Origin of the sequence: Arthrobacter sp. SRS-W-1-2016, assembly GCF_002009585.1 — a bacterium.
GTDB classification, from domain to species: Bacteria; Actinomycetota; Actinomycetes; order Actinomycetales; family Micrococcaceae; genus Arthrobacter; species Arthrobacter bambusae_A.
The window spans coordinates 1-57340 of sequence record NZ_MTPV01000020.1 but is presented as its reverse complement, the minus strand read 5'-3'; the positions used below and the strand labels follow the sequence as shown (position 1 = coordinate 57340).

The following is a 57340-nucleotide window of genomic DNA, read 5'->3' as shown; positions in this document are numbered from 1 at the left end:
TGTACAGCGTGGGGCAGCCGGTCGCCTACCTGTTCGCGATGGGCATCGGGCTTGCGAGCCTCGTGAATGCGAACAGCGGGGCGGTGTTTGGTGGCGTGAACTACTTGACCTTCATCGCGCCGGCGCTGTTGGTCTCATCCGCGGTCATGACGGCGTCGGGGGACTTTTCCTACCCGATCATGGACGGCTTCAAATGGCGCCGCGTGTTCTACGGCCCGCACGCCTCCCCGCTGGTGCCGCAGCAGATCGCCGCGGGCCACATCATGGCCAGTGCCTTGAAGTTCCTGGTGCAATCGGTGGTGTACTTCGCCATCGTGGCCATGTTCGGTGCGTCGCCGAGTCCGTGGGGCTGGGTGTCGGCGATAGTTGCCACGGTGGCCGGGCTGTCCTTCGGGCTGCCGCTCATGGCCTATGCCTCGACCATCACCAAGGACTCCGGCCAGTTCGCGCTGGTGCAGCGATTCATCGTGGTGCCGCTGTTCCTGTTTTCGGGCACGTTCTTCCCGCTGGATTCGCTGCCGCTGGGAGTGCGCTGGATCGGTTGGATTTCCCCGGTCTGGCACGGCACGCAGCTGGGCCGCGTCTTCACTTATGGACTCGAGGAGAATCCCTTGTTGACGCTGGCCCACGTCCTGTTCCTCGTGGGGGCTGCCGCTGCGGGTTGGACGCTGACACGACGGCAGTTCGCCAGGAGGATGGGCGCATGAGCGTTCTGACCGGCGGCCACAGTGCCACTGACGCTGCCCGTGAACGCACCTTCGGTCCGCTGTACTCCCGCAACGCGCTTGCTGTGGTGTCCCGGGGCCTCATGGCCGCGAAAAGCAGCACCTGGTTGATCCTGGTGTCCGGGTTCTTCGAGCCGGTGCTTTACTTGGTCTCCATGGGCGTGGGACTCGGCCCCATCGTGGGTACTGTGGCGGGCCCGGGAGGCCAGGAAATCAGCTATGCGGCCTATATCGCGCCCGCGCTCCTGGCCGTGTCCGCCATGAACGGAGCCGTCTACGACTCCACGTGGAACGTGTTCTTCAAGATGAACTTCGCCAAGCTGTACCAGGGAATGCTCTACACCTCCCTCGGACCATTAGACGTAGCCATCGGGGAGATCTTCCTGGCCCTGCTGCGCGGACTCCTGTATGCCACGGGGTTCACCGCCGTCATGGCCGTCATGGGACTCATCACCACGCCATGGGCCATCCTCGTCATTCCGGCCTCGGTGCTGATCGCTTTCGGCTTTGCGAGTTTTGGCATGGGCATCACCAGCTTCATGAAGACTTTCCAACAGATGGACTGGATCAACTTCTTCATGCTGCCCATGTTCCTTTTCAGCGCCACCTTCTACCCGCTGAGCGTCTACCCGCAATACATCCAGTGGCTCATCCAGGCGATGCCCCTGTGGCACGGCGTGGAACTCCTGCGGCAGATCAGCATTGGTTCCTTCAGCCCGGCAACGGCAGTCCATATCGCCTACTACCTCGTGATGATCGCGCTCGGCATCACCCTCACGACCGGAAGGTTGCGCAAGCTCTTCCTGAAATAGCGGCCCGGGCTGTTCGCCGGGGGTGGAAGCGGGGGGTTCGTCGCCCCGAGTTTGCGACAATGGGTGCATGCGATCCCTCGGCGACTCCCCGTCATCTGTTCCCTCGTCCGCTTCCGCCCGGAGTCCATTCAAAGGCTTCCGCATTGGTGGACTGGGCATGACGGTGGTGCTCATCGCTTTCCTGGTGGCCGTCATCTTCGCCGCCAACCACAACGACGTCGTCGGCTGGATCGTTGCCGTTATCTCCTTCGGTTGGCTCGCGCTCGCCGCTTTCGTGGTCTTCAGCATCCAGAAGGCCGCCCGGCGGGCCGGTGAAAAACTCACCGAAGCCCAGAACGCCTTCAACGCGGCAACCGGCCGGGCGCCGTCGTCGTCGAGCGCCGATCACGGTGGCACCCGGGTGGTCTCGGAACGGAACGAAGCGGACGAAATGCGGGACCTCAAACTGGACCACTCTTTCAAGATCGTCCAGGTGCAAGTACGCGTGGTGGAGGACGAACGCGCCAAGGGCGACGCCGCCGATCAGGACACCATCAACCGCGCCTTGGAAACCATCGCCATTACATCAAGCAATGCCCGGGACATGATCAAGTCCTCCAGCGGCGGCGACGAGCCCGTTTCGGGCACCATCATCGACTAGAGTAGGCGGGTGAGCTCGGCATTGAAGAAGGACTTCCTTCGCATCGCAACGGTCAACGTCAACGGCATTCGCGCCGCCTACAAGAAGGGCATGGCGGAGTGGCTGGAACCCCGCGACGTCGACATCCTGTGTCTGCAGGAAGTCCGCGCGCCTGACGAGGTGGTCAACCAGCTCATCGGCGAAGGCTGGTACATCCTCCACGCCGAAGCCGAGGCGAAGGGCCGTGCCGGCGTCGCTATTGCCTCCCGGCAGGAACCCGTTGCCACCCGCGTCGGTATCGGCGACGACTACTTCGCCACGACTGGACGCTGGGTCGAAGCGGACTACGTCGTGCGGGACCGCGGCGGCAAGGACACTACGCTGACGGTCGTCAGCGCTTATGTGCACTCCGGGGAAGCGGACACGCCCAAGCAGGTGGACAAGTACCGCTTCCTGGACGTCATGACCACAAGGCTTCCGGAACTTGCCAAGCACAGCGAGCACGCCCTGGTGGTCGGCGACCTCAACGTGGGCCACACCGAACTCGACATCAAGAATTGGAAGGGCAACACCAAGCGTGCCGGTTTCCTTCCTGAGGAGCGCGCGTACTTCGACCGCTTCTTCGGCGACGAGATCGGATGGAGGGATGTCCACAGGGGCCTGGCAGGAAATGTCGAAGGCCCCTACACCTGGTGGTCCCAGCGCGGTAAGGCCTTTGACACTGACACTGGCTGGCGCATCGACTACCACATGGCCACTCCCGGACTCGCGGCAGCCGCACTTTCGGCCGTCGTTGACCGGGCGCCGTCGTGGGACACCCGTTTCTCCGACCACGCACCGCTGGTAGTCGACTACCAGCTCTAAGCTTTCGAAAGTTTCCTCATGACCAGTTCCACCACGACTGAACCCGCTGCAGCCGCAGCCAAGGCAACATCAACCAAACTGGCCGCCGGGGCCAAGCACCGCGTGCTGTCCGGCATGCAGCCCTCCGCTGATTCCCTGCACCTAGGCAACTACCTCGGTGCCCTGGTCAACTGGGTCCGCATGCAGGATGAGTATGACGCCATCTTCTTCATCCCGGACCTGCATGCCATTACGGTGCCGCAGGACCCTGCCGAGCTGGCCCGCCGTACGCGCGTCACCGCCGCGCAGTACATCGCCGGCGGCGTCGACGTGGACAAGTGCACGCTGTTCGTCCAGTCGCAGGTTCCTGAACACGCCCAGCTGGCGTGGGTCCTCGGCTGCATCACAGGCTTCGGCGAGGCCTCGCGCATGATCCAGTTCAAGGACAAGTCGCTTCAGCACGGTTCTGACCATGCAAGCGTCGGGCTCTTCACGTACCCGATCCTGCAGGCCGCCGACATCCTGTTGTACCAGCCACACGGGGTGCCCGTAGGCGAAGACCAGCGGCAGCACATTGAGCTCAGCCGCGACCTCGCCCAGCGTTTCAACAGCCGCTACGGCGAGACGTTCCAGGTGCCGCAGCCCTTCATCCAGAAGGAAACGGCCAAGATCTACGATCTCCAGAACCCGACGGCCAAGATGTCCAAGTCCGCGGAGTCGCCGGCCGGCCTGATCAACCTGCTCGATGACCCGAAGATCACGGCCAAGCGCATCAAGTCGGCAGTTACGGACACCGAGACGGAAATCCGCTTCGACCGCGAAGCCAAGCCCGGGGTGTCCAACCTGCTGAGCATCTACTCGTCCATCAGCGGCCAGCCGGTGGAGAAGATCGTAGCGGACTACGAAGGCAAGATGTACGGCCACCTGAAGGTCGACCTCGCCGAACTCGTTGCGGCCCACCTTGGGCCGATCCGGGACCGCGCCAACGAGTTGCTGGCCGATCCGGCCGAGCTCGACCGGCTCCTTGCCCACGGAGCGGACAAAGCGCGCGAAATCGCCTCGGCCACCCTCGCCGACGTCTACGCCAAGGTGGGCTTCCTGCCTTACGGCGGAGCACAAGGAATCCGCTAAAGCCATGTGCGCAGCTGGCAAGCTCAGCGTCCAGGCCGGCTCCCGTTCAAGGGGAGCCGGCCAGGCCACTGATGCCCGCCGGGACGAGGCTACGAGGCAGTCTGCCAGCGCCTGCGGGGACAGCCTGTGCGTAGGAGTCATCCTGGGCTTCCCCAGGGAGGTCGCCCAAGAACTCCAGCAATGGCGTGCTTCCTTCGGTGATCCCATGGCAGAGGTCATTCCGGCCCACATCACCCTCGTCACCACTACGCCCGCCCAGGACTGGGACGCCACGCGCGAACATGTTCGCGATGTCGCCCGCCGCCAGGCACCCTTCAAGATCACGATTTCCGGCACAGGCTCCTTCCGGCCCGTCTCACCAGTGGTGTTCCTGAAGGTGGAAGACGGTTTCGAGGAGTGCGTGGGCCTGCACGAACAGCTGCAGACAGGACCGCTGGAACGCGATCTTCCTTTCCCGTACCACCCGCACGTGACGGTGGCCCACGATGTCGCCCCGGAAAGCCTGGACGAGGCCGAAACGGTGCTCAAGAACTACACCGCCACCTTCCCGGTGGTTAGCATGGGACTTTACGAGCACGACGACAATGGCATCTGGCAGCTACGGGAAGAGCTCGACTTTGGCGGCGACGCAGATCAATCACGGAAACGCACAGCACAACGACCGGCAGCAGGCCGAGAGGCCACCTCTGCCGACTGAAGGCGCGCAGCTGAAGCTGCAGCTCATTAACCGGCAGGTCGAATGGGGCAAAGCCCGGCGCTCGGGCAATCGGGGCGCCACGATACCGGCGTTCATCAACCTTGCCCTCGCGCGGCTGGGCAACTTCCGGCCCATGCGCGCCTTCAATCTCTACAACCTGCGCCATGGTCCGCTCTTGAGCGCCGGCATTGGCTTCACCATGTTCTTCTCCGTGACGGGCTTGCTGGCAACGGGTTTCGCCGTGACCGGCTTGGTCCTCAACGGACAGCCCCAACTGGTTGATTCAATTGTCTCCAGCGTCGCCACGGCGGCCCCGGGACTTTTGAAAACCAGCGGCGGCAACGGCCTGGTGGATCCGCATGATCTCTTGAATCCCACGGGCCTTGGCTGGACTGCTGCCATAGCCGCCGTCGTCACCGTATTTACCGCGCTCGGCTGGATCGCCGGAATCCGGGAGGGACTTCGCGGAGTCATCGGGCTGGACCCCTTGCAGGAGAACCCGCTGCTGATGAAGGCGCGCGACGCCGGTACCCTCCTGCTGCTTGGCGCAGCCCTGGTGGTCAGTGCCGGTGTTTCGCTTGTGTTCGGGACGGCGGCCGGATGGATCATCGACCGGCTCGGAATGGCTGACGCAGTGGCCGGCCCTGTCACTTGGCTCGTTCGCACGGCCGTTCCGCTGGTCCTCAACTGGGCGACGGCGGTCATCATGTTCCGTTTCGCGGGCCGCCTGAAACTTCGCCGCCAGGCGTTCGTGGAAGGAACGGTGCTTGCCGGCATCGGAACAACCATCCTCCAGATCTTCAGCACGGAACTGCTCGCGAACGCCGGACGGAACCCCATTCTGGCCTCATTCGCCATCATCATCGGGCTTCTCATCTGGTTCAACCTGGTCAGTCAGGTCTATTTGCTCTCCGCAGCGTGGTCGGCCGTGAGGGAAGCGGACACAGGTGCCAGCGAGCACCCCAAGCCTGCCCTCGGATCGCGGCACCCTTCGCCGCGCACGTTTCCACGCAAGGGATCTTGAAGGCAAGCAGAGGCCCAACTGACTAGCAGTTGTTGTCGTTTTGAGCCCTCATAACGACAACAACTGCTAGTCAGTTGGGCTGGGGCTAGCGTTAGTCGCCGAGGTATTGACCGGCCCACGCTGAGATGATCCGGGCAACCCGGGCGGCCTGTCCCTTGCCGGTCAACAGGTGGTCGCTGCCTTCGAGCGAAACGAAGCTCCGCGGGTGCCGCGCCGTTTGGAAGATCTCGCTGGCATTGTCGATGCCCACGGTGTTGTCCGTGGGGGAGTGCAGGACCATGAGGGGCCGGTGCAAAGTGCGGATGCAGTCCCTGAGGTCGGCCTGCTCCACGTCCTCCACAAAGTGGCGGCGAACCTCCATCCGCCTGCCGCCCAGATTGACTTCTGCGCTGCCTTCACTGAGGATCGTGCTCACTTCGGCGTCGAACATGTGCTCCACGTGCTTGGGCTCGAAGGGAGCGCCCACAGTGGCAACAGCCCGAACCTCGGGAAGACCTAGAGCCGCCGCCAGGACAGCCGCCCCGCCAAAAGAGTGGCCTACCAGCAGCGAGATTTCCTTGTCATCCGCACGCATGAACTCCGCGGCGCGGATGGTGTCCGCCACTTTCACGCTGAACGATCCGGCGGACCATTCGCCCGCAGAGTCGCCCAGCCCGAGGTTGTCGAAGCGAAGCATGCCGACCCCAAGGTCCGCCAAGCCCTTGCAGATACGCGAAGCAGAGGGGCTGTCCTTGCCGAGGGTCAACCCATGGGAGAACACACCCCAGCCCCGGACCGGGCCCTCAGGAACATCCACGATACCTGCCAGGAGATCTCCGGTGCTGCCTTCGAAGCTGATCTTCATGGATTTGGACACCTGTCCGCCTTTCGTTGTGCGGGTTGCCCGGCTTTCGCGGGCGACTCTTAAAGAACGACGACGGCGTACCCCGCCAAGGGGGACACCGTCGTCGTACTTTAACTTCGGAAACTAGATCTTGCGTGCCAGGATAGCCTGCTTGACCTCGGCAATCGCCTGGGTCACCTGGATGCCACGCGGGCAAGCCTCCGAGCAGTTGAAGGTGGTGCGGCAACGCCACACGCCTTCCTTGTCGTTGAGGATCTCCAAGCGCATGTCACCGGCATCGTCACGGGAGTCGAAGATGAAACGGTGCGCGTTCACAATCGCGGCCGGGCCGAAGTACTGGCCGTCAGTCCAGAACACCGGGCAGGACGAGGTGCACGCAGCGCACAGGATGCACTTGGTGGTGTCGTCGAACCGTTCACGGTCCTCGACCGACTGCAGTCGTTCCTTGGTGGGCTCGTGGCCCTTGTTGATCAGGAACGGCATGACTTCGCGGAAGGACTGGAAGAACGGCTCCATGTCCACGATCAGGTCCTTCTCCACCGGGAGGCCCTTGATCGGTTCAACAGTGATGGGCTTGGAGGTGTCCAGGTCCTTCAGCAGGGTCTTGCACGCGAGGCGGTTGCGGCCGTTGATGCGCATGGCGTCGGAGCCACACACGCCGTGTGCGCAGGAACGGCGGAAGGACAGCGAGCCATCGATCTCCCACTTGATCTTGTGCAGGGCGTCCAGCACGCGGTCGGTGCCGTACATCGTCAGCTGGTGGTCTTCCCATACGGGCTCTTCCGAGACCTCGGGGTTGTAGCGTCGCACTCGCAGGGTGATGTTGAAGGTGGGAATTTCCCCGCCTCCACCAATGTGCGCGGGCAGCTCGATCTTGGATGCTGGCTCAGCAAGTTCGGCAGACATCTTAGTACTTCCTCACCATCGGCTCGTAGCGCGTAAAGACAACAGGCTTGGTGCCGAGTCGGATGCCCGCGATTGCTTCCGCAGATCCGTCCGCTGGGGCGTGCTCATCCTTATACGCCATGGAGTGCTTCATGAATTTTTCGTCGTCGCGCTCCGGGAAGTCCTCCCGGAAGTGGCCTCCGCGTGACTCTTCGCGGTGCAGGGCAGCAACTGTCATGACCTTGGCCAGTTCCAGCAGGAAGCCCAGCTCCACTGCTTCGAGCAAGTCAAGGTTGAAGCGCTTTCCCTTGTCCTGGACGCTGATGCGCTGGTAGCGCTCTTCGAGGGACGCAATGTCCGCGAGCACCTGGTTTAGGGTATCCGCGGTACGGAAGACCTGCATGTTGGCATCCATGGTGTCCTGCAGTTCCTTGCGGATCGCGGCAACCCTTTCGCCACCATCTGCCGTGCGGACGTGGTTCAGCAGATCCAGCGTGTAGGCCTCCGGGTCTTCCGGGAGCTCCACGAAGTCCGCCGTCTTGGCGTATTCGGCTGCGGCGATGCCCGCGCGCTTGCCGAAGACGTTGATGTCCAGCAGCGAGTTGGTCCCCAAGCGGTTGGAGCCGTGCACGGAAACGCAAGCCACTTCGCCGGCCGCGTACAGGCCCGGCACGATGGTGTCGTTGTCCTGCAGGACCTCGGTGGTGATGTTGGTGGGGATGCCGCCCATAGCGTAGTGCGCCGTCGGGAACACGGGAACCGGTTCCGTGTAGGGCTCGACGCCGAGGTAAGTGCGCGCGAACTCGGTGATGTCCGGAAGCTTGGCGTCAATGTGCGCCGGCTCCAGGTGGGTCAGGTCCAAGAGGACGTAGTCCTTGTTCGGGCCACAGCCGCGTCCCTCACGGACTTCGTTGGCCATGGACCGGGCCACGATGTCACGGGGCGCGAGGTCCTTGATGGTGGGTGCGTAGCGTTCCATGAAGCGCTCACCCTCCGAGTTGCGAAGGATCGCGCCCTCGCCGCGGGCAGCTTCCGAGAGGAGGATGCCCAAGCCGGCGAGACCGGTCGGGTGGAACTGGAAGAACTCCATGTCCTCGAGCGGGATTCCGCGGCGGAAGGCGATTCCCATGCCGTCACCGGTCAGGGTGTGGGCGTTGGAGGTGGTCTTGAAGACCTTGCCCGCGCCGCCGGAGGCGAACACCACCGACTTCGCCTGGAAGACGTGCAATTCGCCGGAGGCGAGGTCGTAGGACACGACGCCGGCAACACGCTTCTGCTTGTACGGCGTTCCGTCTTCGCGGACTGCGTCTTCCTCGACGGTCAGCAGGTCCAGGACGTAGTACTCGTTGTAGAACTCAACATTGTGCTTGACGCAGTTTTGGTACAGGGTCTGCAGGATCATGTGGCCCGTGCGGTCTGCTGCGTAGCAGGCGCGGCGGACGGGAGCCTTGCCGTGGTCACGGGTGTGGCCACCGAAACGGCGCTGGTCAATGCGGCCTTCGGGCGTGCGGTTGAACGGAAGGCCCATCTTTTCCAGGTCCAGCACGGCGTCGATGGCTTCCTTCGCCATGACTTCGGCTGCATCCTGGTCAACCAGGTAGTCGCCGCCCTTGATGGTGTCGAATGTGTGCCACTCCCAGTTGTCCTCTTCGACGTTGGCGAGGGCTGCACACATGCCGCCCTGGGCCGCGCCGGTGTGGGAACGGGTGGGGTAGAGCTTGGTCAGTACTGCGGTGCGTGCGCGCTGACCGGATTCGATCGCGGCGCGCATGCCGGCGCCGCCGGCACCGACAATAACGACGTCGTACTTATGGACCTGCATACCAGATGCTCTTTCTCTCTAAGTCAGATGGTCGGCGGAGCCTGCTCCGCGCGTGTTGTGCACAGCCGGACGAGCCGGTGGTGCAGCGGAGCAGCTACGGCGCCGGGCAGAACCCGCCCGGCAGCTGAACGCCGTTGGCGACAGGGCACGGGTTGAACGTGAAGATCACCAGTGTGCCAAGAACCACGATGACGACTGTAGCCGCGTAAAGGACCACCTTGAGCCAGAGGCGGGTGGCGTCTTTCTCGGCGTAGTCGTTGATGATGGTGCGGACGCCGTTGGTGCCGTGCAGCATGGCGAGCCACAGCATGGCCAGGTCCCAGAACTGCCAGAACGGGTCGGCCCACTTGCCGGCCACGAAGCCGAAGTCGATGCCGTGGATGCCCTCGCCCACCATGAGGTTCACGAAGAGGTGGCCGAAGATCAGAACCACGAGCACGACGCCGGAGAGCCGCATGAACAGCCAAGCGAACATCTCGAAGTTACCTTTGGAACCGGCGCCGCGACGGTACTGCGGAGCAATCTTCCCGCCGCTCACTTTTCCACTGCGCGGGCTTTGAATGTCAGTGCTCATGGCTTAGTGGCCTCCCAGTGCGAGGGACAAGTGGCGGATGGCGAAGGCACCGAAAACGACCAGCCACAAGACCAGGACGGTCCACAGCATCTGGCGCTGGTACTTGGCGCCCTTCTTCCAGAAGTCAATGGCGATCACGCGCAGGCCATTGAAGGCGTGGAATACGATCGCTGCGACGAGGCCCGTTTCGCCCAGGGCCATGAGGGGGTTCTTGTAGGCGCCGATAACGGCCGTGTAGGCCTCCGGGGACACACGCACCAATGAGGTGTCCAGCACATGGACCAACAAGAAGAAAAAGATCACAACACCGGTAATGCGGTGTCCAACCCAGGACCACATGCCTTCACGGCCGCGGTACAAGGTGCCAGCTGGTTTTGTCGGCACTGAATAAACCTTCCTGCAACACAGCGGCGCTTGCACGGGATCCATGCGGGGGGAACGCCAGCCGCGAGAGCACTCGTAGCTCAGCCTAAATCTAGGCTTCGCTCACAGCTTATTCAATTTAGGTGCCCCTTGTTGTAACGAGAGTGCGGGTGTTCGCCTGAATTCCGGCCTTTCCGCCGCGAGGGTGAGACGAAGACCACAAAGTGGGACTTGCGCGCGTGTCGGATAAGGTGTTGCGGTGAGTATAGAAAACGCTGCAAGCCTCGAATCGCCATTGCGCCACTTCCACGCGGTTATTCCGGCCGGTGGAGTGGGCACGCGCCTGTGGCCGCTTTCGCGTGCTGCCGCGCCCAAATTCCTGCACGACCTCACGGGTTCGGGAAGCACGCTGCTGCGGGCAACGTACGACCGCCTCGAACCGTTGGCCGGCAACCGCGTGCTGGTAGTAACGGGCGTGGCGCACCGCATTGCTGTTTGCCGACAGCTTCCCGAAGTGGGCGAGGACGAGCTGGTCCTCGAAAGCGAGCCAAAGGACTCGGGGGCGGCCATCGGACTCGCCGCCGCCATCCTGCACCGCCGTGACCCGGACACCATCATGGGTTCCTTCGCCGCCGACCACGTCATCAGCCCTGACGATCTCTTCCGGGAAACCGTCCGCGAGGCCATCCACACTGCCGCCGCTGGAAAAATCGTCACCATCGGCATCAAGCCGACGCACCCGTCAACCGGATTCGGCTATATCCGTACCGGCGACTTGCTCAATATCGACAATGCGCCGAACGCGCATGCGGTGGTCGAATTCGTCGAGAAGCCGAGCGAAGACATTGCCAAGAAGTACCTCGAGACCGGCGACTATGTCTGGAACGCCGGCATGTTCGTCGCCCCCGTTGCTCTCATGCTCAAGCACCTCGAAGCCAACCAGCCGGTCCTGTTTGCCGGACTGCAGGAAATTGCGGATGCCTGGGACACCCCGGACCGCGATGAAGTGACCGCCCGGGTCTGGCCGACACTGCCGAAGATCGCCATTGACTACGCCGTGGCCGAACCCGCCGCGGCGGCGGGCGATGTCGCCGTCGTTCCCGGTACCTTCCGCTGGGACGACGTCGGAGACTTCGCCGCGATCGGTCGTCTCAACAATGCCGGCGACGTCGATGAGGTGACGGTCCTCGGTGAAGGCGCCCGTGTCTTCACCGAGAACGCCAGCGGCGTGGTTGTTTCCGATACGAAGCGTGTGATTGCGCTGATCGGCATCAAGGACGTCGTGATCGTTGATACGCCGGACGCGCTGCTTGTCACCACGAAGGAGCATGCCCAGCGGGTCAAGGGAGCGGTCGACGCGCTCAAGGCCAGCGGGGACACCGACGTTCTCTAGCGCACTCCGGTGGCGCCGGCCGTAACCAAGAGACCCCTTTCGCTATTCGGAGGGTGCGGATGGCTAGAGTTGTGAGGTGCGCAATTTCACTACCGAAACCGAGCCGACCCCCGTGGTGAAGCCGTGGCTTGATGATCTCTTGCCGGAACTCATCGAATTCCGGCGGGACCTGCATGCGCACCCCGAACTTTCCTTCAAGGAATTTCGTACCACGGACAAGCTGGTTGAACGGCTCGAGGCGGCAGGCCTTGAGCCCCGTCGGCTGGAGGGCTCCGGGCTGACGGTCGACGTCGGCGAGGGGCCCATCGCCACGGCCTTGCGCGGAGATATCGACGCTCTCCCCATCATCGAAGAGACCGGGCTTCCGTTCGCATCGAAGAACCACGGCGTCACCCACGCGTGCGGGCATGACGTCCACACCACCAGCATGCTCGGCATCGCTTTGGTGCTGCACGCCATGCACCAGGAATCCCCCTTGGGCGGCACCGTGCGCATCATCTTCCAGCCGGCAGAGGAAACCATGCCCGGCGGGGCGTTGTCCTGCATCGAGCAAGGCGTGCTCCAGGGTGTCCCGCGGATTCTGGCACTACACTGCGATCCGCGCATCAACGTCGGCAAGATCGGTACCCGCATCGGCGCCATCACCTCCGCCTCGGACACCATCAAAATCGAACTGACCGGACGCGGCGGCCATACATCCCGTCCGCATCTGACTGAAGACCTGGTCTTCGCGCTGGCCCAAATCGCCGTCAATGTCCCGGCTGTCCTGTCCCGGCGCGTGGACGTGCGCAGCGGTGTGTCGGTGGTGTGGGGCCAGATCACGGCAGGTTCCGCGCCCAACGCCATCCCCGCCAGCGGCTATATGGCAGGCACCATGCGCTGCCTGGACCGCGACGCCTGGCATAGCGCCGGGGAACTGCTCGACGACGTCGTCCAGCAAGTCGCTGCGCCGTACGGAGTGGACGTACACCTCGAGCACACACGCGGCGTCCCTCCCGTGGTCAACTCGGAACACGAGACTGCCATCATCGAGGCCGCGGCCCGTGCGGAACTCGGCGAGCACGCCGTCGTCCTGACGCCGCAGTCCATGGGCGGTGAGGACTTTGCCTGGTTCCTCGCCGACCTGCCCGGTGCCATGATGCGGCTCGGAACCCACACGCCCGGTGGCGAAGAATACGATCTCCACCGCGGCGACTTCATCGTGGACGAGCGTGCCCTCGGCTTCGCGATCCAAGTCCTGGCCGCCGCTGCGTTGCGAACCATCCGGGATCTCTGAAACGGCGGACGCCCGCTCACCTTTGCCGCCATTCAGTCCAACTTCCGGGGACCAGTTCATCATCTGAGGGAGGATCCCGCCGTCGGGGCTTGTTTGTGAGCGGGCGTTGGCGGGGTGGGGCTTGTTTGTGAGCGGGCGTCGTGGGGTCAATTGAGTTGTGCACAATTTAATTGTGAGCTATCGTTATTCCCATGAGTGAAGCTCCCCGCCTCGACCGCCAGGTCTGTTTCGCGCTCTATTCCGCCTCGAAGGCGGCTACGGCCGTCTACCGCCCGGTGCTGGACGAGCTTGGACTGACATATCCGCAGTACCTCGTGATGCTGGTGCTCTGGGAGAACGAGCCCCGAAGCGTCCGCGAACTGGGTACCGAGCTGGGACTCGATTCGGGCACCTTGTCGCCGCTCCTCAAGAGGCTTGAAGCCCTGGGCCTCGTGGAGCGCCTGCGTTCAACCGAGGACGAGCGTCGCGTCGAGATCCACTTGAGCGATGCCGGGCGGGCCCTCAGCGCACGGGCCGGGGCGGTACCGCAACGGCTCGCCGACGCCGCAGGCCTGAGCGCTGCCGAGCTTGCGCAGCTTCACGACACCCTGGGCCGGCTTACCGCCGCCCTCCAGTCAGCCATCTGATCATCCATCCCATCGAAGGAAAAGGAACCACAGTGAAGACTTTGTACATAGCGGAGGCGCTTGCCTCCGGTGAAGGCCGCGAAGGCAGTGCACGCACCAATGACGGCAAGCTGGACGTGACGCTCGCCAGCCCGGTGGAACTGGGCGGGAACGGCCAGGGCACCAACCCCGAGCAGCTCTTCGCCGCCGGATACGCGGCATGCTTCCACTCTGCGCTGCGGTTGGTAGGACGGAAGGCCCGCGTGGATCTCAGCGATTCCGCCGTCGCCGCCAAGATCCACTTCGGTGCCCTGGAAGATCGTGAAGGCTACGGACTCGCCGCCGAACTCGAGATCGCACTGCCCGCCCTCGACCGGGAAACCGCCGAGCAGCTCGTGGCCAAGGCCCACCAGATCTGCCCCTACTCCAACGCGACCCGGGGGAACATCGCCGTCGACATCAAGCTCGTGGAGGTGGCCGCATGAGCGCCGCACTTCCCACACGCACCCGCGAAATCCAGCTGGCGTCCCGTCCGCAGGGACGCCCGGCCACGGCGAACTTCCGCTTGGCCGAGTCCGATCTGCCGGAGCTTCAGGACGGCCAGGTCTTGGTCCGCAACGAGTTCATGTCCGTCGATCCCTACATGCGCGGCCGAATGAATGACGCGAAGTCCTATTCGGCGCCCTTCCAGCTCGACGCAGCGCTCGACGGCGGCGCGGTGGGTGAGGTGATCGCGTCCCGTTCCGGGTCGCTCAAGGTGGGCGACGTCGTCGTGCACCAGCTCGGCTGGCGCGAATATTCCGTTGTGGATGCGGCAAGCGCGATGCCGGTTCCGGCCGGCCTGGCGCCGACGTCGGCGTTCCTCGGAGCGCTTGGCATGACGGGCCTGACGGCGTATGCCGGGCTGCTTAAGGTGGCCGAGTTCAAGACCGGTGACGTCGTCTTCGTTTCCGGTGCCGCAGGCGCGGTAGGTTCGATTGTCGGCCAAGTCGCCAAGGCGATGGGCGCCTCCAAGGTGATCGGCAGCGCCGGCTCTCCGGAGAAGGTGGCGCGCCTGCTGGAACTCGGCTTCGATGCGGCCTTCGACTACCACGATGGTCCTGTGGTGGAGCAGCTTCGTGAGGCCGCGGGGGAGCGGGGCATCGATGTCTATTTTGACAACGTAGGCGGCGAACACTTGGAGGCCGCCCTCGCAGTCCTCACTGTGGGTGGACGTGTCGCAATGTGCGGCGCCATTTCGCAGTACAACTCCACCGAGCCCACGCCCGGCCCGCGGAACCTGGCCGTGGCCATCGGGAAGCAACTGACCCTTCGCGGCTTCCTCGTCAGCGGCCAGCGCCAGCACGCCGCGGAGTTCGGCGGGAAGATGGCCGGATGGCTGGCCGACGGGACGGTCCGCTACGACGAGACGATCATTGACGGACTGGAAAACGCGCCACAGGCTTTCATCGACCTCCTGGACGGAGCCAACACGGGCAAGATGCTCGTACGCTTTGGTGAGCGGAAATCGTAGGACCGTTGGCTGGGAGTTCCACTACTGCTTGGTAACAAAAGCTCAACAATCTTCGGGTTGTTGGGCTTTTGTGTTAGCCGGGTGTGTTCAATCCCACTAAAGTTGAGCCATCAGTGCGCCCCAGGCGCAGTGCTGCGAAGCATCAGTGAAAACAGAATTTCAAACTCGAGTTTTCGAAACGGACACTCATTGACCGACTGTCGTAGCATCAATAACTTTCTTCCTGGAGGAAAATTGAAGCAATCACTGCGTGCCACCCTAAAGCGCGGTTCATTTGCAGGCGTCGCAACTGCGGGCGCCGCTGCACTTTTGCTGGCAGGCTGCGGTAGCGCACCGTCTGCGTCAAGCTCGGGCAGCGCCACCAAGTCGGACTACACCGCATGCATGGTGTCCGACTCGGGCGGCTTCGATGACAAGTCGTTCAACCAGTCGGGCTACGAAGGCCTTCAGGCTGCGGCCAAGGACCTGAACATCCAGGAGAAGCACGTCCAGTCCAAGGCTGACACGGACTACGACCCCAACCTCCGTTCCATGGTCCAGCAAGGCTGCAAGCTGACGGTCACGGTCGGCTTCCTCCTGGGCGATGCCACGAAGAACATCGCGACGGCGAACCCGAACAGCCACTTCGCCATCATCGACTACTCGGACCCCACCTTCCCTAAGAACGTCAAGCCGATTGTCTATGACACGGCCCAGGCTGCCTTCCTGGCCGGGTACCTCGCGGCCGGCACGTCCAAGACGGGCAAGGTTGCCACGTTCGGTGGCCTCAACATCCCCACCGTGAGCATCTTCATGGACGGATTCTCCGACGGCGTGAAGTACTACAACCAGAAGAAGGGCAAGTCCGTCCAGCTGCTCGGCTGGGACAAGGACAAGCAGGACGGAACCTTCGTCGGCGACTTCAAGCAGGTCGACAAGGGCAAGGTCCTTACCCAGGGATTCCTGGACCAGGGCGCAGACGTCATCCTTCCCGTCGCCGGTCCGGTGGGAGCGGGCGCCGGAAGCGCGATCCTTGATGCCAAGGCAAAGGGCACGGACGCAAAGCTGATCTGGGTCGACTCGGACGGCTACCTGACCGCGCCCGCCTACAAGTCGGTCATCCTGACCTCGGTCCAGAAGACCATGGCGACTGCCGTCGAAACCGTCATCAAGTCTGACAAGGACGGCAAGTTCGACCCCAGCCCGTATGTCGGCACGCTCGACAACGGAGGCGTGGCGCTTGCCCCGTTCCATGATCTCGACTCCGCAGTTCCGGCTGACATGAAGAGCGATCTTGACCAGTTGAAGAAGGACATCATCTCCGGCGCTGTCAAGGTCGAATCGAAGTCCAGCCCCAAGTAATAATCCGGGCTAAACCGCGTCGCGCTGCCCTTCAGCCGAGTTTTGGCGGAAGGGCGGCGCGTTCTGCGTTGCCCTCAATTTGCTCTTCGACACCCCGTGGCCGAGCACTATGCTGGGAGCACGGTGATGACGAGGAGCCATCCTTTATAGATGGGTTGGAGTTTTGAAACTCGAACTGAAGGGGATCACGAAGCGCTTCGGATCCCTCGTAGCCAATGACCACATCGATCTGGTGGTTGAACCCGGCCAAGTCCACTGCCTCCTGGGCGAAAACGGTGCCGGTAAATCCACCCTGATGAATGTCCTTTACGGACTCTACGACCCCAGCGAGGGCGAAATCCTGGTTGACGGCAAGCCGGTGGTCTTCAAGGGCCCCGGCGATGCCATGGCGGCCGGGATTGGAATGGTCCACCAGCACTTCATGCTGATTCCGGTGTTCACCGTGGCCGAGAATGTCGCGTTGGGAAACGAAGCCACCAAGGCAGCCGGCTTCCTGAACCTGGATGAAACCCGCCGCAAGATCTCCGAGATTTCCAAGCAGTACGGATTCCACGTCGACCCCGATGCCCTCGTGGAAGACCTGCCCGTGGGCGTGCAGCAACGGGTCGAGATCATCAAGGCGCTGGTGCGCGACGCCGAAGTCCTGATTCTCGATGAACCGACCGCGGTTCTCACTCCGCAGGAAACCGATGAGCTTCTGGACATCATCCGGCAGCTCAAGGCCGCCGGAAAATCAATTGTCTTCATTTCGCACAAGCTGCGTGAGGTCAAGGAAATTTCGGACATCATCACGGTGATCCGGCGAGGGAAAGTGGTGGGCTCGGCTGACCCCTCCGCCTCCCCGACCGAACTCGCCTCGGCGATGGTGGGCCGGGCAGTCAGCCTGACCCTGGAAAAGAAGCCTGCCCAACCGGGCGAGGCGACGTTCAAGGTCCGCGACCTGACCGTTGTCGACCACAATGGCCAGCACGTCGTGGACGGCCTGAGTTTCGACATCGCCAAGGGTGAAGTGCTGGCCATCGCCGGTGTCCAAGGCAACGGCCAGACGGAGCTCACGGAAGCCATCCTCGGCGTCCAGCCGCACGTCACCGGGTCCATCGTCCTGGACGACGTCGAACTGCTCGGCAAGAGCGTCAAGCAGGTCCTTTCCGCCGGCGTCGGGTTTGTCCCCGAGGACCGCAAGATCGACGGACTGGTAGGAACGTTCTCCATTTCCGAGAACATGGTCCTGGACCTTTACGACAAGCCTCCTTTTGCCCAAGGTATCGGCATGAAGCCGGCATTGATTGCTTCCCACGCGGAGAAGAAGGTCGAAGAGTTCGATGTCCGGACGCCGTCGATCGACGTCGCCGTGGGCACGCTCTCCGGCGGCAACCAGCAAAAGGTGGTTCTGGCCAGGGAGCTGTCCAGGCCATTGAGGCTCTTCATCGCCTCGCAACCCACCCGGGGCCTCGACGTCGGCTCCATCGAATTCGTGCACAAACGGGTCATCGCCGAACGGGACAACGGAACTCCCGTGATGATCGTTTCCACGGAACTCGACGAAGTACTCGAACTCGCTGACCGGATCGCCGTTCTCTACCGGGGAAAGCTCGTCGGGATCGTTCCCGCCGGCACCTCGCGCGATGTGCTGGGCTTGATGATGGCAGGCGTTCCGGAACATGAGGCAGAACTGACTGCACACAAGACCCTCGAGGGAGGAACACATGTCTGAGTCCAACACCCCTCGACAGGAAAACGACGTCGAGCCGGAGCGCCCGGAGACATTGGACGACGAGGTCGTCCTGGATCTCGCGCTGGACACGGCAGACGGTGCCATGGCGCCGTCGGTCATTCCGGCCACCAGCCAGGGCGGGCAGATCCCGCACGCCGCCGGTGGTTCGGTCTTCCGGCAGATCGTGACCGGAAACGCCATGGTCTCGGTGTTGTCCGTGGTCCTCGCGATTGTGCTCGGCGGAATCCTGATGGCCGTGACCAACCCCAAAGTGGCCGAAACGGCGGGCTATTTCTTCGCGCAGCCGGGGGACATGCTCACCGAGGTCTTCCGGCCCTACGTGGCACTCGTCCAGGGGTCGATCTTCAACTGGGCCGGTGCCGACATCGCAGCCCAGCTGTACCCGATCACTGAAACCCTGACGGTCTCAACGCCCCTGATCCTGGCAGGACTCGGCGTGGCCTTGGCCTTCCGTGCGGGACTGTTCAACATCGGCGCGCAAGGCCAGATCATTTTTGGCGCACTGTTCGGCGCCTATGTGGGATTCACCTGGCATTTGCCTTTCCTGGTTCACTTGCTGCTCGTCATCGTTGCCGGATTCGTCGGCGGCGCGGTGTGGGGCGGCGTCGTCGGCCTCCTCAAAGCCCGGACCGGGGCGCATGAGGTCATCGTGACCATCATGCTGAACTACATCGCCAACTTCCTGCTCCTGTTCCTCCTCACAACTCCGGCCTTCCAGCGAAAGGGTTCAACCAACCCGATCTCGCCCTTCCTGGACCAGTCGGCACTGTTTCCGGAGTTGCTCGGGCCCCAGTTCAGGCTTCATGCAGGCTTCCTCCTGGCCGTGCTCGCGACGGTTTTCGTGTGGTGGCTCCTGAAGCGTTCCACGCTCGGCTTTGAATTCCGGGCCGTGGGCGCCAACCAGAGCGCGGCACGCACGGCCGGAATCAACGTTCCCCGCGCCGTGATCCTCGTGATGGCGATCGCGGGCGCGCTTGCGGGCCTGGCCGGCATTGCGCAGGTATCCGGAACGGAGAAATACCTCAGCGGAGGCGTCGCTGCTTCCATCGGATTCGACGCCATCACGGTCGCGTTGCTGGGCCGTTCGACGCCGTGGGGAACCTTCTTCGCGGGGCTCCTGTTCGGCGCCTTCCGTGCGGGAGGTGTCGCGATGCAGGCTGAGACCCAGACCCCCATCGACATTGTCTTGGTCATCCAGTCCCTGATCGTCCTGTTCATCGCGGCACCGCCGCTGGTGCGCGCGATCTTCGGACTGAACCCGCGGAAAAAGAAGAAGGCCACTGGCGGCCCCGGCTCCGGAACCATGCCCGCCGGAAAAATCGAGAGCGGAGCTGCAACAGCATGAGCACCACAACAACTCAGTCCGGCAGTGGCACACCCGCCGGTAACGCCCCTGCGCGCCCGGGGAAAACGGGTGCCACCGAGCTGGTGAGCTGGAAGGCCGGAATCGGACTGTCCCTGCTCGCAATCCTGGGCACCGTGCTGTTCGGGTTCATGACCGATTCGAAGTCGGCGGGCTTCGGCATTGCCGAGGCGGCCAATGAAGCAGCCTCCAGTGTTGCCGCGTTGGTCACGTTCATCCTGGCGCTGCTGCTTTCGGTCGGCCTCGGATATATGTGGTTCGCCCGCCGTCGTTCAGGCCGCGCCTCGGGCTCGGCTTCAGTTCCGGGTTGGTTGCCGCCATCCACCGTCGCCGCCGTGGTGGTCCTTGGACTCGCCGCGCTGGGAGTGGCGAAGGTTTCCAAGATCACGCTTCCTTCCGCGGCCATCGGCTGGATCGCCTCGGTGATTCTCCTGGGCCTGGCCGGCTACACGGTGTACCTGACACAGGCGAAGAAGGCCACCCCCCGCTGGGTAGGCGGTACGTTTGCCGCAGTGTTCCTCATCGGGTTCATGGTCTGGATCGTGGCTGGCGGAAACGGCGATGAGCCGTCCATCTCGCTCGCCGGACTGATCGCAGGATCCGTCACCCTGGCCGTGCCGCTGGTCTTCGGATCCCTGTCCGGCGTCCTGTGCGAACGCGTCGGCGTGGTCAACATCGCCATTGAAGGGCAGCTCCTGCTGGGAGCGTTTTCCGCGGCCGTTATTGCCACGGTGACGCACAATGTCTACGCCGGGCTGGTCGCGGCTGCCGTAGCCGGGGCGCTTGTTTCCTTGGTCCTGGCCGTGGTCAGCATCAAGTACCTCGTCAACCAGATCATCGTCGGCGTCGTGCTCAACGTCCTCATCAGTGGCCTGACGAGCTTCCTCTTTTCCACGCTGCTGACGGCTGACCCGGATGGGCTCAACAAGCCGGGGCGTTTGCCTCCCGTGGACATTCCGTTCCTGTCCGATATCCCCATCATCGGCCCCATCCTGTTCCACCAGTCCCTCGTGGGCTATTTGATGTACATCGCCGTGATCGTGGTTTACCTCGGCCTCTTCCACACCAAGTGGGGACTGCGCGTGAGGGCCGTCGGGGAGCACCCGCAGGCGGCCGACACCGTGGGCATCAACGTCAACCGGACCCGTTTCTGGAACGTGCTCATGGGTGGTGCGATCGCGGGTATTGGCGGCTCGTTCTTCACGCTCGTGTCCGTGGATGCCTTCAGCAAGGACATGTCGGGTGGCCGCGGGTACATCGCCCTGGCGGCGCTGATCTTCGGGCGCTGGAACCCGATCGGCGCCTTCTTGGCCGCGTTGCTGTTCGGCTTCGCGGACAACCTCCAGAGCGTCATCACCATCATCGGATCGCCCGTGCCGAGCCAGTTCATGGCCATGCTGCCTTACGCCCTCACGGTCTTCGCCGTCGCTGGATTGGTGGGCAGGTCCCGACCGCCGGCGGCAAGCGGCATACCGTACGTCAAGGGCTGACCGTGGCGGATACCGAAGTGGACTGGGCGGTCCTCGAGGCCGCCGCGGTCGCTGCCATGGGGAAGGCGTACGCTCCCTATTCGAAGTTCCCGGTGGGGGCCGCTGCCCTCACCGAGGACGGACGGATCGTGAGTGGCTGCAACGTGGAGAACGCCAGCTACGGACTCACCCTGTGCGCCGAGTGTGCCCTCGTGGGAGACCTCCACATGGGTGGCGGCGGCAGGTTGCGGGCGTTCTATTGCGTCGACGCGAAGGGCAATGTCCTCATGCCGTGTGGCCGTTGCAGGCAATTGCTCTATGAGTTCCGGGCACCCGGCATGCAACTCATGACCACGCAGGGCATCAAGACCATGGACCAAGTGCTGCCGGATGCATTCGGTCCCGACAACCTGGAGGAGAAGCTGTGACACAGACAGAAGCGTTTGATGCCGTCCAGATCATCAGCATCAAACGGGACAAGGGCACCCTGAGCCCGGAGCAAATTGACTGGACCATCGATGCCTACACCCGCGGCGTCATCGCCGACGAGCAGATGGCGGCCCTGAACATGGCCATCCTGCTCAACGGGATGGATCGTGCCGAGATCTCCCGCTGGACCGAGGCCATGATCGCCTCGGGCGAGCGGATGGACTTCTCCAGCCTTCGGCGTCCCGACGGCGGCGTAAAGGCCACCACCGACAAACACTCCACCGGGGGTGTCGGGGACAAGATCACGCTTCCGCTGGCGCCGTTGGTCGCAGTCTTCGGGGTGGCCGTTCCCCAGCTTTCCGGCAGGGGACTGGGCCACACGGGCGGCACGCTTGACAAGCTCGAAGCCATTCCCGGGTGGCGGGCGAACCTGAGCAACGAGGAAATCCTTGCCCAGCTGCAGGACGTGGGTGCGGTCATCTGCGCCGCCGGCACGGGCTTGGCTCCGGCGGACAAGAAGCTCTACGCCTTGCGCGACGTGACGGGCACAGTGGAAGCCATTCCCTTGATTGCGTCGTCCATCATGAGCAAGAAGATCGCCGAAGGCACGGGCTCCCTCGTGCTCGATGTGAAGGTCGGGTCCGGGGCGTTCATGAAGGACGAAGCCCGTGCCCGCGAGCTGGCCGAAACCATGGTGGCCCTGGGCAAGGACGCGGGCGTCAACACCGTCGCCCTCCTGACCAACATGGGCACCCCGCTGGGCTTGACTGCGGGCAACGCCATCGAGGTGGAGGAATCGGTGGAGGTGCTTGCGGGCGGCGGTCCGGAAGACGTCGTCGAACTGACCGTCAGGCTCGCCGAAGAAATGCTCGCCTGCGCCGGAGTGCACGATGCCGACCCCGCGGCCGCCCTGAAGGACGGCCGCGCTATGGACGTCTGGAACCGGATGATTGAAGCCCAGGGCGGCGATCCGCGCGCAGCCCTGCCCGTTGCGAAGGAATCCGAGGTCATCGCGGCTCCGGCAGACGGAGTCCTGGTGGAGCTCGATGCGTTGTCCGTGGGCGTGGCCGCGTGGCGCCTCGGCGCCGGTCGTGCGCGGAAGGAAGACGTCGTCCAGGCCGGTGCGGGGGTACGGATGCACGCCAAACCGGGTGCCTTGGTCCGCGCAGGGGAGCCACTCATGACCCTCCTGACCGACACTCCGGAAAAGTTCGACAGGGCCAAGGAAGCCCTGGAAGGTGCCGTGCTCATCGCGCCGGAAGGCTCACGGCCGGCGCAACGGCTCATCATCGACCGGATCTCCTAGCTGCTGTTCTCCCGGGCATTTTCGGATGCCCGGGAGACAATCCCCGCGGCCATTCGTTGGGAAGACCGTGCAGGCGATCAACGACTTCATCCTCTCGGCAGCCGGGCAGCCTTGGGTCTTGCTTCTGGTTTTTGCCTGCTGCGTGATCGATGGTTTCTTCCCGCCCATCCCGAGCGAGTCGGTGGTGGTGGGACTCGCGGCCGTTTCGGCGACGGCTGGGACGCCCAACACGTGGCTGTTGATCCTGGTGGGCGCCCTCGGGGCATTCACGGGCGACAATATCGCCTATGCGATCGGCCGCAGGATAGGTGTCCGCCGTTGGGGGTGGTTGCGTTCTCCAAGGATGCAAAGCGCCTTTCGCTGGGCCGGGCGGGAACTCCGACGCCGGGCCGCGTCACTGATCATGGTGGCCCGGTTCGTCCCCATCGGCCGCGTGGCGGTCAACCTCACAGCCGGTGCAACCGGATTCCCGCGCCGCATTTTTGTGGCCCTCACGGCGATGTCCGCCATTCTGTGGGCCAGCTACTCGGTGGCTATCGGATTGTTCTTCGGCCAGTGGTTCGAGCACAACCACCTGCTCGGGGCGACCATCGCGATCGTCGCGGCCGTCATCCTCGGAATCATCGTGGACCGGATCATCAGCAAAGTCCGCGGGGCCACGCCGATCACTGAAGAGGACGAAGAGACCGGGGAGCCCGAAGAGGAAGCCGTCATGTGAGGCGGGGTGGCCAAGGCGGCGCTGCCTCCTCCCTGGGTATGACTCCCATGGGACCGGAAGATCCGTCCACAGGGGGATGCGTCCATTCCACCTTTCGAGCTAGCCTTAAATTGTGTTCTTCCCGGGCAGGGGCGTAGCGAACGAGGTCCCGGCCATGGGACACTGGATAGCGATCTGTGTCGCGCAACCGCGTGACTTTCCTTGAGGAGCAATGCCTGCGTGGAATTCATGAACCACATGCTCGAGCATGCCGCCGGGCAACCGTGGATCTACCCGGTGCTCCTGGTTTTCTTTTTCATCGACGGCTTTGCCACGATCCTTCCCAGCGAGACGGCCATCGTCGGGCTCTCGGCCCTCGCGATGCACCGCGGCGAGCCCAACCTGTGGCTCCTCGGCGCCACCGCGCTAGTTGGGGCCATGGCCGGTGACAACATGGCCTACATGCTGGGCCGCAAGATCGGCCTGGACCGCTGGAAATGGATGCGCAAGCCCAAGGTCCAGAAGATGTTCGCCTGGGCACACTACGAGCTGGACAAACGCGGCGCCGTGCTCATCTTCACGGCCCGGTACATCCCTTGGGGCCGCGTCGCCGTGAACTACGTCGCCGGACAAACCGGATTCCGCCACAAGACCTTCTTCTTCCTGGATGCCTTCGCCTGCTTCACGTGGGTTGTCTATTCGATCGGCGTCGGATCGCTCGCCGGCCACTGGGTGCACAACAACCCGCTCCTTGGCGTGGGGATTGCCGTGGCATTCGCCGTGGTACTCGGCGTCATCGTGGACCACACCTTGCGTTGGTGGCACAAGCACCTCGAGAAGAAGGACGCGGAGAAGAAAGAATCAGCAGCCGCAGCAGACGAAGGGACCGCGATTAACGCGGCGGCCGGCGTCGAGCGCTCACACCCTGCTGGCTAAGCTTCTTCCGTCCCCCTAGAGTTGAGACGTGACTGAGCCTATTGTTGATGCCGCCCCTGCCCTTGATTTCGACCTGAAGAGCCTGCCGAAGGTTTCCCTTCACGATCACCTGGACGGGGGACTGCGCCCGGCCACCATCATCGAGCTGGCGGAGGCCGTCGGCCACACCCTTCCGTCCACGGATCCCGTAGCGCTGGGCCAGTGGTTCCGTGAGTCCGCGGATTCAGGTTCCCTGGTCCGTTACCTCGAAACCTTCGACCACACGATTGCCGTCATGCAGACCAAGGAAGGCCTGGCACGCGTAGCCAAGGAGTTCGTTGAGGACCTCGCGGACGACGGCGTCGTGTACGGCGAGATCCGTTGGGCACCTGAGCAGCACCTGCAGAAGGGCCTCACCCTGGACGAGGTTGTGGACGCGGTCCAGGAAGGGCTCGACGCCGGCGTGGACGCTGTTGAGGAGTCCGGCCGGCAGATCCAGGTGGGCCAGCTCATCACGGCGATGCGCCACGCGGACCGCGGCCAGGAAATTGCCGAGCTCGCCGTGCGCCACCGCTACAACGGAGCCGTGGGCTTCGACATCGCCGGAGCCGAGGACGGCTTCCTGCCGTCCCGCTTCAAGGACGCTTTCACCTACCTGGCCGAGCACAATTTTCCGGCTACCGTGCACGCCGGCGAAGCAGCAGGCCTGGACAGCATCCAGTCCGCACTCGTGGACGGCCGGGCCCTGCGGCTGGGCCACGGCGTGCGTATCGCCGAGGACATCTCGGTTGAATTCGAGGACGCCGAAGGCGAAGAAGCCGACGACGACGCCGAGGACACCATCGGCATGGTCACGTTGGGTGAGGTGGCCGGCTGGGTCCGCGATCGCGGGATTGCGCTGGAAATCTGCCCCTCGTCCAACCTGCAGACCGGCGCCATCGCGAACTTCGGCGAAGGCATCGAGAACCACCCGCTGGACATGCTGTACCAGCTGGGCTTCAACGTCACCATCAACACGGACAACCGGCTCATGAGCGGCGTGACCCTCACGGACGAGTTCGAGCTTCTCGTGGAGACCTTCGACTACGATCTCGACGACCTCCTCGAATTGACCCTCAACGCGGCCGAGTCGTCGTTCTTGCCGCTGGACGAAAAAGAAGCGTTGGTGGAGTACATCAACGACGCCTACGCCAACCTTGGCTGAACAAAGCCCTGCAGGCGCGGTTGGGGAGCTGCTGGGGAAGATAGCCTCTTTGCGGGAGCACTGCCCGTGGATGGGGGCGCTGACCCACGAATCCCTCGTCGAGTACCTGATCGAGGAAGCGTACGAAGTGGTCGACTCGATCGAAGCCGGCGCGGCCGGCACCGACACGGCCGACGAACTCCGCGGCGAGCTGGGTGACGTGCTGCTCCAAGTAGTGCTGCACGCCCGGCTCGCCGAGGAACGCGGACAGTTCACGTTCGACGACGTCGCCCGCACCATCACGGAAAAGATGGTGCGGCGAAATCCGCACGTCTTCAGGCCCGACGGATCCTTGCAGGATTCCTTCCCGGCCACCGTGGAGGAGATCGTCGAAAAATGGGACGCCGTGAAGAAGGCCGAAAAGCCCGGGCGCTCGGATCCTTTCGAAGGCATCCCGCCGCACCTTCCTGCCCTTGCCTTGGCGCAAAAGTCGCTTGAGCGTGCCGAGCGTTCGGGCGGCCCGGAGCTCAGGGGCCGCCCCGTCGCGGCGGCGGAGGTTCCCGACTCCGAAGCTGCGCTTGGAGACTTGCTGCTCGCCGTCGTCGCGGGCTCAAGGGAGAAGGGTTTCGACGCCGAACGGGCCCTGCGCGCTGCGGTCCGCCGCTACCAGGGCCGCGAGGGCGATGCCACAAAACGTGAGGGGTCCGACGCTGTTCCGTAACCTTGGCCCGTCTCGACTAGGCTAGTGGCGACGAGGACGTCGAGAATTTCCCTCAAGATTCCCAGTAAATCGCTTCACCATAAGGAGCAGTCCATGGCGCTTATCGATGCCATCCACGCCCGCGAGATCCTTGATTCCCGCGGAAACCCGACAGTAGAAGTTGAAGTTCTGCTTTCCGATGGCCAGATCGGCCGCGCGGCAGTTCCCTCCGGTGCTTCCACCGGCGAGCACGAAGCCGTTGAACTGCGTGACGGCGACAAGGGCCGTTACCTCGGCAAGGGCGTCCAGAAGGCCGTTGACGCGGTCATCGACGAAATCGCCCCGGCCCTGATCGGCTTCGACGCCACGGACCAGCGCAGCATCGACCAGGCCATGATCGACCTCGACGGCACTCCGAACAAGGGCAAGCTCGGCGCCAACGCCATCCTCGGCGTTTCCCTCGCGGTGGCCAACGCAGCCGCCGCCTCCGCGGACCTGCCGTTGTACAAGTACCTGGGCGGCCCGAACGCCCACGTCCTGCCCGTCCCGCTGATGAACATCCTCAACGGTGGCTCCCACGCCGACTCCGACGTCGACATCCAGGAATTCATGATCGCCCCGATCGGCGCGGAGACCTTCTCCGAAGGCCTGCGCTGGGGCGTTGAGGTCTACCACAACCTCAAGTCGGTCCTGCAGGCCAAGGGCCTCTCCACCGGCCTCGGCGACGAAGGCGGCTTCGCTCCGAACCTGCCGTCCAACCGCGCTGCACTGGACCTGATCCAGGAAGCCATCAAGAACGCCGGCTACACCCCGGGCAAGGACATCGCCCTCGCACTGGACGTCGCCTCGTCCGAGTTCTACAAGGACGGCGCCTACCAGTTCGAAGGCAAGGCACTCTCGGCCACCGAAATGAGCGCCTACTACGCCGAACTCGTTGCCGACTACCCGCTGGTCTCCATCGAAGACCCGCTGGACGAAAACGACTGGGAAGGCTGGAAGACCCTTACCGACACCATCGGTGACAAGGTCCAGCTGGTCGGCGACGACCTCTTCGTGACCAACCCGGTCCGCCTGCAGCAGGGCATCGACTCCGCCACGGCCAACTCCCTGCTCGTGAAGGTCAACCAGATCGGTTCCCTGACCGAAACCCTGGATGCCGTTTCCCTGGCCCAGCGCTCGGGCTACACCACCATCACCTCGCACCGCTCCGGCGAAACCGAGGACACCACCATTGCTGACATCGCGGTTGCCACCAACGCGGGCCAGATCAAGACCGGTGCCCCGGCCCGCTCCGAGCGCGTCGCCAAATACAACCAGCTGCTGCGCATCGAAGAAGAACTCGACGACGCCGCTCGCTACGCCGGCCGCAGCGCGTTCCCGCGTTTCAAGGGCTAGTATCCGCTGAAACAGCTGACCGGTGGCTATGGTGGAAAGACCATAGCCACCGGTTCTGTTTAACGAAATGTGCGAGCACTTCGGCAAACCGCAGGCTCCGTGAGGCACACAACGCGCAGCAACCCGCCAGGCAAGCACCAGGCATTACAGGAGTGTCATGGCCACCCGCCGACCCAAGGTCCCCCGGGCCGATGCCCTCGGCCGTTCGCCCCAGAAGAACCCCGACAGCGGCCATGTCATCCGTGCCGACTTCGGCGAGTCCCGCAAGGCAACCGCGCCCCAACAGGAAAGCGCGGTTCACGCCGGGTCCAGGGCGCCGTCCAATGCCACAGCCGAAGGCAGCGCCCAAAGCAAGGGCCAGTCCGGCACAAAGGGCGGAGCTGCCCCGAAACCGGGACGTCCGCATGCGGGCGGGCCGGGAAACTTGCCGGTTGTCGGCAAGGCATCCGGCAAAACGTCCGGCGCTGGCTCCACCCACCAGGACAAGGACCACGGCGCGCGCCCGGTGCCCGCGAAGGCGTTCTCCGGCCGCATGCTTGCCCTCGCCGTGGTGATGATAGCGATCACCATCATGCTCGCGCCCACGGTCAAGATCTGGTTGGAGAAAAAGGCTGAAATCTCGGGCCTGGAAGCCGATATTGCGAGCAAGCAGGCCGAGCAAGCCAGCCTCCAGAAGCAGATCACGCGGTGGCAGGACCCCAACTACGTGAAACAACAAGCCCGGGACCGCATTAACATGGTTATGCCGGGTGAAGCAGGCTACTGGGTGTTTGGTGGAGACGTTCCCGCCGGGACACCCGGTGGAAGCACCAGCTCAGGGGCTTCCGGAAGCCCGTCCAATCTGCCGTGGGTGGATGGGCTATGGGAATCCATCAGGCGCTCGGCAACAGACTAGACGCGGTGCCCGCCGCCGTCGCGCCCTGGCGGGCGCGACCAAACAGGGCAGGAAGGATGGCAGCGCCAGTGGAAGAGACCTCGGCACCTGCATCGCAGGAGTCACGCAAGCCATCAGCACACGATCTCGAAATCCTCAGCCGCCAGCTCGGGCGGCCGGTGCGCGACGTCGTCGAAATCCCGGCGCGCTGCGTGTGCGGCAACCCGTTGGTCGCCGCGACCGCTCCGCGATTGAGCAACGGCACTCCGTTTCCGACGACGTTCTACTTGACGCACCCCGTCATCACCGCAGCCGTGTCGCGTCTGGAGGCCGGTGGGCTCATGAATGCGATGAACGAGCGGCTCACCGAGGACGAGCCTTTGGCTGCGGCTTACAGGGGCGCCCACGAGGCCTATCTCCAGGCGCGTGACGAGATTGCCGGACGTGTCGGCACCGGGGACGTCCCCGAGATCGCCGGCGTCTCTGCCGGCGGCATGCCCACACGCGTGAAGTGCCTGCACGTCCTGGTTGGCCACTCCCTGGCGGCCGGTCCCGGCGTCAATCCGCTCGGCGACGAGGCCATCGAGGCGATCAGCGAATGGTGGACCGCGGACCGCTGCTATTGCGACGGCGCGTGGGACAGCGCAGGGGAGGCCCCGTCCAGGGACCTCAGCCGCCACGGACCGCAGGGCCTGCCGGACATCGTGGGCCGTCCCGCACCTGTCCGCAAATCCAAGTCCTCCCACGGAGCAGAAGCGTCCGCGGAGTCGGCCGCAGGGGAGCGCAACGCATGAACCGGGTAGCCGCCATCGATTGTGGCACCAATTCGATCCGCCTACTCATCGCGGATTCCAACGGCGCGGGAACAGGGTCTCCGTTGCGGGACATCGTCCGTGAGATGCGCGTCGTTCGCCTCGGCCAAGGGGTTGACGCCACCGGCGAGCTTGCTCCCGAGGCGCTCGAACGCACCTTCGCGGCAACCGCCGACTACGCCGAGCTGATCCGCCGTCATGATGCCCGGGGCGTCCGTTTCGTGGCGACCTCTGCGAGCCGCGACGCCCGCAACCGGGACGTCTTCGTTGACGGGATCCGGGAGCTGCTGGGCGTCGAGCCCGAGGTCATCTCCGGCGACGAAGAAGCCGCGCTGTCCTTCGCCGGTGCAAGCAGCGTGCTTCCATCACGCGGCAAGGATCCGGTGCTGGTGGTTGACCTCGGCGGCGGAAGCACCGAGTTCGTCCTCGGCGACTCCGACGGCGTCATTGCCGCCAAATCCGTCGACATCGGCTGCGTGCGCTTGACTGAACGGCACCTCCGCAGCGATCCTCCGACGCCGGAGCAGATCGCCGCAGCGGAAGCCGACGTCGACGCAGCCATTGATCTCGTCGCCCGCACGGTCCCGCTGGGCCGGGCCACCGCCGTCGTCGGCGTTGCCGGAACCGTCACCACCATCACGGCGCACGCCCTGGGCCTGGGCGAGTACGATCCCGCACTGATCCACGGTGCCAGCCTGGACCTGGAGACCATCAGCAAGGCCGCCACGAGCCTGCTGGAAATGAGCCGCGAAGAGCGTGCCCTGCTGCCCTACATGCACCCCGGACGTGTTGACGTCATCGGAGCCGGAGCCCTCGTCTGGCGCCGCGTCCTCCAGCGTTTGGCCGAGCCCGGAAACGGCTCCATCACAGCGGCCATCTCCAGCGAGCATGACATCCTCGACGGCATCGCGCTGAGTATCCGCTCATGATGGGTGTCCGCTAAAGATGGGTATCCGCTGATGACGTTGCCACACGGTTGGCGCCGCCGCGCGGCATCGGCCGCGCTGGCCGCCATGCTGGCCGGGGGAAGCCTTGCGGGGGCCCTTGTCGCCGCGCCCTCGGCGTTCGCCGACTCGTGGCGGGACAAGGAATACTGGCTCAACGAGTACGGCATCACCGCCGCCTGGCAGGTATCCAAGGGCGCGGGCGTGAAGGTGGCCATCATCGACAGCGGGGTGGACGGACAACACCCCGATCTCAAAGGTGCGGTGGTCGGCGGAACCGACGCTTCCGGCGCGGGCGATCCGAACGGGCAGAAGAGCATCGGGGCCAAACCCGAGCACGGAACCCTCGTCGCCACGCTCCTTGCCGGGCGTGGACACGCTGCTCCCAACCCGTCGGCCTCCCCGTCGTCGTCTCCGTCGCCAGGTTCCAGCGTCGGCACCGACGGAATCGTGGGCGTAGCCCCCGAGGCCCAGATCCTGTCCGTTTCCGCTTGGCTCGGTTCACCGAACCCGGCGGGCAAGACGGACCAGGAACAGATTCCCGAAGCTGTCCGGTGGGCCGTGGACAACGGCGCCAAGGTCATCAATATTTCCCTCGGCAGCACTTCGCCGGATTGGCCCCAAAGCTGGGACGCGGCATTCCTCTACGCCGAACAAAAGGACGTAGTGATCGTGGCCGCGGCGGGCAACCGGATCGGCGGCAACGTCCAGGTGGGCGCGCCCGCCACGATTCCAGGCGTCCTGACCGTGGCAGGACTCGACCGGAACCGCATGGCCAGCGTCGATGCTTCATCGCAGGGAATCAGCATCGGCGTCTCGGCGCCCGCGGAAAAGCTGGTGGGGGGCCTGCCCGGGGGGAGCTACGAGGATTGGGCAGGCACGTCGGGTTCCGCGCCGATTGTCTCCGGCGTTGCGGCGCTCATCCGCTCGAAATGGCCTGATATGAGCGCCAAGCAGGTCATCAACAGGATAGTGTCCACGGCCGTGGATGCCGGCGCGCCCGGCAAGGACCCGATCTACGGCTATGGCATCCTCAACGCCGAGGCGGCCCTGGAAGCCGATGTGCCGGAGGCGACGAGCAATCCGGTGGGATCCATTGCGGACTGGATCAGGGTCCACCGACGCGGGGACCTCAGCAGCCCCACGCCGCAGGCAACGTCGACGCCGAGCATCCCCGCGGCGACCTTGGCCGATCCCACTGTTCCCGTCGCCAAGGCGCCCTCGCAGTCCGACACAGCCGTTCCGGCCGCTGTGGTGATCGGCTTCGGTTCGCTCTTCGTGGCGATCGTTGCGGGCGCCTCCGTCCAATTGAGGCGCGCCTACCGGACCTCCCCCGGACTGCCCGACGGGCCCGCGACCGGCGTGGTGGACGTCGTGGATCAGGGCGGCCCGAAATAGCCCCCGGCGCAGGTGCGTAGATTCGGGAAATAGTTAGTGAAGATTTTCACAAGGTGCTGTACTCTATTCTTATGGCAACCACCCCTGAGCTCATTGACCGTCCCCGTGTTCTCGTTGTCGGCGGCGGATACGTCGGCCTGTACGTAGCACTCAAGCTGCAGAAGAAGATCGCGAACGCCGGCGGCATCGTCACCGTCGTCGATCCTCTTCCCTACATGACCTACCAGCCCTTCCTCCCCGAGGTGGCAGGCGGCAACATCGAGGCACGCCACGCCGTTATCTCGCACCGCCAGCACCTCAAGCAGACGGAACTCATCCAGGGCCGCGTCACCAGCATCGACCACCAGAACCGCACCGCCGTTGTTGCTCCGGCCGACGGTGGAGACAACTTCGAGATCCCTTACTTCGACGTCGTGGTTGCCGCCGGTGCCATTACCCGCACCTTCCCCATCAAGGGCCTCGCGGACGAAGGCATTGGCCTGAAGACCATCGAAGAAGCGGTCGCCCTGCGAAACAAGGTGCTTGAGCGCATCGAGGTCGCCTCCACCATGACCGACGCCGCCGAGCGCGCCAAGGCCCTGACCTTCGTGGTGGTGGGTGGCGGTTTCGCCGGTATCGAGTGCATCACCGAGATGGAAGACCTCGCCCGCGCTGCCGTCAAGAACAACCCGCGCATCCGCCAGGAGGAAGTCCGCTTCGTCCTGGTCGAAGCCATGGGCCGCATCATGCCCGAGGTCACCGCAGCCCAGGCCGAGTGGGTTGTGGGACACCTCCGCAGCCGCGGCATCGAGGTCCTGCTCAACACCTCCCTCGACAACGCAGAGGGCAGCCTCAAGCTCATCAACCTGCCGGACAAGACCCCTGCCCAGGAGTTCGAAGCCGACACCCTCGTGTGGACCGCCGGCGTGCAGGCCAACCCGATGATCCGTTCCACCGACTTCCCGCTTGAGCCGCGCGGACGCGTCCGCGTCCTCCCGGACCTGCGGATCGCTGGCGACGAAGGCATCATCGACAACGCCTGGGCCGCCGGCGACATCGCCGCGGTTCCGGACCTCACGGGCAGCGGCCTGCCGGACGGCACCTGTGTTCCGAACGCCCAGCACGCCCTTCGCCAGGCCAAGCGCCTCGCCAAGAACCTGTGGGCCTCCCGCTGGGACAAGCCGATGGGTGACTACAAGCACAAGAACCTCGGTGCGGTCGCCGGCTTCGGCGAGTGGAAGGGCGTTGCCAACATCAACCTCCTGGGCCGCATCGGCCTCAAGGGCGGGCTTGCCTGGCTGGCACACCGCGGCTACCACGGCTTGGCCATCCCCACCGGTGAGCGCAAGGTCCGCGTGATCTTCAACTGGATCCTCGGCATGACCATGGGCCGCGACACCACGCAGCTGCTGGACCTCGACAACCCGCGCGGAGCCTTCGTTGCCGCGGCCACCCCGGCTCCCAAGCCGGCCGCCGCACCCGCACCGGCTGCCGCACCTTCCGAAGCCAAGGCTCCGGTCACGGCTGACGCCAAATAGCGGCACCTCAAGCAGTCCCGCTGACGGTGGCCATCTCCCACGCGGGAGGCGGCCGCCGTCGTCGTTTTAATCCTCGTGCCGTGCCGTGCCGTCCGGTCCGCGGCGGCGGTTCGGCATCTCGGCGACGCCGGGTCCTAGACTTGCAGCATGGCTGGCGAAAGCGATCTGACCACCCTCCTGAGATCCATGCATCCCGTGATTCGGGAGGGCGACTACGTCTACGCTTTGTGGCCGCACGGCAGACCGCTTGAAGGCAATATCGAAGCCGCTGTCCGCGAAGCGGAAGGCCTCACCGTGGTGCTGCGGCGCGAGGAAGCCGGCCGCCTGGGGCTGGCCTACGATTTCGTGGCCGCGTGGATCACTCTTCAAATCCACTCCGCGCTGGAAGCTGTGGGGCTCACCGCGGCAGTCAGCTCCGCCCTGACGGCGGCCGGCATCAGCTGCAACGTCCTCGCCGGGTTCCATCACGACCACCTTTTGGTTCCGTCCACTGAGCGGCGGCACGCCATGGAAGTGCTGGAGCTGCTGGGCCAAGGCGTAGTGCTGCGGACGGAGCAGCCGGCGGACCGCGAGTCCGTGCTGGCGCTCACGGCGGCCGCGTTTTCCACGAGCGCGGTCACCGGGTTGCCCGTCGAAGGAGTCCCGGCCGAAGTGAAGCTGCTGAGGGAACTGTTCGACTCCGATGATTACCTGCCGGAGTTCAGCATCGTGGCGGAGATGGGCGGGGAAATCGTAGGCCACGTCATCTGCACCCGCGGCAGGGTCGGAGGACTCCCGCTCTTGGGACTGGGCCCCATCAGCGTCCAGCCGCACCTCCAGCGGCGTGGCATCGGATCTGCGCTTTTGCGGGAAACGGCCCGGCGGGCCGAGGAGGCGGGGGAGCCGGGCATCGCGCTGCTGGGCAGCACCGAGTACTACCCTCGCTTCGGATTTCTTCCCGCCCGCAAGCTGGGCGTGTCGGCACCCGACGCAGGGTGGGGAGACCATTTCCAGCTCTTGCCCCTCAAAGCATGGCCCGACGGCGCCAGCGGAACCTTTCGTTATGCCGCGCCCTTCCAAGCGCTGTAGGAGGCCAAAAGAGGGGAGTGCGCTGGGTTACCATTATCCGGGCGCCCCAGTAGCCCAATTGGCAGAGGCAGCGGACTTAAAATCCGCGTGTTGTGGGTTCGAGTCCCACCTGGGGCACGCACGAGAAATGCGGGCCGTGCCACCTTCTTTGTTTGCGCCAAGCTGTGCCGTGACGAGAATTTAACCCCGCGTTCACGCGAAGAGCTCTCCGGGCACTGCGGTGACACACCGTTATTAGATCCTGACCTGCGTATATGTGTTCCACGACACATATTTGGTAGTACTCTCATGGAACATGTTCGAAGTGAAAGTGACTTCGGGCGAATGACCACGAATCAGACGCACCGCGGAGGCTATTTATGTACAGGAAGAAAGTCATTTCGGCGATTGCAGCAGCAGCCACCCTTGGCATGCTCGTGGCGGGCTGTGCGAACCAGACCGCTCCCAGCGGCACGGAAACCTCGGGTGGCGGCAGCAGGGTCAATATCCCCGCGATCTCCAAAGTCGACGTTCCTGCCGGAGCTGTTTTGCCTGCAGGCGATGGAAAGGGGACGTGCCCGTCCACCACCACCCTTGCCTATGCCGGTGCCGAGACAGGACCCAACGCCCAGCTGGGTATCAACATCTTCAACGGCATCCAGCTGGCCATCAACCAGCACAACGCCGCGAACCCCGGCTGCCAGGTCCAGTTCAAGAAATTCGATACTGAAGGCGATCCGAACAAGGCCACGGGCCCGGTGACGCAGATTGTTTCCGAACCCGACATCATCGGAGTGGTGGGCTTGCCGTTCTCCGGAGAGTCCAAGGCCACCGGCAACATCTTCGAGCAGAAGGGCTTGGTGCACATCACGCCCTCCGCTACCAACCCGAGCCTGACCAAGAACGGCTGGACCACTTTCTTCCGGGCCCTCGGCAATGACGCCGTCCAGGGTCCTGCGGCAGCAAAGTTCCTCACGGACAAGCTGCAGGCAAAGAAGGTCTACTTGGTCCAGGACGACTCTGACTACGGCATTGGTCTGGGAACCACAACGTCCGCTGCCCTTGGCTCCGCGATGGTGGGATCCGACAAGGTCGTCACGGGCCAGAAGGACTTCTCGGCCGTGATTTCCAAGATCATGAACTCCAAGGCAGACACGGTCTACTACGCCGGCTACTATGCAGAGGGTGCCCCCTTCGACCAGCAGCTGGTTGCAAAGGGATTCACCGGATCCTTCGTGGGCCCCGATGGAGTGAAGGATGACCAGTTCATCAAGCTGGCCGGCGATGCGTCGTCCAACTCGTACTTCACCTGCCCCTGCATCCCGGGCGAGCTGATCCCGAGCTTCGAGAGCGAGTACAAGAAGCTGGCCAACGCGGAGCCCGGAACGTACTCCATTGAAGGTTACGACGCCGTCACGGTCCTGCTCTCGGGCATCGACAAGGGCAAGCAGTCCCGCGCGGACCTGCTGTCCTGGGTCAAGTCCTACGACGCAGATGGCCTGTCGAAGCACTACAAGTGGGATTCAACCGGCGAATTGGCAACGCCTGATGTCTACGGCTACAAAGTTGAGAACGGCAAGATCGTTCCCATCGGCGTCATCGGAAAATAACACCGAGCCCAGATGAATGCTGGGGGTTAGCATCCATGCCGACCCCCAGCATTTCTTTTGATTACATCAGGAAAGTGCCATGATCAGTGAAGTAATTCCCACCCTGCTCCACTCGGTTCCCGTGGACGACACGTGGATCACCTTCGACGTAAACTCCTTTACCCAAAACTTCTGGAGTTCCACCTTTGACGGGTTGACCTTCGGCGCAATCTACGCCTTGGTTGCCCTCGGCTATACCCTCGTCTACGGCGTTCTCAACCTCATCAACTTTGCCCACTCAGAAGTGTTCATCACGGGCTGTTACGGAGTGTTCTTCACCCTCAGCGCCCTGAATTTCGGCCCCTCTGCTCCGAGGCTGGGTTTTTGGGCCATCGTGGGAAACCTCATCCTCGCCCTCGTCGTCGCCATTATCGCCTCAGCCCTGATGGCAGTGATCGTGGAACGGGTGGCTTATAAACCTTTGCGTCAACGTAAGGCGCCCCGACTGGCATTCTTGATTACCGCCATCGGTGTTTCTTTCGCCATTCAGTACACCATCTACTGGTGGCGTGGACCGAGCCCGGAAGCTGCGCTCACAATGTTCCGGCCGCTCGCGATTTTCGACGTCTTCGGGACGATCGTCGATTCGCAGCAGGTGGTTATTGTGGTCGCCGCGATTATCCTCATGATTGCCACCGATCAGTTCATTAGGCGGTCCCGGACCGGCCGAGGCATCCGCGCAGTGGCGCAGGATCCGGATACTGCAACCCTGATGGGTGTCAACAAGGAAAAAATCATTGTCACCACCTTTATCATCGGCGGCATCCTGGCCGGTGCGGCTGCTTTGTTCTACGTCATGAAAATTCCGTCCGGCGTGCAGTACAACGGCGGATTCATCCTGGGCGTCAAAGCGTTCGCGGCCGCTGTCCTTGGAGGCATCGGCAATGTCCGCGGTGCTTTGCTGGGCGGCCTGCTGATCGGTTTGATTGGCAACTACGGCCAGGTGCTCCTGGGCAGTTCCCAATGGACGGACGTTGTCGCGTTCGTGGTCCTGGTGTTGGTATTGATTGTGCGACCCGAAGGTGTCTTGGGTAGCTCGCTAGGAAAGAGTAAGGCATGAGCACAACAGACGGCCCCACACTTATTCCCGATGATGCTTCTGCACAGGAGATTGCCGACCGCGAAGCCAAGATGCGGCAGCGCAAGGGCTGGTTCCCGGGGCTCAGTGACAAATGGAATGCGCTCCCGCGCCAGACCCAATGGCTGATCCTGATCGTCGTTGTTGTCCTTGCGTATTTGCTTCCTATCCTCAATCCGCCGTTGATCACGACGGAACCGGGCAACAATTGGCAAATCGCACTCGCGCAAATGTCGGTCTATGCCCTGGTGGCTGTCGGCCTGAACGTGGTGGTCGGCTATGCGGGCCTCCTCGACCTGGGTTATGTGGCCTTCTTCGCCCTGGGGTCCTATACCTCAGCGATGTTCACCAGTCCGGATTCGCCGTATGTGCACATTCCCTACTTGTGGACGCTGCCATTGGCGATGGCAGTCGCCATGTTCTTCGGCGTGGTCCTGGGTGTTCCCACGCTTCGCCTCCGCGGCGACTACCTGGCTATCGTCACGCTCGGCTTCGGTGAGATCGTGCGCATTCTGGCCACCATCATTCCGGCCATGAAGGGCCAGGTTGGCTTCCAGAATGTCGGCCACCCGCCTGGTACGGATTCCAGCGGACAAACGATCTTCCAGAATTCGAACGGAACCCCGTGGTATTGGCTGACGCTGACCATCATCATTGTGGTGCTCCTTGCTGCCGGAAACCTTGAGCGCAGCAGGGTGGGACGCGCGTGGATTGCCATCCGCGAGGATGAAGACGCTGCCGAAATCATGGGTGTCCCCACCTTCAAGTACAAGGTGTGGGCCTTCGCGATCGGCGCTTCCGTGGGCGGACTCTCGGGTGCGTTGTTCGCCGGCCAGGTAGGTTTTGTGAACAACCAGAAATTCGATATCGCCACCTCGATCCTGTTCGTCGCCGCTGTTGTCATGGGCGGCACGGGAAACAAGGTGGGTGCGATCCTTGGTGGTGCGTTGGTGGCATATATCCCACTCCGCTTCACCGCGATTGCGGAGTTCAAGTACCTGATCTTTGGGGCGGCGCTGGTGATCATCATGATTTTCCGTCCCGGTGGCCTCCTGCCGGCACGCCAGAGCCTCCTCGCCTATGGACGCTTGGCCTACAACAAGCTCAAGGGTGCCATGGGCGATATCCCTCCTTCGGGCAAAGTCGTTCTGGAACCGGGAAAGGGGGCTGACAAATGAGTGAAGCGATCGAACCGGATATCGACGTCGACGCACTCAAGGAGCAGGGTGTGGACCTTGATGTCGCCGAAAAGGTGGCACCCGAGAGGGAGATCGCCACCAAGGTGGGCGAAGCCCTGGTCCAGGTCCAGGACCTGACGATCAAGTTCGGTGGCCTGGTCGCCCTGGACAACGTCACGTTCGATATCAACCGGGGCGAAATCCTCGGTTTGATTGGTCCCAACGGTGCGGGTAAAACCACGTGTTTCAATGCGATGACAGGTGTGTATAAGCCGACTTCGGGAAAGGTCTTGCTGGAAGGCCAGTTGCTCAATGGACTGCCCCAGCACAAGATCACCCGGCGAGGCTTGGCGCGGACGTTCCAGAACATCCGCCTCTTTGGTGAGATGACGGCCTTGGAAAACGTGGTTGTCGGCCTCGACGCGCGCCACCGCACGAGTGTCGGCGGGGCTCTCCTGCGCCTGCCGACCCATGTGAGGGAAGAGAAGACCTCGATCGAGCGCGGCATGGCATTGCTTGAATTCGTGGGCATCGCCGATCACGCCCATTTCCTGTCGCGGCACCTTCCTTACGGGTACCAGCGCCGCCTGGAAATCGCGCGGGCACTGGCCACGGATCCCAAGGTCCTGTGCCTGGACGAGCCTGCGGCCGGGTTCAATCCCGCGGAGAAGGAAGAGCTCATGGCCCTGATCCGGACAATCCGCGACGACGGCTACACGGTCCTGCTCATTGAGCACGACATGAAGCTGGTCATGGGCGTCACCGACCGGATCGTGGTCCTGGAGTTCGGCAAAAAGATCGCGGACGCGTTGCCCAAGATCATTCGCGACGACCCGAAAGTTATTTCCGCCTATCTCGGGGAGCCTGAAGATGACCTTGCTTGAGCTGAAGAACGTATCCGTCCACTACGGCCGGATCCAGGCGATTTCCGACATGTCATTCAGCGTGGAAGAAGGCGAGATCGTTTCGCTCATCGGCGCGAATGGTGCCGGAAAGACCACCACCATGAGGACGATTTCCGGATTGCTGGCTCCCTCGGCCGGCTCCATCACCTTTGCCGGCCAGGACATCACCAGGATGAAGGCCCACATCCGTGTTGTCCAGGGCATTTCGCAAGCGCCGGAGGGACGCGGAATCTTCCCTGGCATGACGGTGGAGGAGAACCTCGACATGGGTTCCTACGGCCGCAAGGACCGGACCAAGGTGGCAGAAGACCTGGAACGTGTCTTCGACTTGTTTCCACGGTTGAAGGAGCGTATCAAGCAGTTTGGCGGCACCATGAGCGGTGGCGAACAGCAGATGCTCGCGATTGGCCGGGCGCTGATGTCCAACCCCAAGCTGTTGCTGCTGGATGAACCTTCCATGGGGCTTGCTCCGCAGTTCATCCGCCAGATCTTCAAGATTGTCACGGAGATCAACAACCAAGGCACCACGGTGCTCCTGGTGGAGCAAAACGCCAACCAGGCGCTCGCCCGTGCGCACCGTGCTTTCGTGCTTGAAACCGGGTCGATTACGCACCGGGGCACCGGCAAGGAACTGCTTGCCAACCCGGCGGTCAAGGAAGCGTACCTCGGCGTCGGATAGCCGCGTGTGCCGGCACCCTCTCAAGGAGCGGGTGCCGGCATCGACGGCGGTGGAACTTTCGGTGCGGACCAAGCGTGGGAATTGGTAGCGTGAACTATCACTTCGCACCCACAGCAAGAAGGACACCCACCATGGCACTCGGCGGCAACCCGATCTTCAACGGAAAGAATTTCCGTGGAGCCACACAGGCTCCGCCTGTTCCCAGCTACTCCCACGGCCAGCCCCAGTACGGCCAGCCCCAGTATGGCCAAAACCAGTACGGCCAGCCCCAATACGGCCAAAACCAGTACGGCCAGCCGGCTTGGACCGCTCAGCAGCCCATGACGAGCGATCAGCTGCAGCAGATGTACAACCAGCCCGCGGCCGGTCCGGCCGAGACGGGCCGTATGACTTTCGACGACGTCATCGTCAAGACCGCGGCCTGCCTTGCGGTGCTGTTGATTGGCGCAGCCGTCACCTTGTTCGTTGCTCCCGGCACGGCAAACCTCCTCATGGTTGTCGGCGCGTTGGGTGGCTTCGCGTTGGGCATGGTCAACTCCTTCAAGAAGCAGCCTTCGCCGGCGTTGATCCTGGCTTATGCCGGCCTTGAGGGCTTGTTCCTCGGAGGCCTGACCCGCCTGCTGGACGGTATGTTCCCGGGCGTTGGCCTGCAGGCAGTCATTGGCACCCTCGCGGTGTTCGGCGTAACCTTGGCTCTCTTCAAGAGCGGCAAGGTGCGCGCCACCCCCAAGGCAATGCGCTTCTTCATGATCGCCGTCCTCGGCTACCTCGTCTTCTCGGTGATCAACATGGTCCTGCTGTGGACCGGCGCCGTCCAGTCGCCGTTCGGCCTGAGCAGCAGCGTGCACATCTTCGGCATCCCGCTGGGCGTCTTCATCGGGATCCTGGCCATCGGCCTGGCGGCGTTCTCGTTGGTCATGGACTTCACGAGCATTGAGCAGGGCGTCCGGCAAGGTGCTTCGGAGAAGTACTCCTGGACGGCCGCTTTTGGCCTGACCGTCACGCTCGTATGGCTCTACGTGGAAATCATCCGCCTGTTGGCGATCCTGCGGGGCGACGACTAACCTCCCAGGATTGGCTCAGCCTAATGCCCCTGAAGATGCGTCTTTGGGGGCATTACGCGTGTGCGAACTCCCGGGGCCTAAGACAGCCGCTCGAAGACCACCGCCATGCCCTGCCCACCGCCGACGCACAGGGTCGCCAGTCCCAAGGTCCCATCCCGTTCCCGGAGGCCGTTGAGCAAGGTGGTGGTCATCCGGGCGCCTGTCATGCCAAACGGGTGACCCAGGGCGATGGCGCCGCCATGAACGTTGAGCTTCTCCGGATCGATGCCGAGTTCACGGGCGCTCGCCACCACCTGGACGGCGAAGGCCTCGTTGAGCTCAACGAGGTCGATGTCCGCCATGCTAAGGCCCGCCAAGGCCAAGGCCCGGCGCGAGGACTCCACGGGTCCCATGCCCATGAGTTCCGGGGAAAGTGCACTGACGCCGGTCGAGACGATGCGTGCCAGCGGCTCGAGGCCAAGCTCCCGGGCCCTGACGTCGCTCATGATCACCACGGCGGCGGCACCATCGTTGAGCGGGCATGCGTTGCCGGCCGTCACTGTCCCTTCCTTCCGGAAGACAGGCTGCAAGGCGCTGACCGCTTCAAGCGTGACGTCGGAGCGCGGTGAATCGTCGCGCTCCACGACGGTTCCGTCCTTGCGGGTGTAAGGCGTGATCTCGCGGGCGTAGAAACCGGAGGCAACGGCCGCTTCTGCCCGGTTCTGGCTCCGGACCGCCCACAGATCCTGCTCTTCCCGGCTGATTCCGTGGCTCGTGGCGACGTTTTCCGCCGTCTGTCCCATTGCGATGTAGACGTCCGGCATCCGTCCACCCAGGCGGGGATCCGTCCATGGGGTGTTGGACCCGGCGCGGGCAGTCGTGCGGGCACGCGCCGCCTCAAACAAGGGGTTGTGCAGGCTGGTGTCCGTTTCGCCTGCCCCGACCCAGTTCTGGTAACGCGACACGGACTCGACCCCCGCCGAGACGAAGGCGTGGCCTTCCCCGGAGCGGATGGCGTGGAAGGCCATCCGCAGGGTCTGCAGGCTCGAGGCGCAAAAGCGGTTGATCGTGGCTGCGGGGACGGTGTCCAGGCCGGTCAGCACGGTCACCACCCGGGCCATGTTCGAACCGGCTTCGCCGCTGGGTTCGGCGCAACCAAGATAGAGGTCATCGAGGCCGCGCCCGTCCAGTGCTCCCGGATCGAAAGCCGGTATCTTGGCCAGCGCGGCAGTCACCATGGCCGCGGCGAGGTCATCGGGGCGTTCGTCCTTGAGGGACCCTTTGAAGGCCCGTCCGATGGGGCTTCTGGCGGTGGAAACGATGACGGCCTCAGTCATGCCCCCAGCTTACGCCGGGGCCGGTTCGCCGAAGGCGGCGAATGAGCCGACGTCAGGCGAGGCGTGCGGCCCCGTCGGCCGGGGTCACGGTGAAGATGTCCGGCGTCGTAAAACCGGCCGCAGCGAAGGCGCGTACGACGGCGTCGCGCACCTCTTGCTCATGGCCCACCGGGGTGAGGGCGATGGCCGAGCCGCCGAAACCGCCTCCCGTCATCCGGGCACCGATGGCTCCGTGGGCGCGGGACGTTTCCACGGCGAGGTCGAGTTCCGGGCACGATATCTCGAAGTCATCGCGCATGGAGGCGTGGCTCGCATCCAGGAGCCTGCCGATGTGGGCGGGTCCCTGGGTGGTGAGGCGTTCCACGGTCTGCAGCACGCGGTCGTTCTCCGTGACGATGTGCCGCACCCGCCGGAAAGTCGTGCTGTCCAGGAGGCCGCTGGCTTCCTCCAGATCGCCGACGCCCACGTCTCGGAGGGCCGGGACTCCCAGTACCTGCGCCCCGAGTTCGCAGGAAGCCCGGCGGGAGGCATAGCCGCCGTCGGCATGGGAATGGGAGACCTTGGTGTCGATGACCAGCAGCACGAGCCCGGCTTCTTCGGCGTCGAAGGGCACCAGTTGCACGCTTTGGTCGCGGCAGTCCAGGAAGACCGCATGGCCCTTTGACCCGCGGAGCGAGGCGGACTGGTCCATGATTCCGGTGGGGGCGCCCACGAAGTCGTTTTCGGCCCGCTGCGTCGCCAGGACCATGTCTTCGGCTCCGAGTCCCGCCCCGCTCAGCTCGTTGAGGGCCGAGATGACTGCGCATTCGATGGCGTGCGAGGAGGACAGCCCGGCGCCCAGGGGGACATTCGAATCCATGAGGAGGTCGAAGCCCGGGACAAGGACGCCGCGTTGCTGCAAGGCCCAAACCACGCCGAGCGGGTACTTCGTCCAGCCGTGGGCTGCTTTCGGAGCCAACATGTCCACGTCGGCCTCGACCATGCCCTGCCCGCCGAAAGTGGACAGCAGACGGACCCGTGAATCATGGCGGATCCGGACCGCAACCTTCGCGGTCTTGTCGATCGCGAAGGGCAACACGAAACCTTCGTTGTAATCGGTGTGCTCGCCGATCAGGTTCACGCGTCCCGGTGCCTGCCACACGCCGTCGGGGGCTGAACCGAAAGTCGACTCGAAAAGCCCGGACAAGGCGCCCACGGCGGGGGCGTCGGGAGTGGAAGTCATGCTGGGGCCCCTTCAGGAATAGCACGCTGCGAATCGCTGGCGACGGCGCGCAGCCGGTCTGCCACGGATTCGGGCGTGGTGTCGTTGATGAAGGCTCCCATGGCGGCCTCGGAACCGGCAAGGTACTTGAGCTTGTCGGCGGCACGGCGCGGGGAGGTGAGTTGCAAATGCAGGTGCCCGGAGGGCCTCAAAGCGGGATCCAAGGGTGCCTGGTGCCAGGCGGAAATGTACGGCGTGGGGGTTGGATACAGGGCGTCCAGGCGCTTGAGCAGCTCAAGGTAGACGTGGGCCAGTTCGTCGCGTTCTTCGCCGCTCAGGGCCGCGAGGTCCGGAACCTGCCGATGCGGGACGAGGTGCACCTCCAGCGGCCAACGGGCGGCGAACGGTACGTAGGCACTGAAATGCTCTGCTTCGAGCACCATGCGGCTCCCGTCCAGCCGTTCGGCTTTGAGGATCGAGGACGTCAGCGACTCCCGGCCCTTGGAGTTGTCGAAGTACCGGCTGGCGGCGGCACCGAGGCTCGCCGCGCGGGGAGTGACGTAGGGGTAGGCATAGATCTGTCCGTGCGGGTGGTGGAGCGTTACCCCGATGTCCGCACCCCGGTTTTCGAACGGGAACACCTGCTGGATTCCGGGGAGCGCGCTGAGCGCCTCGGTCCTGTGCGCCCACGCCTCAATGACCGTGCGGGCCCTGGTTTCGCCGAGTTCGGCAAAGGAGCCGGTGTGGCTGGGGGTGAACGAGACCACTTCGCAGCGGCCGTAGGCGGGGCCCGAGGTGCCCCAAGCCGGCGTGCCGGGGATCGTCCCGACCGCGGGTCCCAGCGAGGGGAAGCGGTTCTCGAAGACCACGACGTCGTAGTCCGGCGCGGGGATTTCGGAAGGGTTCGCGGCAGTGGTGGGGCAGATCGGACATTGGTCCGCGGGCGGCAGGTGGGTGCGGCTTTGGCGGTGGGCCGCGACGGCGACCCATTCGCCGCTCAGGGCGTCGAAACGCAACTCGCCCGGATCGGCGCGCGGCGGCAGCTCGCGGTGATCTGTCAGTGAGCCGGCGTCGCGCTCCGGTGAGCCGGCGTCGTCGAAATAGATCAGCTCCCGGCCATCGGCGAGACGCGTGCTGGTAAGGCGAGTCATGGATTCATGGTGCCATAGAGTGCTCAAAAAGGCAAAATATCTAACAAAAAGGAACATTAAGGGTGAGGCAGGCAACGCGAGCGATGCAGTACGGTGGTGCCATGCCTCCCACAACACCATTGCCCGCGCCGGGCGACGAGACCGTATCCCGCCGCTTTGCCAGCGGGCGCCAGTTCGAGATCATCCGCGGCGACGCGCTCGCCGTCGTCACCGAACTCGCTGCAGGTTTGCGGTTGTTCAGCCGCGACGGCGTCCAGCTCACCGAGAGCTACGGCGACGGGCAGCTGCCGCCGGGTGCCACCGGAATCACCCTGGCTCCGTGGGCCAACCGGATCGAGGACGGTATCTGGTACCTCGACGGGAAGAAGCAACAACTGGACATCACCGAGGTGTCCCGCAACAACGCGAGCCACGGGCTCCTGCGCAACTCGTCGTACGCCCTCGTGGCGGAAGACGAGTTCTCCGTGACCCTCGAAGCCGTGATCTTCCCGCAGCACGGCTACCCCTTCCTGGCCCGGCACCGGGTCCATTACGAGATCGACGCCGGGCTCGCTCTACGGGTCTCCCAGACTTTCATCAACGATTCGGACGCACCCGCGCCTTTCGTGCTCGGCGCGCACCCGTATTTGCGCATCGGGGACGTTGCGCCGGAAGAGATGGTCCTGACTGTCCACGCCAGAACGCGGCTCGTGGCCGACGAGCGGCTCATTCCGCGGAGCTCGGTGCCTGTTTCCGGTGAGTTTGATTTTGGCGGCGGCCGGAGCGTGGGCAGCCTGGACGTCGATGTGTCGTTCACCGATCTGGAGTTCGACGGCGGCATCGCCCGCCAAACGCTCTCGGCGCCTGACGGCCGCAGCGTCTCCCTGGAGCAGGACGAAAACTGCGCCTTCGCCCACGTCTTCGTCACGGACACTTTTCCCGGCCGCTCCAAGGCGGTAGCGATCGAGCCCATGACCGGTCCGGCGAACGCCTTCAACTCGGGGGAGGGCCTCCGATGGCTTGGACCAGGGGAGGCCTTCACCATGAGGTGGGGAATTGTGGGCGCGCTGTAGATGGGTTTCCCATCCGGCACTCCCTGCGGAATTATGGGTGAATGACGCCACGACAGGACGCCACCCCTCCACGTGACACCATTTCGGCGATGTCCGGACCAATGTCCGAGCATCACATCGCGCAAGACATTCCATACGGAGTGCGGATTGCCGCCGCGTGGGCCTGGCGGGTGGGCCTCATCATGGTGGTGGTGGGAGCCCTCACCTGGCTGTTGGGGAGGGTCAGCTTCCTGATCATCCCGCTCATGGTCGCTTCCCTCCTGGCTGGCTTGCTCTACCCCGTCACGGGGTGGCTCAGGACGCTCAAGATGCCGCAAGGTGCGGCCGTCGCCATCACGGTGGTGGGATTCCTCGGGGTCATTGCCGGAGCCCTGGCGTTGGTGGGGCGGCAGCTTGCCGCGGGGTTCGGCGAGCTGTGGCAGGAAGCCTTTGCCGGCATCCAGCAAATCCAGGCGTGGCTCGCTGACGGGCCGCTGCACCTGACCGCGGACCAGATCGACACGTACATCCAGAGCGCAACCTCGGCCTTGCAGAACAACAGCAGCAGCATCCTGAGCGGTGCACTGTCCTTCGGTAGTTCTGCCGGGCATTTCGCCGCGGGCATGGTCCTGGCCCTCTTCATCCTGATCTTCTTCCTTCTGGAAGGATCCCGGATCTGGCGGTTCATTGTAGGACTCCTGCCCAGGACTGCCCGCGCAGCGGCTTACGGTGCGGGCAAGCGCGGCTGGTCGTCCATGGTCAGCTACGTGCGCATCCAGATGTTCGTGGCGTTCGTGGACGCCGTGGGGATCGGCGTCGGGGCCGCCATCATCCAGGTTCCCCTCGCCTTGCCCCTGGGTGTCCTGGTGTTCATCGGTTCATTTATCCCGGTGGTCGGTGCCCTCGTGACGGGAGCCATTGCCGTGCTCCTGGCTTTGGTGGCCAACGGTCCCCTGAACGCGCTCGGCATGTTGGCCATCGTGTTGTTCGTGCAGCAGCTCGAAAGCCATATCCTCCAGCCGCTCATCATGGGCAAAGCCGTGTCGTTGCATCCCGTCGCCGTGATCTTGTCAGTCGCAGCCGGTTCATACCTGGCCGGAATCCCGGGAGCGCTCTTCGCGGTTCCGCTCCTCGCCGTAGCAAATACGGCGGTTCGCTATATTGCCGCGCGGACGTGGGAACATGAGGAAGGACTGATGACGGCGTACGCCGGCGCAGGGACTGCAGAACCGGACTTCGATGAGGACCCCACCATCAAGGAAGTCCACCGTCCCGGCGCCAACGCGGCCGCACGGTCCAACAGCGGTGAAGGCGCCGCAGGTCAGCACGCGGCTGCGGAACGGACATTCCCCAAGGATGCCGCAGCGCACACCAACAAAGGAGACTAACCCGTGAATACCCTCGATACCCTGCCCGTCACCCTGGACGATGTCCTTAAGGCGCGGGAGCTGCTCGAGGGCATTATTACCAAGACCCCCATCGAGTCCTCGCGGGCCTTGGGAGCCATGGTAGGCGGCGAGGTCTTCTTCAAATGCGAAAACCTCCAGCGGGCAGGTTCCTTCAAGGTCCGTGGTGCCTACGTGCGGATGGCGCGCCTGTCGGACGAGGACAAGAAGCGCGGCGTGGTCGCGGCTTCGGCAGGCAACCACGCCCAAGGTGTTGCCGTGGCGGCGAAGAGCCTGGGCATCAAGGCTCGCATCTACATGCCGCTCGGCGTGGCGCTTCCGAAGCTCGCTGCGACCCGCAGCCACGGAGCGGAAGTCATCCTCCACGGTCACAACGTCGATGAGGCCCTGGCCGAGGCGCAGCGCTACGCGGACGAAACGGGCGCCGTCTTTGTCCACCCCTTCGACAACGTCGACGTCGTGGCGGGCCAGGGAACGGTAGGGCTCGAAATCCTGGACCAGGTCCCCAATGTCGACACCGTCCTCATGGGCGTCGGCGGCGGCGGTCTGCTGGCCGGAGTCGCCGTCGCGATCAAAGCGAGGGCCAGGGAACTGGGACGCGAGATCCGGATCATCGGCGTACAGGCCGAGAACGCGGCCGCCTACCCGCCGTCGCTCGCCGCCGATGCCCTGGTGCCGCTCAAGAAGGTTTCCACGATGGCGGATGGCATCGCCGTCGGACGCCCCGGCCAGCTGCCGTTCAGCATCATCCGCGAACTTGTGGACGACGTCGTCACCGTGAGTGAAGACTCCTTGGCCCGGGCGCTCATCTTCCTGCTCGAGCGCGCCAAGATGGTGGTTGAGCCGGCCGGTGCCGTCGGCGTCGCTGCCCTCATGGACGGCAAGATCGAAAACCCGGGGACCACCGCCGTCATTCTCTCCGGCGGCAACATCGATCCCATGCTGATGCTCAAGGTGATCCAGCGCGGCCTCTCGGCTGCGGGACGCTATATGACCGTGCGCATGATGCTGGATGACAGGCCGGGTTCCTTGGCCACGATCGCCCGCATCATCGCCGAGAACGATGCCAACGTGACCGGCCTGGACCACACCCGGGTGGGAGGCGCGATCAGCATGGGCGACGTCTCCATCACCGTCAACCTGGAAACCAAGGGCCATGAGCACAGCGAGCAGGTCCTGGCAGCCCTTCGCGCGGAGGGCTTCCACCCGATCGTGGTGCACTGACGCCGTAACCCAGCCCAACTGACTCGCATTTGTTGTCGTTATGAGCCTTCAAAACGACAACAACTGCGAGTCAGTTGGGGGAACACAAAGCAAAACGCCGGCCCGCCCCGCGAAGGGGTGGGCCGGCGTCGTTGTTTTTGCGGAGCTATTAGCCGGCGAACGGCTTGGCGGAAACGATCTCCACCGGAATTTCCTTGCCATTGGGAGCGACGTAGCTGAGCTTGTCGCCCTCCTTGTGGCCCATGATCGCCACGCCCAGCGGGGACTTCTCGCTGAAGACGTTGAGATCTGAATCGCCGGCGATTTCGCGGGATCCCAGCAGGAAGGTTTCTTCGTCACCGGCGATGCGCGCGACGACGACCATGCCCTGCTCGACGATTCCGTCATCGGCCGGAGCTTCCCCGACCTGGGCGTCGCGCAGCAGCACGGTCAGCTGGCGGATGCGGGCCTCGATCTTGCCCTGTTCTTCCTTCGCGGCGTGGTATCCACCGTTTTCCTTGAGGTCGCCTTCCTGACGGGCGGCTTCGATCTTCTGTACGATCTCCGCACGGCCAGGGCCGGAAAGGTGGTCCAGCTCTGCCTTCAGGCGGTCAAATGCGTCCTGGGTAAGCCAAGCTGCAGGCGCGCTGTTGGTGGTCGACACGGACTTCTCCTTATGGATCTGACAAGCAAAGACCCCGCCGGTGCAGGCCACTCGTGGAACTCAGCAACCAACTCAGCGGGGTTAAGGTATTGATCCAGTGTAGTCAATCCTGTGGACAAACCCAAGCTCACTGAGTCGCGGGTCACACCTTTGCTATTTGCCGCTGTCCACAATCCAGCAGTTGTCCACGACGGCGGACACGGCCGCGGACTCGGTACGCAGGATGGTCCTCTGGGCGGTTGTCTGGCCGCCGTCGGCGCCGTCCTTGGGGGCATTCGGGCCGATCTGGACAACCTTCCAGCCGACCACCCCGAACCCGGAGTCCATGGCCTTGACCGCGCATTTTGCGGTGGCGCCAGGGTTCTTGGTGACCTGGAAATCGACCGAAAGCTGGGTGGCATCGGTGGCGCTGTAGCCGATGTCCTTGAATGACACAGACGACTGCGAAGAAGACGTGGCGACCCAGAACAAGAGCCCGATGGCCACGAGGAGTACAGCGATGAAGATGTTGCGTTTGGTCTTTCCCCCGAAAGCGCGCTTTTGGCTGCCGTAGCGATTGGCTAGGCTGGTAGTTGCCGGCAGCGCCGTGCCCGAGGGGTCTTCCGAAGTCACCCACCTAGTTTAGTGGGCTTCTGGCGCGTCCCTGCACACGGCGGAGCCGCACGCGTTGGAAACACCTGATCAGCACAGCCACAAGCAAGCCCAGAACAGCATGACCCGGAAAGAGGAACCGTACCGGATGAGCACATCCACCAGCCCCGACACGCAGCTCCGCCTGCTCGCCGTCCACGCACACCCGGACGACGAATCAAGCAAGGGCGCGGCAACCATGGCGATGTACGCGGCTTCCGGGGTGGAAGTGATGGTGGCCACCTGCACTGATGGTTCCCGCGGGGACATCCAGAACCCGGCCATGGAGTCGGCTCCGCACCCGAAGCGGGACATGGCAGGCGCGCGCCGCTTGGAAATGAAGCAGGCCGCCGCGGTCTTGGGAATCAAGCAGCGTTGGCTCGGCTTCGTGGATTCCGGACTGCCCGACGGCGATCCGTTGCCGCCCCTGCCCAACGGCTGCTTTGCGCTTCAGCCCCTTGAGCGGGCGGCAGCACCGCTCGTCCGCTTGGTCCGCGATTTCAAGCCACACGTCATGGTGAGCTACGACGAAAACGGCGGCTACCCTCATCCGGACCACATCATGGCCCACAAGGTTGCCGTCGAAGCTTTCCGCGCGGCGGGAGACCCGGAGCGGTACCCGGGGACGGGCGAAAGCTGGGCGCCCAGCAAGCTGTACTACGACCGCGCCTTCAGCCCCGACCGTTTCCGTGCCTTGCATTTCGCGCTCGAAGAGGCCGGGCTGCAATCGCCGTACGCCGAACGCTTGGCGACCTGGCTGGAAGCCGATGCGGAAGGGCACACTCCGCCGCGGCCGATGCACCAGACCACCACGCAGGTGGATTGCGGCGACTACTTCGAGGCCCGCGACGACGCACTCCGGGCCCACCGGACGCAGGTTGATCCGCTTGGCTTCTTCTTCGCGGTGTCCCCGGAGATGCAGCGCAGGGCCTGGCCGTGGGAGGACTACACGCTGATCGACTCCCGGATCCCGGCCGAACTGCCCGAAAAGGACCTGTTCGCAGGGCTAAGATAGGATCGCCGGCGATTTCTATCAAGCGTAGAAGTCGCCATCCGGCTGGAAACTCCCATAGAAGGTTTGAACCGTGCACCACTTTCTCATCGCCCTGGCCACGACCCCGTCGCCTACCCCGACCCCGTCGCTGCGCCCCGGCCTGTCGGAAGACCAGGTGACCCCGGGAACCTGGGGTTTCGTCCTGACTGCCTTCATCGTGGTGCTCACGACCTTCCTGATCGTGGACATGGTCCGCCGGATCCGGCGGGTCCGCTACCGCGCCCAGGTCGAGGAAGCACTCGTTGGCGGGACTGACGGCGCTGAGGCAGACGGAATCGTCCAGGGCAAGCCGGACGCAGAAGAGTCCGACGGCGATGCCGGTTCCGGAGCCCGCTGACCCGGGAACCACCCGGGAATGGCCGGGGGCGTCCAACGCCCTTGGCTCGGAACCGTCCGCCTATCTCCGCCAGCATGCGCACAACCCCGTGCACTGGCGGCCGTTCGGCGATGAGGCCTTCGCGTTCGCGGCGGCCCGCGATGTTCCCGTCTTTCTCTCCATTGGCTATGCCGCGTGCCATTGGTGCCACGTCATGGCCCACGAGTCCTTCGAAGACCAGGACACCGCCGACTACCTGAACGCACGGTTCGTGGCCATCAAGGTGGACCGCGAAGAACGCCCGGACGTGGACTCGATCTACATGGCAGCCACCCAGGCCATCAGCGGCGAGGGCGGCTGGCCGATGTCCGTCTTCCTGACGCCCGAAGGCCTGGCCTTCCACGCAGGCACCTATTTCCCGCCAACGGCCCGGCCCGGGAGGCCGTCCTTCCGCCAAGTGCTTGAAGCGGTCCACGAGGCGTGGCTGGAACGCCGGGACGCCGTCGAGCAGAACGCGCGGATGCTCGCCGTCGGCATGGCGAATGCCCAGCTCGCCTCGGCGGTATTCCTCGACAGGTCGCCCGAAAGCCTGGACAAAAGCCTGCTGTCCGAAGCCGTGCGGCTTCTCGCCCGCTCGGAGGACCCCGACGGCGGCGGCTTCGGCGGCGCTCCCAAGTTCCCGCCGTCGGCGGTTCTCGAGTTCCTGATACGTCACGCTGCCGTGCCGTCGGACACTTCGGACGCCGCCCGCGACATGGCCGGCCGCACTCTCGCCGCCATGGCCCGTTCCGCGCTGTGCGACCAGCTCGACGGCGGTTTCGCGCGGTATTCAGTGACCGCGGATTGGTCCGTGCCGCATTTCGAGAAGATGCTCTACGACAATGCCCAGCTGCTCCGCGCCTACGTCCACTGGGTCCGGCTCCAGGGTGATTGGGTCCTGCCGGCCGGCGAGGCCGCGAGTGTGGCGTCGCGGGTGGCGGACTGGATGCTGGACTCGCTCGGCGTGGGTAATCCGGCAGCCCCGGACGGACTCGCATCCTCGCTCGACGCCGATACCGTGGTGGACGGGGTGCACCACGAAGGGGCGTCCTACCTGTGGACTCCGGCGGCCCTCGAGGCCGTGCTTGGCCCGGGGGACGGTGCCGCCGTGGCCCGCATGATGAACGTGGGGCCGTCCGGAACGGTCTCGGAGCTTGGATCTCCGCTCCATCCCGGGCGCCAACTGTCCGGGGCGGAACTGACGTTGTGGAACCGCGTCAGGCCCGTCTTGCGCGCCGCTCGCTCGGCGCGCCCCCAGCCGGCGCGGGACGACAAGGTCGTGGCAGGCTGGAACGGCCTGGCGATCGCGGCGCTTGCCGAAGCCGGTGCGATCCTGGACCGGCCGGAACTGGTGACCGCAGCGGAGAGCCTCGCCGAATACCTGGTGCGCGTGCATTGGCGTGCGGCGGCCGATGCGCCCGCAGAAGCTGGCGCTGGGGTACTGGTCAGGGTCTCGCACGACGGCGCTGCGCGAGGGATTACCGGCTTATTGGAAGACTATGCGTTTTGCGCCGAAGGCTTCCTGGCTCTCTACGCCGTGACCGGCCGGCGTCGTTGGTATGGATTGGCGGAGGAGCTGATCAGGGGAGCCTGCGCGCGCTTCGTGGTGGACGGCAGGTTGTCGGATTCCGTGGGGGAGTCGGCCCAGGTATTCAACGCGCAGGGCCAGCACGCAGGCCTGGATCCCTTCGACAACGCGGCGCCGAGCGGGGCAGCGGCCTTTGCCGGGGTGCTGCTGAGCTATGCGGTTTACTCCGGTTCACACGAGCACCGAGCAATGGCAAGCAACATCCTGTCGCTCCTGCCGCCCGTAGCCGGACGGGCACCACGGGTTGCGGGATGGCTGCTGGCGACCGCCCAGGCGGCCGCGGCCGGCCCCATAGAGGCGGCTGTGTCCGGCCCTCCGGGCCAACAGCAGCGGGAACTCCATCGCGCCCTGTTGGCCTCGCCGAGCCCGGGGATGGTGGTGGCCGTCCAGCTCGAAATGGTTGGCGATGCAGCCGCCGACGACGGCGCGCCGCCCGGCGACCGCGCCGCCGAACCGGAGGTGCCGCTGCTTGAGTCCCGCCCTCCTGCCGGGGACGGCTCGCCTCAGGTGTATTTGTGCCGGGGGATGGTGTGTGACCTGCCGCTTGGCTCCGTCGAGGAACTCGTGCAGCGCCTTGACGCGATGACAGAGGCCGCCGGCTAGCTCAGTACGGCAATCATGATCGCGGCGAAATGTGCGGCGAAGGCCAGCACCGTGAGGGCATGGAAGAGCTCATGGAAGCCGAAGTTCAACGGACTGAAGTTGGGCCTTTTGATCCCGTAGAAAACCGCGCCGGCGATGTAGAGGACCCCGCCCACGCAGATCAGGATTGCGGCTGGCACGTTCGCTGCAAAGAACTCCGGCAAGTAGAACAATGCCCCGCAGCCCAGGGCAACATAGATGGGCACGTAGAGCCAACGTGGGGCGCCGGTCCAGAGTACCCGGAAGAGCACTCCCGCCAGCGCTCCGGACCAGATCACCCACAGCAGGAGCACGGCCTTGGGATGCTCCAGCAGCGACCACGCGAGCGGAGTGTAGCTGCCCGCGATCACCAGCATGATGTTGGTGTGGTCCAGGCGCTTGAGGACCATCCTGGCTTTCGGCTCCCAATTGCCGCGGTGGTAGACGGCGGACACGCCGAAGAGCAGCACGCCCGTCAAAGCGTAGATGGCGGAGGCGATTTTGCGATCTGTCGTAGGCGCCAAAGTTACAAGGACGATCCCAGCCGCGACGGCGAATGGCGTGGCCACAGCATGTATCCAGCCCCGCCAGCTTGGCTTGATTATGAGCAGCTCCGACATCGTTAAAGCGTAACCCGCTCACGGATAAGTTACTGCGGAGTAATGCGTTGTGCGACCGTTTTCCGCTGCCCGGGTGTGCCGACTGGCCAGCTGGGGAAGGTAGCCTTGGTGGTGCGCCTACGGCAGCAGTCCGGAGGTGGCGATTGTTGTGTGACTAAAGGCCGACTGCCCACCGGGCCGGCCGCCGTCGTTGTTTTATTCGGTTTTTACGTGCTGTTCAAAGGAAGTCAGGTGAGTGTCCGGATGGAGTGGCCCGGCTTCCTCTACGGCTTCTACGAGCGCAAACTGCTCCGTTCCCTCGAGCAGGAAAAGATTCCCAGGCACATTGGCGTCATGGTGGACGGCAACCGCCGTTGGGCGCGGCAATTCAACGCTCCAACCAGCGAAGGCCACCAAGCAGGCGCGGACAAGATCCACGAATTCCTCGGCTGGTGCCAGGAACTCGGGGTCAAAGTCGTCACGCTGTACATGCTCTCGACGGACAACATGAACCGCTCGGGTGAAGAGCTTGAACTGCTCATGGGAATCATCGCCAACACCCTCGACCGCCTGGATGACGACGCCAATATCTCGGTCCATGCCATGGGTGCGCCCGAACTGCTTCCGGACTATCTCGCCGATCGGCTCACCAAACTCACGGCCCGCACTCCGATCCGCGAGCGGCTCCACGTGAACGTGGCCGTCGGTTACGGCGGACGGCGCGAAATCGTCGACGCGGTGCGGGAACTGCTGCACGACGCCGTCGCGCACGGCCGCGACATCACCGAGCTGGCCGATGAACTTTCCGTGGACGACATCTCGCGTTTCCTCTACACGCGCGGCCAGCCGGACCCCGATCTGGTGATCCGCACGTCGGGTGAACAACGCTTGTCGGGCTTCCTCATGTGGCAAAGCGCCTACAGCGAGTTCTACTTTTGCGAGGCGCTGTGGCCCGCGTTCCGCAAGGTTGACTTCCTCAGGGCCCTGCGGGATTATGCCGGCCGGCAGCGCCGCTTCGGTTCCTGACGCCGTGACCTTCCGGTGCGGCGCCGTTTACGGGAAATTCACATTTTGTCTACGCGAATCGCCGTTTGGGCTAACTGGAAATGTAATCGCACGGGAATACGTTAATCCCATCAGTAGGCAAACCGCCTGCTGATCGGGGAGGCCAGTAGATGGAGCGGATCATCGCACCAGTTACGTGGGGGGCCGCGCCCGGCCTTCCGGCCGAGCCGCCTCACGAATAAGCCGGGTTCGCCCGGGGCTGGAGTCGATGTGGCTATTTCTGAGCAACTGCCCGTAGTCGTTTCCGACGGGGAAAGTTCAGCTACCTCTCGCACCAAGCGGGCCAACAGTGGACGGACTGCACAGTCCGGGACCCCGACTGGCCGGAGCTATGTGATTGACACTTCCGTTTTGCTTTCCGATCCGCACGCCTTGTTGCGTTTCGCCGAGCACGAAGTCATTGTCCCGATCGTGGTCATCACCGAACTTGAAGGCAAACGCCACGATCCCGAGTTGGGCTACTTCGCCCGCAAGGCCCTCAGGCTCCTGGATGACTTGCGCATCGAGCACGGCGGCTTGAATCAACCCATCCCGATCGGATCCGACGGCGGCACGCTGCGCGTGGAGATGAACCATGTGTCCACCGAAGTGCTGCCGGCGGGATTCCGCGGCGCGGACAACGACAGCCGCATCCTGGCGGTCGCCAAGAACCTCGCCAACGAAGGCCACAACGTCACGGTCGTCTCCAAAGACCTCCCCATGCGCGTCAAAGCCTCCGCGATGGGGCTGTTCGCGGACGAATACCGCAATGAACTCGTCAAGGACTCCGGCTGGACCGGGATGGCGGAGATCGAGGCCAGCGAGGACGAAATCACCACCCTGTACGGGCACGAGCCGGTTTTCATCCCGGCAGCTGCCGAGTTGCCCGTCAACACGGGACTGGTGCTGCTCTCAAACCGGGGCTCCGCCTTGGGTCGCGTGGGCGCGGACAAGCAAGTGCGGCTGGTCAAGGGCGACCGTGATGTCTTCGGACTGCACGGCCGCTCGGCGGAGCAGCGGCTTGCGATCGACCTGCTCATGGATCCCAGCGTCGGAATCGTCTCGATCGGCGGCCGGGCGGGCACTGGAAAGTCGGCCCTCGCCTTGTGTGCGGGACTCGAGGCAGTCCTGGAGCGCCGGGAGCACCGCAAAGTGATCGTCTTCCGCCCCCTGTACGCGGTGGGTGGACAGGAACTCGGGTACCTCCCCGGTTCCGAGGCGGAGAAGATGAACCCCTGGGCGCAGGCGGTCTTCGACACCCTCGGTGCACTCGTCAGCCAGGAAGTCGTGGAAGAAGTCATGGACCGGGGCATGCTCGAAGTCATGCCGCTGACCCACATCCGCGGACGTTCGCTCCATGACGCCTTCGTGATCGTGGACGAGGCCCAGTCGCTCGAGAAGAACGTGCTCCTCACGGTCATGAGCCGTATCGGCCAGAACTCCAAGATCGTCCTGACCCACGACGTCGCCCAGCGGGACAACCTCCGCGTCGGCCGGCACGACGGCGTTGCCGCCGTCGTCGAGACCCTCAAGGGGCACCCGCTGTTCGGCCACATCACCCTGACCCGCTCCGAACGCTCGCCGATCGCGGCCCTCGTGACGGAACTGCTCGAAGGGGCGGAAATCTAGGCAGCATACGCGCGGAGGCCGTGGCCGGGTTCGTCGGCCACGGCCTCCGCCGATTCTTGTGCGTTTCCAGCCCAACGCGCGCTCACGTATGTCGTGTTTCCTGCGGACGCTCGCTCAGGTATGTGGGGTTTCCTGCGGACGCTCGCTCAGGTATGTGGGGTTTCCTGCTGACGCTCGCTCAGGTATGTGGGGTTTTTCCCGGACGCTCGCTCACAAGCACAGGAACTTTGCTGCGGCGTCATGGCCGTCTACTGTCAGCTTCCAGTCCGGTCTGATGAACGCTTCCGGAGTGAGGCGAACGCGTTGGACCTCGACAACGCCGGTGCCCCATTGGTCGCGGTACGTGCCGTTGAGTTCATAGCCGAGGCCGGTGGATACACCCAGGGATTGCTTGTTCCACACGGCAGCTTCCGATGTAGCGACCTCTGCCTTCAGGAAGTCGAAGGCGTAGCTGACGGCGGCAGCGCGCATTTCCTTGCCGAGGCCTTGGCCTTGCGCGTCTCTCTTGAGCCAGGAGCCGGTGGAGACCGTCTTCAACGATGCGAAGTTCTTCGCCTCCAGATCCTGGCAGCCAATGAACTCTCCTCGGTGCCAGATGCCCAGAAGGAGCGTCCATGATTCCGGATTCATTCCCGCACGGCAGCGCCAATACCATCGGGCCATGTTGGCACCCAACTCATCGCCGGGCAGTTCCGTCCAAGGGTTGCTGAAGGGCGACTTGCCAGGCGCGTGAATGCCGCTGAGTGCGGCCTCAACCGCTGCGGGGATGTCAGCGTCCCGAATAGGACGCAACTCCAGGCGGGGAGTGGTCAGGGTGAGACCGAAGAGGGGCCAGATGGCGATTAGCTCATTCATCTGGGAAGCCTAGCGGACAGGCAACCTAGGTGAGCGGGCGTTGGGCGGGAGGGGCGGATATGTGAGCGGGCGTTCGGGCAGATGGCGATTAAACAGATCTGACGCTCCCGACGACGGCTGTCCGGTAGAGCGCGGGGGGCGCCGTATCAATTAATAAAAAGATGGGGGGGGGGGGGGGGGGGGGCGGGG

Annotated in this window: 55 protein-coding genes and 1 tRNA gene (1 of these 56 cut by a window edge); 44 read left to right on the top strand and 12 right to left on the bottom strand. The window is 64.1% G+C overall.

Going from position 1 to position 57340, the window contains the following annotated elements:
- From BMF89_RS05105 to BMF89_RS05075, 7 genes are all read left to right on the top strand, one after another.
- On the top strand, positions 1-707 hold the 3' portion of the coding sequence (locus BMF89_RS05105; protein ID WP_171983402.1) for an ABC transporter permease. 115 nt of this gene lie to the left of the window's left edge; the window shows 707 of its 822 coding nt (coding positions 116-822); its start codon lies beyond the left edge, outside the window; it ends in the stop codon at positions 705-707.
- Complete coding sequence (locus BMF89_RS05100; protein ID WP_078105996.1) at positions 704-1537, top strand: ABC transporter permease; 834 nt, start codon at positions 704-706, stop codon at positions 1535-1537. The genes BMF89_RS05105 and BMF89_RS05100 overlap by 4 nt, the downstream gene beginning before the upstream one ends.
- A gap of 67 nt (positions 1538-1604) precedes the next feature.
- The gene (locus BMF89_RS05095) at positions 1605-2177 is read left to right on the top strand and encodes a hypothetical protein (RefSeq protein ID WP_078105995.1); all 573 of its coding nucleotides are present in this window, start codon (positions 1605-1607) and stop codon (positions 2175-2177) included.
- 9 nt (positions 2178-2186) lie between these two features.
- Entirely contained in the window at positions 2187-3020 is an 834-nt protein-coding gene (locus BMF89_RS05090) for an exodeoxyribonuclease III (RefSeq protein ID WP_078105994.1), read from the top strand.
- An 18-nt stretch (positions 3021-3038) separates the two neighbouring features.
- Positions 3039-4130, top strand: a complete 1092-nt coding sequence (gene trpS / locus BMF89_RS05085; RefSeq protein ID WP_078105993.1) for a tryptophan--tRNA ligase — start codon at positions 3039-3041, stop codon at positions 4128-4130.
- Positions 4131-4134: 4 nt separating this feature from the next.
- Positions 4135-4827: a 2'-5' RNA ligase family protein gene (locus tag BMF89_RS05080; protein WP_078105992.1), complete on the top strand. Its 693-nt coding sequence runs from the start codon at positions 4135-4137 to the stop codon at positions 4825-4827.
- A gap of 82 nt (positions 4828-4909) precedes the next feature.
- Positions 4910-5851, top strand: coding sequence for a YihY/virulence factor BrkB family protein (locus tag BMF89_RS05075; RefSeq protein WP_078106026.1), 942 nt, complete (start codon positions 4910-4912; stop codon positions 5849-5851).
- Positions 5852-5942: 91 nt separating this feature from the next.
- On the opposite strand, the gene BMF89_RS05070 is transcribed toward BMF89_RS05075, so the two are convergent.
- From BMF89_RS05070 to sdhC, 5 genes are all read right to left on the bottom strand, one after another.
- Complete coding sequence (locus BMF89_RS05070; protein WP_078105991.1) at positions 5943-6707, bottom strand: alpha/beta fold hydrolase; 765 nt, start codon at positions 6705-6707, stop codon at positions 5943-5945.
- Between the two features lie 111 nt (positions 6708-6818).
- Entirely contained in the window at positions 6819-7601 is a 783-nt protein-coding gene (locus tag BMF89_RS05065; protein WP_078105990.1) for a succinate dehydrogenase iron-sulfur subunit, read from the bottom strand.
- 1 nt (position 7602) lies between these two features.
- Complete coding sequence (gene sdhA, locus BMF89_RS05060; RefSeq protein ID WP_078105989.1) at positions 7603-9402, bottom strand: succinate dehydrogenase flavoprotein subunit; 1800 nt, start codon at positions 9400-9402, stop codon at positions 7603-7605.
- A gap of 94 nt (positions 9403-9496) precedes the next feature.
- Positions 9497-9976 carry a succinate dehydrogenase hydrophobic membrane anchor subunit gene (locus BMF89_RS05055; protein ID WP_078105988.1) on the bottom strand — a complete coding sequence of 160 codons (480 nt, stop codon included), beginning with the start codon at positions 9974-9976 and terminating at the stop codon, positions 9497-9499.
- Positions 9977-9979: 3 nt separating this feature from the next.
- A complete protein-coding gene (gene sdhC / locus BMF89_RS05050) occupies positions 9980-10360 on the bottom strand; it encodes a succinate dehydrogenase, cytochrome b556 subunit (protein WP_078105987.1) in 381 nt (126 codons plus the stop codon).
- A 238-nt stretch (positions 10361-10598) separates the two neighbouring features.
- On the opposite strand from sdhC, the gene BMF89_RS05045 reads away from it, so the two are divergent.
- From BMF89_RS05045 to BMF89_RS04905, 29 genes are all read left to right on the top strand, one after another.
- On the top strand, positions 10599-11732 hold the full coding sequence (locus tag BMF89_RS05045) for a mannose-1-phosphate guanylyltransferase (RefSeq protein ID WP_078105986.1): 1134 nt from the start codon (positions 10599-10601) through the stop codon (positions 11730-11732).
- Positions 11733-11808: 76 nt separating this feature from the next.
- Positions 11809-13008 (top strand): amidohydrolase, encoded by a 1200-nt coding sequence (locus BMF89_RS05040; RefSeq protein ID WP_078105985.1) that lies wholly within the window; start codon positions 11809-11811, stop codon positions 13006-13008.
- A 191-nt stretch (positions 13009-13199) separates the two neighbouring features.
- Entirely contained in the window at positions 13200-13634 is a 435-nt protein-coding gene (locus BMF89_RS05035; RefSeq protein ID WP_078105984.1) for a MarR family transcriptional regulator, read from the top strand.
- Positions 13635-13666: 32 nt separating this feature from the next.
- Positions 13667-14098, top strand: a complete 432-nt coding sequence (locus tag BMF89_RS05030; protein ID WP_078105983.1) for an organic hydroperoxide resistance protein — start codon at positions 13667-13669, stop codon at positions 14096-14098.
- A complete protein-coding gene (locus tag BMF89_RS05025) occupies positions 14095-15126 on the top strand; it encodes an NADP-dependent oxidoreductase (protein WP_078105982.1) in 1032 nt (343 codons plus the stop codon). The genes BMF89_RS05030 and BMF89_RS05025 overlap by 4 nt, the downstream gene beginning before the upstream one ends.
- Before the next feature lie 234 nt (positions 15127-15360).
- Positions 15361-16467: a BMP family ABC transporter substrate-binding protein gene (locus BMF89_RS05020; protein WP_171983400.1), complete on the top strand. Its 1107-nt coding sequence runs from the start codon at positions 15361-15363 to the stop codon at positions 16465-16467.
- 163 nt (positions 16468-16630) lie between these two features.
- On the top strand, positions 16631-18181 hold the full coding sequence (locus BMF89_RS05015) for an ABC transporter ATP-binding protein (RefSeq protein ID WP_078105980.1): 1551 nt from the start codon (positions 16631-16633) through the stop codon (positions 18179-18181).
- Positions 18182-18284: 103 nt separating this feature from the next.
- Positions 18285-19547 (top strand): ABC transporter permease, encoded by a 1263-nt coding sequence (locus BMF89_RS05010; protein ID WP_139359548.1) that lies wholly within the window; start codon positions 18285-18287, stop codon positions 19545-19547.
- Complete coding sequence (locus BMF89_RS05005; protein ID WP_078105978.1) at positions 19544-21055, top strand: ABC transporter permease; 1512 nt, start codon at positions 19544-19546, stop codon at positions 21053-21055. The genes BMF89_RS05010 and BMF89_RS05005 overlap by 4 nt, the downstream gene beginning before the upstream one ends.
- A gap of 2 nt (positions 21056-21057) precedes the next feature.
- Positions 21058-21462, top strand: coding sequence for a cytidine deaminase (locus BMF89_RS05000; protein WP_078105977.1), 405 nt, complete (start codon positions 21058-21060; stop codon positions 21460-21462).
- Positions 21459-22769 carry a thymidine phosphorylase gene (locus BMF89_RS04995; RefSeq protein WP_078105976.1) on the top strand — a complete coding sequence of 437 codons (1311 nt, stop codon included), beginning with the start codon at positions 21459-21461 and terminating at the stop codon, positions 22767-22769. The genes BMF89_RS05000 and BMF89_RS04995 overlap by 4 nt, the downstream gene beginning before the upstream one ends.
- Positions 22770-22836: 67 nt before the next feature.
- A complete protein-coding gene (locus BMF89_RS04990) occupies positions 22837-23487 on the top strand; it encodes a DedA family protein (RefSeq protein ID WP_078105975.1) in 651 nt (216 codons plus the stop codon).
- 219 nt (positions 23488-23706) lie between these two features.
- Entirely contained in the window at positions 23707-24402 is a 696-nt protein-coding gene (locus tag BMF89_RS04985) for a DedA family protein (protein WP_253190709.1), read from the top strand.
- Positions 24403-24430: 28 nt separating this feature from the next.
- Positions 24431-25585, top strand: a complete 1155-nt coding sequence (locus tag BMF89_RS04980) for an adenosine deaminase (protein WP_078105974.1) — start codon at positions 24431-24433, stop codon at positions 25583-25585.
- Between the two features lie 70 nt (positions 25586-25655).
- Positions 25656-26285, top strand: coding sequence for a MazG nucleotide pyrophosphohydrolase domain-containing protein (locus BMF89_RS04975; protein ID WP_078105973.1), 630 nt, complete (start codon positions 25656-25658; stop codon positions 26283-26285).
- Positions 26286-26378: 93 nt separating this feature from the next.
- Entirely contained in the window at positions 26379-27659 is a 1281-nt protein-coding gene (gene eno, locus BMF89_RS04970) for a phosphopyruvate hydratase (protein ID WP_078105972.1), read from the top strand.
- A 157-nt stretch (positions 27660-27816) separates the two neighbouring features.
- A complete protein-coding gene (locus BMF89_RS04965) occupies positions 27817-28554 on the top strand; it encodes a septum formation initiator family protein (protein WP_078105971.1) in 738 nt (245 codons plus the stop codon).
- 56 nt (positions 28555-28610) lie between these two features.
- A complete protein-coding gene (locus tag BMF89_RS04960) occupies positions 28611-29327 on the top strand; it encodes a DUF501 domain-containing protein (RefSeq protein ID WP_171983399.1) in 717 nt (238 codons plus the stop codon).
- Positions 29324-30274: a Ppx/GppA phosphatase family protein gene (locus BMF89_RS04955; protein ID WP_078105969.1), complete on the top strand. Its 951-nt coding sequence runs from the start codon at positions 29324-29326 to the stop codon at positions 30272-30274. The genes BMF89_RS04960 and BMF89_RS04955 overlap by 4 nt, the downstream gene beginning before the upstream one ends.
- 30 nt (positions 30275-30304) lie before the next feature.
- Positions 30305-31687 carry a S8 family serine peptidase gene (locus BMF89_RS04950; RefSeq protein ID WP_078105968.1) on the top strand — a complete coding sequence of 461 codons (1383 nt, stop codon included), beginning with the start codon at positions 30305-30307 and terminating at the stop codon, positions 31685-31687.
- A gap of 71 nt (positions 31688-31758) precedes the next feature.
- The gene (locus BMF89_RS04945) at positions 31759-33204 is read left to right on the top strand and encodes an FAD-dependent oxidoreductase (RefSeq protein ID WP_078105967.1); all 1446 of its coding nucleotides are present in this window, start codon (positions 31759-31761) and stop codon (positions 33202-33204) included.
- Between the two features lie 147 nt (positions 33205-33351).
- Entirely contained in the window at positions 33352-34272 is a 921-nt protein-coding gene (locus BMF89_RS04940; protein WP_078105966.1) for an N-acetyltransferase, read from the top strand.
- Positions 34273-34315: 43 nt separating this feature from the next.
- A tRNA-Leu gene (locus BMF89_RS04935) sits at positions 34316-34389 on the top strand.
- Positions 34390-34631: 242 nt separating this feature from the next.
- A complete protein-coding gene (locus BMF89_RS04930) occupies positions 34632-35861 on the top strand; it encodes a branched-chain amino acid ABC transporter substrate-binding protein (protein ID WP_078105965.1) in 1230 nt (409 codons plus the stop codon).
- A 79-nt stretch (positions 35862-35940) separates the two neighbouring features.
- Entirely contained in the window at positions 35941-36960 is a 1020-nt protein-coding gene (locus BMF89_RS04925) for a branched-chain amino acid ABC transporter permease (RefSeq protein WP_078105964.1), read from the top strand.
- Positions 36957-38156, top strand: a complete 1200-nt coding sequence (locus BMF89_RS04920) for a branched-chain amino acid ABC transporter permease (RefSeq protein ID WP_078105963.1) — start codon at positions 36957-36959, stop codon at positions 38154-38156. The genes BMF89_RS04925 and BMF89_RS04920 overlap by 4 nt, the downstream gene beginning before the upstream one ends.
- Positions 38153-39040 carry an ABC transporter ATP-binding protein gene (locus tag BMF89_RS04915; RefSeq protein ID WP_078105962.1) on the top strand — a complete coding sequence of 296 codons (888 nt, stop codon included), beginning with the start codon at positions 38153-38155 and terminating at the stop codon, positions 39038-39040. The genes BMF89_RS04920 and BMF89_RS04915 overlap by 4 nt, the downstream gene beginning before the upstream one ends.
- Positions 39033-39740, top strand: a complete 708-nt coding sequence (locus BMF89_RS04910; RefSeq protein ID WP_366214758.1) for an ABC transporter ATP-binding protein — start codon at positions 39033-39035, stop codon at positions 39738-39740. Before BMF89_RS04915 ends, BMF89_RS04910 begins: the two co-directional genes overlap by 8 nt.
- A gap of 131 nt (positions 39741-39871) precedes the next feature.
- Complete coding sequence (locus BMF89_RS04905; protein ID WP_078105960.1) at positions 39872-40804, top strand: Bax inhibitor-1/YccA family protein; 933 nt, start codon at positions 39872-39874, stop codon at positions 40802-40804.
- A 77-nt stretch (positions 40805-40881) separates the two neighbouring features.
- Here the strand turns inward: BMF89_RS04905 and BMF89_RS04900 are convergent, their stop codons facing one another.
- Genes BMF89_RS04900 through galT form a run of 3 tightly spaced genes read right to left on the bottom strand, consistent with a single transcriptional unit; the run spans position 40882 to position 44472 of the window.
- Positions 40882-42120 (bottom strand): acetyl-CoA C-acetyltransferase, encoded by a 1239-nt coding sequence (locus tag BMF89_RS04900; protein WP_078105959.1) that lies wholly within the window; start codon positions 42118-42120, stop codon positions 40882-40884.
- Positions 42121-42172: 52 nt separating this feature from the next.
- Positions 42173-43342 (bottom strand): galactokinase, encoded by a 1170-nt coding sequence (gene galK, locus BMF89_RS04895; protein WP_078105958.1) that lies wholly within the window; start codon positions 43340-43342, stop codon positions 42173-42175.
- A complete protein-coding gene (gene galT, locus BMF89_RS04890; protein WP_078105957.1) occupies positions 43339-44472 on the bottom strand; it encodes a galactose-1-phosphate uridylyltransferase in 1134 nt (377 codons plus the stop codon). Before galT ends, galK begins: the two co-directional genes overlap by 4 nt.
- A 101-nt stretch (positions 44473-44573) precedes the next feature.
- On the opposite strand from galT, the gene BMF89_RS04885 reads away from it, so the two are divergent.
- From BMF89_RS04885 to ilvA, 3 genes are all read left to right on the top strand, one after another.
- On the top strand, positions 44574-45524 hold the full coding sequence (locus BMF89_RS04885) for an aldose 1-epimerase family protein (protein WP_253190708.1): 951 nt from the start codon (positions 44574-44576) through the stop codon (positions 45522-45524).
- Positions 45525-45613: 89 nt separating this feature from the next.
- Complete coding sequence (locus tag BMF89_RS04880; protein WP_139359547.1) at positions 45614-46891, top strand: AI-2E family transporter; 1278 nt, start codon at positions 45614-45616, stop codon at positions 46889-46891.
- Positions 46892-46894: 3 nt separating this feature from the next.
- Complete coding sequence (ilvA, locus tag BMF89_RS04875) at positions 46895-48133, top strand: threonine ammonia-lyase (RefSeq protein WP_078105954.1); 1239 nt, start codon at positions 46895-46897, stop codon at positions 48131-48133.
- 148 nt (positions 48134-48281) lie between these two features.
- Here ilvA and greA read toward each other — a convergent pair whose 3' ends face one another.
- Entirely contained in the window at positions 48282-48776 is a 495-nt protein-coding gene (greA, locus tag BMF89_RS04870; RefSeq protein ID WP_078105953.1) for a transcription elongation factor GreA, read from the bottom strand.
- Positions 48777-48929: 153 nt separating this feature from the next.
- Positions 48930-49388, bottom strand: coding sequence for a DUF4307 domain-containing protein (locus BMF89_RS04865; RefSeq protein ID WP_078105952.1), 459 nt, complete (start codon positions 49386-49388; stop codon positions 48930-48932).
- A 127-nt stretch (positions 49389-49515) separates the two neighbouring features.
- Between BMF89_RS04865 and mca the strand changes: the two genes are divergently transcribed.
- From mca to BMF89_RS04850, 3 genes are all read left to right on the top strand, one after another.
- Entirely contained in the window at positions 49516-50421 is a 906-nt protein-coding gene (mca, locus tag BMF89_RS04860) for a mycothiol conjugate amidase Mca (protein WP_078105951.1), read from the top strand.
- Between the two features lie 70 nt (positions 50422-50491).
- Positions 50492-50797, top strand: coding sequence for a hypothetical protein (locus BMF89_RS04855; RefSeq protein ID WP_078105950.1), 306 nt, complete (start codon positions 50492-50494; stop codon positions 50795-50797).
- The gene (locus BMF89_RS04850) at positions 50775-53006 is read left to right on the top strand and encodes a thioredoxin domain-containing protein (RefSeq protein ID WP_078105949.1); all 2232 of its coding nucleotides are present in this window, start codon (positions 50775-50777) and stop codon (positions 53004-53006) included. Before BMF89_RS04855 ends, BMF89_RS04850 begins: the two co-directional genes overlap by 23 nt.
- Here BMF89_RS04850 and BMF89_RS04845 read toward each other — a convergent pair.
- Entirely contained in the window at positions 53003-53644 is a 642-nt protein-coding gene (locus BMF89_RS04845) for a hemolysin III family protein (protein WP_078105948.1), read from the bottom strand. The two genes, BMF89_RS04850 and BMF89_RS04845, sit on opposite strands and share 4 nt — an antisense overlap.
- Positions 53645-53887: 243 nt before the next feature.
- Here BMF89_RS04845 and BMF89_RS04840 point away from each other — a divergent pair, with 243 nt between their 5' ends.
- Positions 53888-54649, top strand: a complete 762-nt coding sequence (locus tag BMF89_RS04840) for an isoprenyl transferase (protein WP_078105947.1) — start codon at positions 53888-53890, stop codon at positions 54647-54649.
- Between the two features lie 249 nt (positions 54650-54898).
- On the top strand, positions 54899-56296 hold the full coding sequence (locus BMF89_RS04835) for a PhoH family protein (protein WP_078105946.1): 1398 nt from the start codon (positions 54899-54901) through the stop codon (positions 56294-56296).
- 210 nt (positions 56297-56506) lie between these two features.
- Here the strand turns inward: BMF89_RS04835 and BMF89_RS04830 are convergent, their stop codons facing one another.
- Positions 56507-57151, bottom strand: a complete 645-nt coding sequence (locus BMF89_RS04830; protein WP_078105945.1) for a GNAT family protein — start codon at positions 57149-57151, stop codon at positions 56507-56509.
- Positions 57152-57340 lie beyond the last annotated feature (189 nt).

Bases quoted from the DNA above. Each gene is read 5' to 3' on its own strand.
- BMF89_RS05100 (WP_078105996.1), top strand. From the start codon at position 704: ATGAGCGTTCTGACCGGCGGCCACAGTGCCACTGACGCTGCCCGTGAA.
- BMF89_RS05095 (WP_078105995.1), top strand. From the start codon at position 1,605: ATGCGATCCCTCGGCGACTCCCCGTCATCTGTTCCCTCGTCCGCTTCC.
- trpS (WP_078105993.1), top strand. From the start codon at position 3,039: ATGACCAGTTCCACCACGACTGAACCCGCTGCAGCCGCAGCCAAGGCA.
- BMF89_RS05080 (WP_078105992.1), top strand. From the start codon at position 4,135: ATGTGCGCAGCTGGCAAGCTCAGCGTCCAGGCCGGCTCCCGTTCAAGG.
- BMF89_RS05065 (WP_078105990.1), bottom strand. From the start codon at position 7,601: ATGTCTGCCGAACTTGCTGAGCCAGCATCCAAGATCGAGCTGCCCGCG.
- sdhA (WP_078105989.1), bottom strand. From the start codon at position 9,402: ATGCAGGTCCATAAGTACGACGTCGTTATTGTCGGTGCCGGCGGCGCC.
- BMF89_RS05055 (WP_078105988.1), bottom strand. From the start codon at position 9,976: ATGAGCACTGACATTCAAAGCCCGCGCAGTGGAAAAGTGAGCGGCGGG.
- BMF89_RS05035 (WP_078105984.1), top strand. From the start codon at position 13,200: ATGAGTGAAGCTCCCCGCCTCGACCGCCAGGTCTGTTTCGCGCTCTAT.
- BMF89_RS05025 (WP_078105982.1), top strand. From the start codon at position 14,095: ATGAGCGCCGCACTTCCCACACGCACCCGCGAAATCCAGCTGGCGTCC.
- BMF89_RS05010 (WP_139359548.1), top strand. From the start codon at position 18,285: ATGGCGCCGTCGGTCATTCCGGCCACCAGCCAGGGCGGGCAGATCCCG.
- BMF89_RS05005 (WP_078105978.1), top strand. From the start codon at position 19,544: ATGAGCACCACAACAACTCAGTCCGGCAGTGGCACACCCGCCGGTAAC.
- BMF89_RS04975 (WP_078105973.1), top strand. From the start codon at position 25,656: ATGGGGGCGCTGACCCACGAATCCCTCGTCGAGTACCTGATCGAGGAA.
- eno (WP_078105972.1), top strand. From the start codon at position 26,379: ATGGCGCTTATCGATGCCATCCACGCCCGCGAGATCCTTGATTCCCGC.
- BMF89_RS04965 (WP_078105971.1), top strand. From the start codon at position 27,817: ATGGCCACCCGCCGACCCAAGGTCCCCCGGGCCGATGCCCTCGGCCGT.
- BMF89_RS04960 (WP_171983399.1), top strand. From the start codon at position 28,611: ATGGCAGCGCCAGTGGAAGAGACCTCGGCACCTGCATCGCAGGAGTCA.
- BMF89_RS04955 (WP_078105969.1), top strand. From the start codon at position 29,324: ATGAACCGGGTAGCCGCCATCGATTGTGGCACCAATTCGATCCGCCTA.
- BMF89_RS04950 (WP_078105968.1), top strand. From the start codon at position 30,305: ATGACGTTGCCACACGGTTGGCGCCGCCGCGCGGCATCGGCCGCGCTG.
- BMF89_RS04945 (WP_078105967.1), top strand. From the start codon at position 31,759: ATGGCAACCACCCCTGAGCTCATTGACCGTCCCCGTGTTCTCGTTGTC.
- BMF89_RS04940 (WP_078105966.1), top strand. From the start codon at position 33,352: ATGGCTGGCGAAAGCGATCTGACCACCCTCCTGAGATCCATGCATCCC.
- BMF89_RS04930 (WP_078105965.1), top strand. From the start codon at position 34,632: ATGTACAGGAAGAAAGTCATTTCGGCGATTGCAGCAGCAGCCACCCTT.
- BMF89_RS04925 (WP_078105964.1), top strand. From the start codon at position 35,941: ATGATCAGTGAAGTAATTCCCACCCTGCTCCACTCGGTTCCCGTGGAC.
- BMF89_RS04920 (WP_078105963.1), top strand. From the start codon at position 36,957: ATGAGCACAACAGACGGCCCCACACTTATTCCCGATGATGCTTCTGCA.
- BMF89_RS04915 (WP_078105962.1), top strand. From the start codon at position 38,153: ATGAGTGAAGCGATCGAACCGGATATCGACGTCGACGCACTCAAGGAG.
- BMF89_RS04905 (WP_078105960.1), top strand. From the start codon at position 39,872: ATGGCACTCGGCGGCAACCCGATCTTCAACGGAAAGAATTTCCGTGGA.
- BMF89_RS04900 (WP_078105959.1), bottom strand. From the start codon at position 42,120: ATGACTGAGGCCGTCATCGTTTCCACCGCCAGAAGCCCCATCGGACGG.
- galK (WP_078105958.1), bottom strand. From the start codon at position 43,342: ATGACTTCCACTCCCGACGCCCCCGCCGTGGGCGCCTTGTCCGGGCTT.
- galT (WP_078105957.1), bottom strand. From the start codon at position 44,472: ATGACTCGCCTTACCAGCACGCGTCTCGCCGATGGCCGGGAGCTGATC.
- BMF89_RS04885 (WP_253190708.1), top strand. From the start codon at position 44,574: ATGCCTCCCACAACACCATTGCCCGCGCCGGGCGACGAGACCGTATCC.
- BMF89_RS04880 (WP_139359547.1), top strand. From the start codon at position 45,614: ATGTCCGGACCAATGTCCGAGCATCACATCGCGCAAGACATTCCATAC.
- mca (WP_078105951.1), top strand. From the start codon at position 49,516: ATGAGCACATCCACCAGCCCCGACACGCAGCTCCGCCTGCTCGCCGTC.
- BMF89_RS04850 (WP_078105949.1), top strand. From the start codon at position 50,775: ATGCCGGTTCCGGAGCCCGCTGACCCGGGAACCACCCGGGAATGGCCG.
- BMF89_RS04845 (WP_078105948.1), bottom strand. From the start codon at position 53,644: ATGTCGGAGCTGCTCATAATCAAGCCAAGCTGGCGGGGCTGGATACAT.
- BMF89_RS04840 (WP_078105947.1), top strand. From the start codon at position 53,888: ATGGAGTGGCCCGGCTTCCTCTACGGCTTCTACGAGCGCAAACTGCTC.
- BMF89_RS04830 (WP_078105945.1), bottom strand. From the start codon at position 57,151: ATGAATGAGCTAATCGCCATCTGGCCCCTCTTCGGTCTCACCCTGACC.